Below are 44,443 nucleotides of genomic sequence, written 5' to 3'. Positions count from 1 at the left end.
ACGGATCTTATTGTATTTTTGTTTGTATGCAGGTAAATAATGAAATAAGGTCGTATAGTATGGAAAAATAATGATCCTTGAAGGAGTGAAACACATGTCTGTTGATGTTTATCTTAACTTTAATGGAAACTGTCGTGAAGCAGCGGAGTTTTACGCAGAGGCATTTGGGACTGAGAAACCACAAATCATGACGTTCGGTGAAGCACCGCCCAACCCCGATTATCCCCTACCGGAAGAAGCCAAAAATTTGGTCATGCATACGCGGCTTCAAATTGATGGTAGTAATGTCATGTTTTCAGACGTTTTTCCTGGTATGCCTTTCGTAGCCGGAAACAACATCAGCCTCGCCATCGTCAATAAGGACGAAGAGAAAATTCGATCGTACTTTCATAAATTAAAAGAAGGAGGAACCGTAAGCATGGAACTTCAAGAAACATTCTGGAGCAAATGTTACGGTAGCCTTAAAGATAAGTTCGGAATTGAATGGCAATTAAGTTATGATAACGGAATGACCGACAGTTAGTCTGTTATATTACCCTGCGATAGTTAAGCCCTCGCAAGCTATTCTGATTGAATACTTTGTGAGGGCTTAATATCAGCTTAAAGTTACTCTATACAGCAGCCTTAGAATTCTTCCAAAACCTTGGATTTGTCTCCATGAATCTTATCCAGGTGATCCTCTCCCCAGTAGCATAAATGGTCTAGCGCGGGTTTTAATCCCCAGCCGTAGTCCGTTAACTCATACTCCACTTTAGGAGGGATTTCATTATAAACCTTTCGTGTAACGATCTCATCCTTTTCTAGGCCTCTGAGCTGAGTGGTCAGCATTTTTTGTGTAATGCCGGGTATTAACCGACGAAACTCAGACGTTCGTTTCCGTCCTGTCATCAGATGGTAGATAATTAAAGGCTTCCATTTCCCTCCCATCACCTCTAAAGCCGCTTCCACTCCAACTTGATACTTCTTTTGAACCCTATTTTTTGTCTGTTCAGTCATTTCTTAATCCTCCTTTAGAAGGCTTCGTTTGCTCAGAACAACCCATCACTTCAATTCATTACTCAGATCAGTTTCTAGGGAATCTACCTAGGGCACTTCCATGTTCCTATGGCACCTGTATCATCCTATAGAACTTAAAAGTGCGTACTTCCAGATTATTTTCCTACTGTATATAATAGCATCAAGCATTGAGCATTCCTAGAAGTAAGCTATTGAGAAAGGTAGTGAAGAAGCATGAAAGTATTAACCGTTGTTTCACACCCGAGAAAAGATTCCTTGACCTTTAAGGTTGCTGATCGTTTCGTACAGGGTCTTGCCGATGCAGGCCACGATTATGAGATATTGGATTTGCATGGGATTGGTTTTGATCCTATTTTAAAAGGAGTAGATGAACCGGATTTGACAGTTGCGGAACAGTCCTTTTCCCCTGAAGTAGAAATGGAAATAAGGAGGATGAAGGAGCATGATGCATTGGCATTTATTTTCCCACTTTGGTGGTGGAATTTGCCAGCTATGCTGAAGGGTTATATTGACCGTGTATGGAACAATGGGTTTGCGTACGGTTCGAATCACCTGCATCATCAGCATATCTTGTGGCTTGGCTTGGCCGGCGTTTCGAAAGAACAGTTGAAAAAGCGTAACTATGATGAAATGATTACTCATTTGCTGAATGTGGGAATTGCAGATTATTGCGGGGTTTCCAATTCCAAGGTTGAATTCTTAGATGAGACCCTGAGTTCAAATTCCGGTCATTTTGAAATGCTGCTGGACCAAGCTTACCACTTGGGTTTGAATTATGCCAAGGATTAAGCTTTAAGTAGGCTGAGTTTGAACAATCGTGACAACTTATTTGCCCAACGTATCAAAACTCCTACAATGATAATGTGTTTCACACAATAATTGTCCAGCTTTATAGCAAATCAATTTTTTACAATCCTCACCCTTCAACACGAAGGCCGGAAACCCTAACAGAATGTGAGAAAGAATTGCTTTTCCGCAAGGAGACCTAAGTAGTAACAAAAAAAGACGCTAACCTAGCCATTTTTTCCATGGACATGGTTAGCGTCTTTTTACTTATCGTGCATTCAACTGGCTTTTGACAGCAAGTAGAGGAAATAAGGGGTAACCAGTATGGTAATAATGATACCCGTTGGAATATCAGCACCAAAACTGATAGTCCGCGTAAGTGTGTCAGCAATTAAAATGACGAGTGCACCAACTAATCCTGTGGTAGGTAGTAACAGCTTATGATTGGGCCCTACTAGCTTACGCGCTAGATGGGGACTGACCATGCCTACAAAAAAGAAATTCCCGCCAAGTGCCACGCTACCGGAGGCTAGAGCCACCGCAGCAATCGTCAAGCCGATAAATTCCCTTTTAATCGCTACACCCAGTCCCGATGCCGTCTGATTTCCCAAATTCAACGTATTAAGCGTGTTCGACCTGTAAAAAGCGTAAAAACTAAGGATAAGCACCCACGGGAGCAGCACCATAATATAGCTCCAGTCGTCCCCCCACAGGTCTCCAGCCTGCCATCGCAGAGCAAAGTCATACTGTTGCTTGTCTAGCCGGAGTGTCATCATCAGAGATAATGCGCTGTAGCCACTGCCCATAGCGACACCGGTTAAAATTAAGCCCGTAGGCGAGATGTCTCTTCCCCGCCTGAAAGCGAACAAAAAAATCAAAAATGCTGCCGTAAGGCCGCCTGCAAAAGCCAGCCCTGGAAGAATAACAGGTGATAATAATCCATCACTGGCGAATAACGTAATATACAAAAGTACAAATAAACCCGAGCCTGAGCTGATTCCCAGCGTACCTGGGCTGGCCATGTCGTTTTTGAGCAAACTTTGCATAATACAGCCCGATATGGCCATGCCTATACCTACCAATATAGAAAGCACAATTCGGGGCAGTCGAAAGTCAAACACAATCAGGTTCTGCTTGCTCGTTCCTTCGCCAATGATGACCTTGAAAACTTCGATAGGAGACAGATTCATTTTCCCAACATTCATACTGAGTACAGCCACTAGCAGAGTCAGCACTACTAATAGTAAAATAATGCTAATCCCCCTGGTATTACGGGACAGTTTCAACTAAACTCCCTCCTCTGCTTGCGCACAAGGTAGAGAAAATAGGGTACGCCCACCAAGGCAAAAATAATGCCAAGGGGTGTTTCGTGAGGGCGATTGATCAGTCTTCCCAGTAAATCTGCTGTAACCAGAAAGACTGCACCATACAGCGCTGAGGCTGGAATAATATATCGGTAGTCCGTTCCGACCAAATGGCGCATGATGTGTGGCACAATCAACCCAACAAAGCCAACAGGACCAACGACAATGACCGATATCCCCGTCAGGATTAATACAATCAGAGTTGAGAAAACCTTGATCCTATTCGCACGGATTCCCAAGCCTGATGCCACATCCTCTCCAAAGCTCAAGATCGTAATTGAGGGAGAAAGAGCGATAGCACAGATCAAACCCAATACAAACAATGGTGCAATAAAAGCCAATTCGTTCCACTGAGCACTGGCCGTACCACCAGCAGACCAGTAATCAAGGGCTTGGCCAATCTCATACTTAATGGCGATAAAAGTGCTAAATGCACCAAAAAGCATCGAGATGGACATTCCTGCCAGCACCAGGCGCTGAGGCGTCATTCCTCGCTTGCCTATAGATGCGATGTAATACGTAATCGCTGTAGTGACTGCCGCACCCAGACAGGAGTACAGCATGGTTTCTCCATAGGAACGACCAGGCAGAAAAGCCATACATAATGCGATTGCAAATGTCGCTCCAGAGCTAATCCCTATAAGCCCTGAATCCGCCAGTGGATTGCGAGTGGTTCCCTGCATAATCGTCCCACACACAGCCAAGCTGCACCCTACAATGATGTCTGCTACGGTACGCGGAAAACGCAAGGTGTGAATAATCTGGTGTTCTGTAATATTGGGATCAAACTGAAATACAGCACCCCACGCCAGCTTCAGGCTCATTTCCGCAGCACCAAAGGTAATCGAAGCTGCGGTAACCATGAATAGCAGGAACACACCCACGATCATATAGCTTATAAAATGAAACATTCCTTTTTTACTTTGTTCTTTATGAGTAGACATGAATTACACCCTTAGTTGGTCAATTATGCATCGGTTACTTCGCTTGGTTCAGTAATTTATTAATCATATAATCCAGTTGTCCTGTCATACTGGCAACGTCCGAATAATAGAACAGTCCCGCATATTCTGTTGGAATTTCAATGATGTGTCCATTTTTAACTGCCGGGATACTGCTCCAGATTTTCGTTTTAGCATATTCGGATTCCTTCCCCTCTTTTTTGAACCAGAGAACGTAATCTCCAAAATATTCAGCAGCTACTTCATAGGATAAAGAGCCTCGACCTTCTCCGGACTCTTTAACCAACGTATTGAGTTTTTCCGGCTTGTGAAGTCCAAGATAATTGTAAAGCAACGTTCCTCCACGTGAGCCTGTTTCATAATATACTCCGTAGGAGTCACTACCCCAGTCCTCGAAAATGCTAAACGTTTTGTCCTTGAATATGTCGGAATTTAGTTTCTCTTTCGCCTGACTCAGCTTGCTTTCAAAGAGTGCAATGGCCTTGTCCGCTTCATCTTCATGACCTGTCGCCTGACCGAGGAATTTGATACGTTCAAGAGAAGTCATTTTATCCTCAGGCACCACGAGAACAGGCGCAATTTTGGACAGCTTATCATAATCCTTTGTATCATATGTAATGATGAGATCCGGATCATACTTCATAATTTCCTCAGTTTCCCACTTTTCAATATTGGGCATGTCGTTAAACTTATCGTAAAAAGGCATCGTTTCTTGTTTCCAGCCCATTACCGCTGCTGGCTTGATCCCTAGTGTGAATACATCGCCAACATACCAGTTCACCACTACCCGTTGAGGATTAGCGGGCACCTTAACATCTCCTTTTACCGTAGAGACTGTACGAGTATCAGAATCACTACTTGCCTCTTCCTTCGTGGAGGATGCAGGTTTAGCAGATGAATCGGAGGAACTGCCAGCATTACCACACCCTGAAATAACGAAGATCATTACGAATAGTGCACATAAAATCATGTGAAATTTCTTGTTCATCATACGATGCATGTTGTAAAACTCCTTTGAAATATAGTAAGTGCAGAACATACTTAAAATTAGTGATATTGATAATCATTATCACTAATAATTTTAAATTTCACCTGAGTTATTGTCAACTGTTTCTTTAACTTTTTTTGCTTCAGCATTTGCACTCCTCTTTCGTACATGAGAAGAGTATAGCCCCGCTCGCCAACTTGTACATACGGGCTAAGATCATCGTAAAAATCCGTACGGGAAGGTCGACTTACATATTGCTCATACTGGTCTTCATACATCGAAGTTCGTTCAAGCAGCTTAATAGTCAGATCTATGATTTCTTGTTCGCTATACATTTTTTTCATCAGATTTTCCCTTCCTTTCACAATCTTCAACTCATTTTATCAAACAAATAAACGATACATGAATGACCGTTTAATATCATTAAATCACTAGTGTTGCAATAAGAAGTGAAACTTATTTTTTACCAACTATTAACAATTCTTTTTGGTGCAAACGATAATTAGAATAGAGGGGATTTTCCCTTCTATATTTCAAACTGGAGGAGACAGGCGAATGAATAGAGTATGGACGAAAGCATCGGCTATTCTATTGGTAGTAGTATCCCTGTTATTCAACGGAACGTACGCGCTCGCAGCTTCGGCAACATCCAATTATGTAGTTACGTTCCAGCAGGCGACCTTGGTATCGAATGATCATGTAGGCAACGAATGGGCGATTGCTGCTCAAGCAGGCGGCAAATCCATTGAGGAAGGCAGCAGCGTGAAGATCAAGGTCAAACCGGGCGGTAGTATTCAGTTATATGCCTATGCCGAGGAACAGGATAAAATCCCTGACGAGGGCGAAGCCCGCAAAAACGTAAAAGTCTCCACCATTTCTGCCAAAGGTTCTACCGTTAAGCTAAGAGTTACTGTCACTGAAAACCGCGGACGCTATTCAGGCAATCAGGCAGTTTGGGAATTTACGTACAAGATCAAAAAACAATAATAGAACGCAAAAATAGACCGTCACTTCCAGGAGCGACGGTCTTCGTTTTTACAAGGCCAATTTATGCTAAGAAACATAATTCCTTTACTCTTAATCCATTCTATTAAAATCAATGATGCCCAGTTCACCAGATGGGGTAACTACCATATTTCCCACATGATAGTCTCCATGCTGAAATGTCTGGGGACGATTTTCTAATAGATAGCGATGTTGCTCAATAAAACTAATGGTTTGATCGGCTCTCTCAAAGGGAATACCGCATGCTTTATAATTTGTGATATATCTGTTGATTTTGGCATTATAATATTCGGCCCATGGCGCTTGATCTTGCTCCGCAGGGATTTCGTGCATTTTTCTTAATATTACTCCTGCTTGAACCCCGAGTTGATATTGCTGTGCTGCGTTTAACGTGGGAATGACCTTTTCAGCATCTTCCCCTTTGATCCAGGTAAATAAGGAGTATACGGACTGTCCGTTGTTGCAAATCCCAAAATTAAGCGGCCGGGACATTAAAATGTTCTCTATATGATCCAGTTTTTTTACAGCTTCAAACTCGCGTTTCTTTTTATCATAATGAACCATATCCGCTATTCTTAGCAGCAAGTCCCTACCGTCAGTGGTTTGAATATAATATTTTTTGTCACTGGACCAGCCTTTATGAACCTCTTCCACATTACTCCACGTACTGAAGCCCGGGATTTCACTAAAGATTTGATTCAAGTTATGACACCTCCCACGTTAAAATAGCCTTACTTACTAATATATGCTTTCCATAGTTTACCTTTAAAATGACAGAGGAATCAATCTTCTTACTAGGATAAATGCCAAATAAAAAAGGCTGAAAAGACAATGCTGTCTCTTCAACCTTAATATTAAATGAGCTGTCATAGTGAATACCCATCACTTTGTACCGCCAGATTAGTAAGAATAAGAAAACTCATTTTTAAATTCGTCTACCCGCTGAATGGTTTTCAGAATATTCCGGCCTTCACGGGTGCCATCAATAATACGACGAGCTTGTTTGCTATCCCCGATATTAACGACTTCTACTTGATGTTCCTTACCATATTCGAGCAAGCTGTCCATAAGCGGACTGAATGAACGCATACCCAAGCATACGAAACCGAGGTCAAAAGGAATCTCAAACTCCTGTTCTCCGTGTTTTACTTTGAAACGGTCGCTGCACACTTCTGTCAAAGCAGTTTCCGTATGAACGTTCACTTCCCGCTCTTCCACCATTTTCATCATAGAAATACGGGTAATCATATCCAGATCTTTGCCCAGTAAGGGCATCATCTCAATAATGGAAACTTCTTGAGCGCCACGCTCTGCGTAATATTCGACAACGTCCAATCCCACGGCTCCGCCACCTACTACAGCAATGCTTTTGCCTTCAAACTCCTGGAAGTTCTCCATATTGTGCAAAAGATCAAAGATAGAGAATACTTTTGTGCCCGGTTTGCCCAGTTGAGCATGCAGACCTGCAATTGGTGGAAGCAGTGGTTTGGCCCCTGTTGCATTGACAATAATATCAGGATTCAAAGCAGTAATCATCGCTAGATCTGCTTGGGTTCCTGTGATAATATCCAGATTGGTCAGTTGTTTGGTGCGTTGAATCAGATAATCAGGGAAATCATTGATGCGTGTTTTGTCCGGCAAGCGGGCAATATCGCGAGCCAAGCCACCCAATTCTGGTTTTTCTTCAAAGAGGGTTACTTTGCAGCCTACCTCAGCCGCTGTACAGGCCGCTTCCAGTCCTGCCGTACCACCGCCAATCACAACAACTTGAACGTTATTCCTAACGCGTTGTTTCCGGTATTCAGCTTCCTTGAACAGGTCAGGATTTACAGTACAGCAAATCGGTTTGCTCTTGGAAATCCGATGATCGGCACAGCCGATGTTGCAGGAAATGCATTTTCTAAGCAAATGCTCGTAGCCGTTCTGCACTTTAAGCACCCAGTTCGGTTCTGCAATCAAGCCTCTACCCATAGCCAGAAGATCGGCGTCACCTCTCTCCAAAATATCCTGCGCAGCTTGTGGACTCCGAATATTACCTGAGGTCATCGTGACCTTTCCAAATTTATCTTTTACCGCTTTGGCCATATAAGAGCGCCAACCATCCGGCAGGTTCATCCCGTCAATCTGGAACTGAATGGAATCATTCAGAGCAGCAGAAACGTTCAGAATATCTACCTCATCATTAAGATACTCCAGTAACTCCAGTGTATCTTCCAGTGTGTTCCCACCTTCTGTGAACTCTTCCGCACTAAAACGTAAGCAAATAGGGAAGAATGGGCCCACTACCGAACGAATTTCATCAATGACTAATCTGGCAAAACGGGTACGGTTTTCTGCGCTGCCGCCAAATTCATCCGTACGTTTATTATACATCGGCGAAAGAAACTGGCTCAGCAAGTAGGAATGACCTGCATGAATTTCCACACAGTCAAAGCCGGCCCGTTGCGCTCTTCCTGCTGCTTCTCCGTATTTGCGCACAATGGCGTAAATTTCTTCTTTTTGCAAAGGTCTTGGAATCGCTCCGCCCTTTTTAGAAGGAATATTCGAAGAAGATACGGGTTGAACTCCATTCAATCGTCCAGCATAGGCCGAAGCACCCGCATGGTTAATTTGGACAGAGACGCAAGCTCCATAGGAATGCAGGGCTTCTGTTAATCTAAACAGTCCGGGAATAAACTGATCGTTATCCATACGCAGCTGGGTTGTTCCGTTCGTACCCATTGGGAAATCCAAACAAACATTTTCTACTGTTATCAGACCGGTACCACCTTTGGCCCGTTGCACGTAATAGTCAATATGATCCTGAACAAAGCTTCCGTCCATGGCAGCAAAGTTAGTTCCCATCGGGGGCATAACAACCCGGTTTTTCAAGGTCATGCGTCGTATGGTCAGAGGTTCAAAGATAGCAGGATAGTGGTTCATTGTTCTTCCTCCTTGCAAGTTTGCAAATTTCATGTTCAAGCTTCCATTAAAGCATTCTCATATGTGATTTTTTTCACTTTGAGGAATATCGAGATATTATTGAGTACGATCATTCCTTATGATTTGATTTTATATCATCTGATCTATAAATTCTAATGCTATTTTATGTATAGAATCATAGTTTCAATCTATAGATTGAGTTAAAAAAGGAACAAGCTTGTAAGAACTGTCTCTTTTGTGTAAACAAAAATCATGCTTATATCCCATTACCTACCTGCTTATCCTTTCTTTTGAATCCGAAGCGTACACGCTCTATCCATCCTTCACTCTCGTATCTGTCCAGCAGCCCAGTCTAAGCTTTAATTCCATTCATGTAAATGTGAAAATCCAGACATATCTTCGGGGTATTATCCTCTAAAACGAAGAAAAAGCTGTAAATATTCGATATATCGTAACTTTCTACCGTTTAACCAAAGCGTTTTATAGGCTATATTAAATTTTAAGTAATAGGAATAAGAAATAGGGAGGTTTATTCATGTTTAAAAATGCTTTTAAGACGTTTGGCGTCATTGGTAATATTGAAGCGATTTCATATCTGCTGCTTGTATGTATCGCTATGCCGCTTAAATACGCAGCCGGGATGCCGCAAATGGTAAGATGGGTGGGGATGATCCATGGGGTACTGTTCGTGGCTTATGTAGTTGCGATTGTAGCTATGTTGATTTTTCGCAAATTGACGGTATTACAAGGGCTTATAGCTTTGATTGCCTCGCTGCTGCCGTTCGGTCCTTTCATCTTTGACCGTAAGGTGCTGAAGAAGGCGGAAGCGCGTATGGATCATGCTACTCCTGTTAAAGCTACATAGGCACATACAAAAATAATTTTACGTAAAAACACGGCTTTCCGGGGCTTCTGTAACCTTGGAAAACCGTGTTTTTTTGGTATTATAAAATGTTATTTTCCGAAGTTCCCCAAGCTTTCGTAATAGTCATCTGACGGAGATTGAAAAAGGGGCACCCCACTTTGTCATGATTTCATTCCTTTATATTATGTAATCTTATAGACAAATCCCCCACTAATCTCTTGGGTAATTTACACTCATAATGTCCATAAAAGGAACTTTGTCCGTTTCACCATTACTCTCTACATGAACCCTGCCCGTTCTCGAGTCCATTTTGACGATCTGCCCGCGGGTTGTTTCTAGACGTCCCCATACGGTCAACACGACTTCGGATTGCTCTTGCTGTGCTTCTGCAAGCTGGTTCCCGATTTCCTCCAGCACAAATTCATCCCGGGTAGGCCGTTTGGCCACCTTCGCCTTTGCCACTTGCTTTCACCCTTCCTTTACTGCAAAATCAAATTCATTCTATTTTACCATACTTTTCATCATTTGGTGCTGGTAATCTGAGTTAAATCGTGTCACTTGCGTATAAAAAAGAACCGATTTTCTCACGAACAAGAAAATCGGTTCTCAAAGCTGGTCAGCCAGGAAGCAATTCCATATCCTTTTTTATTTGACCAGCTGTGGAATGTAATTCGCTACATTATAAATAGGTGCGCTGCTCTGCTGAGTAAGGGCCAGAATTAAGGCTCCTTCCAGCATGGAAATAATAAGTACCGCCAGACTATGTGCCTTTTCCTCTGTCCATCCCGCTGTCTGAAGACGTTCCATATAGATATGTTGCCAATCTGTAAACGTATTCACGCAGGCACGCCGCAACGATTCGCTGATGCAGGAAGTTTCCGCAGCAGCCCAAAATCCCATAGGCATAAAGCCATTAAAGTTCGTTTGGTCCGCTTCCTCAGCTGTATTGCGGATGAAATCCTGTATGGCGAGCACAGGATCCTCTTTCCCTGATAGCGTTTCTTTCAACTTTTGCTTAATAAACTCATTCCCTCTTCTGATGCACTCCAAAGCCAATTCCTCTTTGCCACGCGGAAAATAATAATAAAGCGAGCCTTTCGGTGAGCCACTCTCCGCAAGAATCTGATTGAGTCCGGTAGCGTGGTAGCCCTGATGAAAAAAGAGCTTCGAAGCGGTTTGTACAATATTTTCATATGATTCGGGTTTAGCAGCCATATACAGCATCCTTCATTAATATAATATTTACAATTTTTATTTTGACAAAAAAATAACTTCACGTTTATTATATATAGACCGATCACTATAATTCAATACCCATCAATTTTATTGGAGGAACAAAAACAACATGAGTACAATGAGTCAAACAAGCCCTTCGTCTGATCCCAAGACGTTCAAGGTACTGCCTATTATGATTGCCCTGCTGCTTAGCGGCTTTATCGGAATGTTCAGTGAAACGGCGTTGAACATTGCGCTGAATGATTTGATGCAGATTTTGCACATTACAACAGCAACAGCTCAATGGCTAACCACGGCCTTTCTGCTGACACTCGGTATTTTGGTACCTGTATCGGGCTTGCTGCTTCAAACCTTTACGACAAGACAGCTTTTCGTCACATCACTGCTGTTCTCTATTGCAGGCTGTCTCGTTGCTGCGTTAGCACCAACCTTTTCAGTGCTATTGATCGCACGCATTCTTCAAGCCGTGGGTACGGCGCTCTTATTGCCGTTGATGTTTAATACGATCTTGATCATTTTCCCGGCTGAAAAGAGAGGCGCAGCTATGGGGATCATCGGATTGGTTATTATGTTTGCTCCTGCGGTTGGACCTACGATTGCGGGTCTGGTGCTGCAAAATCTGTCCTGGCACTGGATTTTCTGGATCTCCCTTCCGTTTCTGATTCTTTCGCTGATTTGCGGTATCTTGTTTATGCAGAATGTTTCGGAGATTACAAAGCCGAAAATTGACATTCCATCTATCCTGTTATCTTCCATTGGCTTCGGTGGTGTTGTGTTCGGTTTCAGTAAATCTGGAGAAGGCGGCGAAGGCTGGGCTAGTCTGGTAGTTTTGCTCCCTCTGATCATCGGATTGGTATCTTTGATTCTGTTCTCTGTACGCCAGTTAAAAATGAAGCAGCCCATGTTGAATTTGCGCGTCTTTAAATATCCGATGTTTGTTATCGGCGTTGTGATGGTCTTCCTGTGTATGATGACGATCCTTTCTACAATGCTGATTCTCCCACTCTTTTTGCAAAAAGGGCTGGCCCTGTCCGCGCTGTCCGCAGGATTGGTGCTTCTGCCCGGCGGAATTATCAATGGTCTGTTGTCACCCATCATGGGTTCCCTGTTCGATAAATTCGGTCCAAAATGGCTCGTTATTCCGGGACTTGTGATCGTTGCCGCTGTCTTATTTTTCCTGTCAGGCATTACGACGACATCAGCTATCGTACTCATTATTGTGCTGCATAGCTGCCTGATGATCGGCATTTCCATGATCATGATGCCTGCTCAGACGAACGGTCTGAATCAGTTGCCGATGGACCTGTACCCGGACGGTACAGCCATTATGAGTACGCTCCAGCAAGTTGCTGGTGCAATCGGTACAGCCGTGGCGGTCAGCATTCTCTCCAAGGGCATGGAAAGCTATTTAAGCCAATCCAGTATGCCGAAATCTGTAGAAGAATTGGCGAATGCTATGGCGTTTGGATCACAGAATTCTTTCTTCTTTGCCATGATCATCAGTGTAATTGGGTTGATCCTTGCGTTTTTCATCCGCAGAGTTCATGTTGAGCATGGCACTGCTAAAGCTCCCATGCATTAATTAATAAATTCTTTATATCTCAAACTAAATATATCTTAAAAAACTTAAAGGCTGCTAACCAACTCACTATTGGTTAAGCAGCCTTTTTCTTATAACTCTATATACATATTCATACAATTACATATTTACAAAGCTCCCCCATTTGGTTACGATATGATTCATGGAGTAAAGTGTAAAAATTACGATTACTATTAAGGAGGATTCCCTGTTGTTTAAGCGAACGTATTTTAAACTATTTATACCTGCGGTAATAGCGATGATAATGGCAGCATGCGCTTCATCTCCATCAGCTTCACCCTCTCCATCGGCTGCACCACAAGATAAAAGTGTGACCTTATTGTTCAATGTTCAAAGCCCTTCTATAGATCCTCATGCGGATGTAAATTACACAGCCGTTCGGGCTGGAGTAAGTGAAACACTGATCAAAGTGAACAAGGATCTCAAGCTGGAAGCTTGGCTTGCAGAGAAATGGAACAGCAAGGACGGACAGCACTGGACCTTCAACATCCGACAGGGCGTGAATTTCCATAGCGGTAAAGCCGTCGATGCCGCTGCTGTCAAAGCATCCTTGGAAAGAGCACAGATACTCAATCCATCGGTCAAAAATGCGCTACATATCCGTGATATTCATGCAGACGGACAGATTTTGAGTATTACGACAGACAAGCCTTTCCCCGAATTTGTATCTGAGCTGGTTCATCCGAATACCGCTATTATAGACACCACAGCTATAGGTGACTTCCCATCGGGAACGGGACCGTTCAAGGTTGTCAGTTTCCGTGCCGGAAGTGAACTGAATTTGGATCGCAACGATCAATATTGGAACGGTGAAGTAAAGTTGAAGCATGCGAAGTTCATGTTTAACGAAGACGCCAATGCACGTCAGCTTGCTTTTCAAGCCAAAACTGCCGATATTGTGTATCGTCCGCCAATTGAAAGTCTGGAGCTGCTGAAAGCTGATTCCACCGTTAAGGTTGATTCTCTTCCTAGTCTGCGGACGCATCAACTTATTTACAATATGAACAATAATGATCTGAAAAAGACGTCTGTGCGTAAAGCATTCGATAACCTGATCCATCGGGATGAGATTGCCAACGGTATCATGTCTGGTCAGGGAACCCCTGCTCAAGGCCCGTTCTTGTCTGACTTTCCTTTTTCACCGAAATATATTACGAGAAAGTTTGATTTGAATGCCGCACGAGAAGGCTTCAAGCAAGCTGGATATACGGTGCAGAACGGAAAAGTTACGAACCCCGACGGCAAGCCACTTCATCTCACATTGTTAACTTACCAGTCGAGAGCGGAGCTTCCACTCATTTCACAACTGATTCAGGCTAACGCTAAGGAGCTCGGCATTACGATTGATATCCGTCAGGTTGATAATATTGACGAATATCTTGCCGCTCATCAGGATTGGGATTTGGCGACTTACAGTAGCATTACAGCCCCGCGCGGTGATGCAAGCTATTTTCTGAACGCGGCTTACATGCCTGAGGGAGCATTAAATTACGGGCGTGTGGGTGTACCAGAACTGGAGGCTATGATTACACAACTGAACACAACCGTGAATGAGGAACAACGCAACAAGCTGGCGCTGGAGGCTGTCACGCTGATTGACCAAGAAAATCTGCAATCCTTTCTGGTCCATCCCAACAACGTAGTGGCCTATCGCAATTACGTACTTAACTGGGTAACAAGCCAAAGTGAATACTACCTGCTGACCCAGGACCTGGATGTGAACTAGCATGCTCAAATCCTTCGCCAAAAAGATTCTTAAACTTGCATTGTTCTTTCTTATTCTTTCCTTTGTGAGCTTCTGTCTGCTTAAGCTTGTTCCGGGCGATCCCGTCCGGAGCATTCTCCGAGTAGATGATGTAGCAGTGTCCAATCAGCAAATTGCGGATATGCGCAGCCAACTGGGGCTGGATCAGCCATTACCTGTGCAATATGGTAAGTGGCTGGTTCAGTTGCTTCAGTTTGATTTTGGACAATCTTATTTAACCCATCGTCCGGTATTTACAGAGTTTATGGAAAAACTGCCTTATACACTTCTGATGACCGGAGGCTCTCTGTTCATTATGCTGCTGATAGCTCTCCCGTTGGGAACGATGGCGGCGCTGTACCGTAACCGCTGGATTGACAGAGCCAGTCGTGTGTTTGCCTTAATCGGCTCCTCGATTCCTAGCTTTTGGCTGGGGCTTTTGTTAATCGAATGGTTTGCAGTTAAATTGCGCATTTTGCCATCTATGGGTGAAGGAACCGCTTTTCATTTGGTACTCCCTTCTCTTACCTTGGGATTGGCAATGGCGGCCGTCTATGTACGAATGATCCGCGCAAGTCTGATTGAAAGCTCGGGGCAAGATTTTATCAAAGCGGCGCAAGCCCGTGGAATCAGCCCAGTTCGCATTTTTTTCAGGCACATGTTCCGTCACAGTCTTGTTCCACTCATTACGGTATTCAGTGAGAGTATAGGCAGCCTACTGGGAGGCACGGTCGTGATTGAAGTGCTATTCGCCTATCCCGGGCTGGGCAAATGGATTGTGGATGCCATTGCTGCAAGAGATTACCCCATTATTCAGGGCTATACCGTATTTATGGCTGCGTTCATTGTATGTATCAATATCTTAGTAGAGCTGTCCTACCGTTGGGTCAATCCTGAAATTGCTTTGAAGGAGAAACGTTTATCATGATAAAATCCGTACATGAGGAAAGGGGGCAGCTCACCAGGACGCGATTGTCCAGAAAATGGATCGTGTCGCTCTCCATCCTGCTCATTCTTGCAGCAATTACAACCGTTCCGTTCCTTGCTCCGCAAGATCCGTATCGTATCCAGATGGGGAATCGCCTTCAACCGATCAGCGCTACGCACTGGCTGGGAACCGATCATTTGGGCAGAGATGTGCTATCGAGAGTGATAGCTGGACTTCGGACGACTGTCGGAACCAGTTTGTTGATTTTGGCCGTTTCACTGGTTGTCGGGGTTCCTCTCGGTCTGCTGTCAGGATTTATTGGAGGCTGGATGGATCATGTATTCAAACGGGTGGTCGATGCCTTCATGACATTACCTGATTATATTTTTGCCATTGTACTGAGCGGCTTGCTCGGACCTGGCTTAGTAAATCTTATTTTCGCGGTGACTGCGGTAAAATGGGTTGGTTATGCTCGACTGGTGCGCAGTACCGTTCTGGCTGAAAAGCAAAAGGATTACATTTCGTTATCCATACTGGCGGGTACCTCCTCCCTGCGGATTGTCATGCGGCATATTCTACCCCATGCAATTGGGAATGTTCTAGTACTGGCTACGCTGGATATCGGAAAAATCATTTTAATGATTGCCTCCCTATCTTTTTTGGGCTTAGGTCCACAGCCGCCAATTCCCGAATGGGGCACTATGCTGAATGAAGGACGAGCGTATTTTCAAATGGCTCCCCATCTGATGCTGGTTCCCGGGATAGCTATCGTTCTAACAGTGCTACTGGCGAACGTCCTTGGAGACAAGCTGCGCGACCATTATGATGTTAAAACCCGGACGGAGGAGTGAACTGCATATGCTGACTATTGAAGGCTTAACGATTCGGACAAATGTAAAAACGATTGTAGAGCAACTGGAGCTTGCCGTTCGTCCGGGGGAATGGTGTGCTCTAGCCGGCGAAAGCGGTAGCGGCAAAAGCATGACGGCGTTCGCTATCGGCGGCCTTCTCCCCTCTTCTGTTACAGCGGAAGGAATCATTTCGTGGAAAGACAATAATTTGTTAGCCCTATCCGCTAAACAAAGACGTTCCTTGCTTGGTAGTGAAATATCTTACATTTTTCAAGACTATCACGGAGCTTTCACCCCCTTTCTGCGTGTAGGCAGCCAACTGGACGAGCTGATGCGCGCCCATGGCAAACAAGATCGCAAGGCGCGTAAGCAACGCTGTATCGAGGTGCTGGAGCGCGTACAGCTTCCCGCCGAGCGCGTGTACCGAAGCTATCCGTTCCAGCTCAGCGGCGGTCAATTGCAACGGGCAGCTATTGCGGCTGCACTGCTACTGGAGCCGAAGTTGCTTATTGCCGACGAGCCTACAACTGCGCTGGATACGCTCACAGCTCATCGGGTGCTCCAGCTCATTGACCAAATCCGGACGGAAACGGGTATATCCGTCTTGTGGATCACTCACGACCTGCGTCATGTACGCAAGTATGCGGATCGAATCGCAGTGATGCGTGCAGGTTCACTGGTTGAAACTGGCGAGACGCAAGCGGTGCTGAACCATCCGACCCACCCGTATACTCGTCATCTTCTGGTGGCTATTCCACCGCTGTCTCCGGGCGCTCCAGCACGTTTGCCTTACAACAGCACTGAAGAACAGGCCGCATTGGAAAGGAGCGCATTACATGAATAATCAAGCCGCCTGCGCTCAGCAGCAAGACACGTCTAATGCTGTCGTGTCCGTCTCCGGTTTGACGAAGGCTTACGCTGGAGGTAAAACGGTGTTGCAAGATGTTGCTCTGTCGATCTCCCCCCGAGAATGTCTGGGTATCGTCGGGGAAAGCGGCAGTGGGAAAAGCACACTCGCTCGCTGTATTTTGACATTGGACCCGTTTGAACAAGGTGAGCTTAGACTGGATGGACAGTCTATCCGGGGGTTAAAGCGGAGCGAATTAAAACGGATTCGCAGCAGGCTGGGTGCGGTATTTCAACATCCAGCTGCGGCTTTGAACCCCAGACTAACCATCCTGCAATCCCTGCTGGAGCCACTGGACCAGCTCAAGTACTATGTTCCTTCCTTTATGGCGGGTATGTCCTCAGGACGTCGGGATACAGCAAAACATCTGCTTGGTATGGTAAAGCTTCCAGCCAGCTATCTGGATAAGTTTCCACATCAGCTCAGCGGTGGGGAAAAGCAGCGTGTAACCATCGCACGTGCCATCAGTACAGAGCCGGATTTTATCGTATTGGACGAGCCAACGGCAAGTTTGGATGTGACCACACAAGCCACCGTTTTGAATCTACTCAAGGATTTGCAGGATGAGCTAGGGCTAGCTTATCTGTTTATTTCCCATGATCTAGCGGCTGTACACTTTATGAGTGATCGAATCATGGTCATGAAAGATGGCAGTGTGCTTGAGCATTTTTCCAAGGAAGCATTATTTCATTCGGATCGCCATCCCTATACACAATCATTACTGGAGGTTTTTTCAACATGTTGCCTTCCCACCGAGCCTATCTTGCTTTAGCCATTCCTTTAATTATCTCAACGATTACGACCCCGCTACTTGGTGCGGTGGATACTGCGGTAATCGGTCATTTGAGCCATTCTGCCTATTTGGGCGGTGTGGCAATAGGTACTCTTATTTTCAATACTTTATATTGGCTGTTTGGCTTTCTGCGAGTCAGCACATCTGCTTTCACCGCACAGGCTGCCGGGGCTAAAAATAACGACCAGGGTATAGCTGCCCTCATGCGTCCGATGGGGATTGCTTTGGTGATCGGGGCCTTGTTCATACTGCTGCAAAAGCCGATTCTGCTCGCTTCTCTCCAGCTTATTCATCCTGCTGCGGATGTGGCGGCGCAGGCATCAATCTATTTTAACATTCGTATTTGGGGAGCGCCCCTCACGCTGGTGAACTATGTACTGCTCGGCTGGCTAATGGGATTGTCTCGCGTAAAGGCGACACTGCTTTTGCAAATTTCCATGAATGTCATCAATATGGTGCTGGCTATTTTGTTCACACAAATCATGCAATGGGATGTAGCAGGTGTGGCTGGTGCTACTCTGATTGCTGAGGTCTTCGCATGTGTGCTGGGTTTTGTGCTGGTGCTTCGTTCGTCGGTCTGGAAGGAATGGAAGCGCAGCGGACAGCGGGATTGGCGGGGGTGGTTTGGAGCTTCGGAGCTGAAAAACGTCATGGCAACGAACCTTGATCTTATGATTCGCACGGCTTGTCTGCTGACGATGTTTAATCTGTTTACATCGCGCAGTGCAGGTTTTGGAACCGATCAGCTTGCGGCGAACGCTATTTTGCTGCAAATCCACTACCTTATGGCTTACTTTTTTGACGGATTTGCCAACGCCAGCAGTATCATGACAGGTCAGGCTCGGGGTGCAAGGGATCAAAAAATGCTGCAAAGAGTTATTCATCTATCCTGGTTCTGGACGCTTGTAACCAGCGTGCTGACGGGTGGGCTGTATTTCGCACTGAAAGAGCCGCTAATCCGTCTGTTTACCGATAATGCTACGGTGATCAGCCTTACGAGTCCATATAACGGTTGGCTAGTCGCCTTTCCACTGGCCGCCGGACTGGGACTGGTCTTCTACGGTGTATTTACAGGCATGACGGTGACGTATCCGATCCGTAATTCAATGCTCATTTCACTGGTCATCTTTTTGATCGCGCTGTTCTGGTGCGTTCCCCACTATGGGAATCATGGTCTTTGGCTGTCTTTTATCGTATTTGCTTTGGGGCGGTCACTGTTTCTTGTGATCTATTTGCCTCGGTTGCAGAGGATATAGCTTGCTAACGAAACGTGTTAATGCGTGCTTCTATGACCGCTACGAGGACGGATTATTCTTACGATCGCTGTTGCCTCCGAATTTCTTGATTATAATTTTGAAGGGTGAAATTCGGAGGCAAAGGCGAACGCTGACGCTTCTACAGAACGATTCCGTCCTCTCCGCTGGTTTTATGCTTTTGCATCAATTATATTTTTAAACACCGAAACACACCAAAATAAGCCGCATAACCTCGTATTATTGGAGGCTTGCGGCTTTTCTGATTTTTGTTTCTTGTCCTTCGGTTTGTAAGACTGGCACACACTAAAATCAGCGGAGAGGACGGAACGATTGCGAAAAAACGGTCGCGGTCGCCTTTGTCTCCAGATTTACACCGCCGAGTGTGATTCAATAAATCTGGAGACAACAGCGATTGGAGCAACGTTCCGTTCACGGAGCGTCCACCACAAGCACCTGCTTTACATCATACTCAAAAGCAAAGGATGTCCCATCAACCATGTACGTGGCGTTGAGGCACCCTTTTATTTTAGGGAGAAATCTTGAACCTAAAGTGTGCAAATACCTCTATTCGCCTTGCGGAACAGTCAAGCCCAAACCTTCGGCTACACGGCGGCCGTAATCAGGATCAGCCTTATAGAAATGTCCAATCTGACGCAGCTTGATTTCATCACTTTCCACTGGCTTCATCGCACCCACGATGTTTTGTACCAGACGCGCCCGTTCTTCTTCGCTGAGCAGACGGTACAGGTCACCCGGTTGAGTGTAATGGTCATGATGGTCATAAGCTACACTTTGAGCTTCACCTGATACTTCAAAAGGAGCGATGTTGTGCTCTGGAGACTCTTTCGGCCCACCGAGGCTATTTGGCTCATAATAGACCGATCCGCCACCATTGTCGTCACTACGCAATGCACCATCACGTTGATAGTTGTGTACTTCTGCATGAGGTCGGTTGATCGGCAATGCATTGTGATTTGCGCCTACGCGGTAGCGATGTGCGTCTCCGTAGGCAAACAGGCGTCCTTGCAGCATTTTATCCGGAGATGCTTCAATACCGGGAACGAACGAACCCGGAGAGAACGTTGCCTGCTCTACTTCTGCAAAATAGTTCTCGGGATTGCGATTTAATACCATGCGTCCCACCTCGATCAGCGGATAATCCTTTTGCGACCATACCTTCGTCACATCAAATGGATCAAAGCGGTATGTGTCCGCATCCTCCACAGGCATAATTTGTACATGAAGCTTCCATGCAGGGAAGTCGCCCTTGTCGATGGCATTAAACAGATCTTCGGTATGATAATCCGGGTTTTCACCGGCAATTTTGGCAGCCAGATCTACATCGAGATTTTGTACGCCTTGCTCTGTTTTAAAATGATATTTCACCCATACCGCCTGCCCTTCGGCATTGACCCATTTGAACGTGTGGCTACCGAATCCATGCATATGTCTGAGTGTAGCGGGAATGCCGCGATCGGACATCAGAATACTTACTTGATGCAGCGATTCAGGAGATAAGGACCAGAAATCCCAAACGGCATTAGGGTTTTTCAGATGAGTTTGGGGGTGGCGTTTTTGCGTATGAATAAAGTCCGGAAATTTGATAGCGTCCCGGATGAAAAATACGGGTGTGTTGTTGCCTACAAGATCGTAATTGCCTTCCTCGGTATAAAACTTCACCGCAAAACCACGCGGGTCGCGTACCGTATCGGACGAGCCTTGCTCACCGGCAACCGTAGAAAAACGGATAAACATCGGTGTGCGCTTGCCCACCTCAGATAAAAAGCTTGCTTTTGTATAGGCAGATAAATCATTAGTGACTTCAAAATATCCGTGCGCCCCTGCGCCCTTGGCATGAACCACGCGCTCCGGCACACGTTCCCGGTTAAAATGCGCGAGCTTTTCCAGCAGATGCACATCCTGAATCAATGTAGGCCCGCGTGATCCAGCCGTTATGGAATTTTGATTATCACCGACAGGAGCGCCCCAGCTGGTAGTCAGGTTGGTTGGTTGTTTACTCATCATTGAAATCACCTCTTGAATGAATTGGTTGGATATATGCTGTAATCAAAAAACCTCCCGCCTCTGGTGCCGAATATCTGAAAAAACCAGGGGGAAATTCAGACGGCTTCAAGATCGAGAGGTTTATTCTATTTAAACATGAATTCCATTTTAGATAATGAAGATTTCAGGAAGATTTGAAAAAGGTTTGACGAAGATTAGAGCAGCAGCTGCTCTCTGTCGAGAAAATCCAGTATATCCTGAACCGACTGGCCAATCTCCCGGCCTTCAGTGGATACGATGAGCTCAGGCTCCAAAGGTGCCTCGTAAGGCGCATCAATACCAGTAAAATGGCGTATTTCCCCGGCTCTTGCCTTCTTGTACATACCTTTGGGATCACGTCGCTCGCATTCCTCCAGACTGCATTGGATATAGATTTCATAACAGCCTTCCTGCTGCAAAATATCCTTTACCATTTCACGATCCTCACGATAAGGAGAGATCGTAGCGCAAATCGTCAACACCCCCGCATGTGACATCAGCTTCGCTACTTCAGCAATACGACGGATGTTTTCTTTGCGGTCAGCGGGCAGGAAACCCAGATTGCGATTTAAACCATGCCGAACATTATCCCCATCCAAAATAAACGTGTGTATGCCTCGTGCAAATAGTGCTTTTTCCAGTGTGGAGGATACCGTTGATTTTCCCGAGCCAGACAGCCCCGTAAACCAAAGTACCGGGCTTTTATGCCCATTCAGAAGCTGGCGCGCTTGCTTGTCAACGTCTGACGCATGCCAGGTGACGTTTGGATTTGGATTCATTCAGCACTCTCCTTTTTCATAACTTATCACTGTATATGGTTTTTGAAACACGTCCCCCAGCTTTAGGAAAGGCCGTATTTAAAGGCGTTCAAGGTACGCTGTCCTGCTGTATGATCCAGCACCACAAAAACAATCCGGTCAAACAACAATCCATATCCTTCATCTACAAGCACTTGCTTGAACCAGACGGCAACCTCTTCCGGCTTATTGCGGAATACCCCACAGCCATAGGCTCCCAGCACAAGATGCTCTACCCCGTTTTGCGCAGCCAAACTGAGTATGTAACGGATTCGCTCCAGCATCACTTCGCCGATCCGATTTACCTGCTCTGGCTCCCGTTCTCGCACGACTCCAGCATTAACAGCAGGTGCGGTCAGGAGAGCGACTTGGTACGGCTTCTCCAGCAGCATTCCCTGATCATCCCTGAACACCGGAACATCAGGCGAATAAATCATATAATCCGAATAAAAACAGCTCCGCAGCTTCCGGTTGTGCTGGTACATCTCTTCCATTTGTGAAATACAGGGATACAATGCTGACGAACGAGCCAAGCTTTCCTCCTGTGCCTGACTTCCTCCGAGAAATCCACCTCCCGGATTTTTGGCTGATGCAAAATTCAGACACGCCACGTGCTCCAGCTTCTCCGAAACCTGGAGCCTATACGCCGCCTCCAATGTGCTTTCTCCCGTAACTTCCATCTTCTCATGAATCGTCTGTTGCGTCAGCCGAGAAGACTCTAATGCGCCTTTTAATAGAAGAATCTTTTCCTCCGCCTCTTGTTTTACAGCCACAAGCAGGGATGGTGCATATAGCTTGGAGCCTGTGATGGCATTGCTTACCTCTTGTGCAATATTCACTTGTGCCTGTTTGGTATTCGTATAATATCCATTCTCCAAAATAGATAGTGTTTCCTGCGCCATATGTGATCGAATATCCCGGTGGCTCCGGGGGTTCATGGTATGTTTCATGATGGCTATTCCTCCTTTTGCAAGACATCCTCACGTAGTTTCGTCAATATTTCTCCAAGCCAATTGGTGCCTCGCCATGATTTGCGGTTCCGTATGCGGGCATCAATTTCAGCCAATCCTACACCCCAAATCGTGTCCGTCGGACTGGCCTCAACCAGTGTAGTTCCTTTTGTTTTGAGCAGGTGCTTAAGCAAATTCGGATTTTGCGTAAATTTGGCGTAGTTGCCGTCATACACAAATTGTCGGCAATTCGCCTCCCACAAGGATTGATCAAATCCGTGCACACTACGGCCACGGGCTTTTTGCTCCCGCGGGGTAGGGGCTTGCATAATTTTACTGGCTGTCTCTTCATCCCCAAAAAGCTGTGCTTTTTTAAACATCATATATTGCTCCGCGCAGTTGAATTCCAATTCATTTACGGTAAACACAGAGGGATACCATTGCGAAAATGGCGACTGACTGCGATAAAAAAATGTAAACTTTTCCACGTTAATTCCTCATTTCATATTACTTCATGCTACTAAAACGCGACCGGGGCTTGAATCGGTATAACTTGGACGGACGATGTCCGGCCGCCTTTCTATATTCATTCGTCTCTTCCACGAGTTCGGCTATTTTGCGACGGAAGGCTGCGGCCAACAGCTCCTTACCCAGAATAATTTCATATACCTGTTGAAGCTCGCTCAATGTAAACAGGGCTGGCATCAGGTGGAAAGCGATATCTGTATATTCTATTTTGCTGCGCAAACGCTCAATTCCGTACACAATAATTTTGGCATGGTCAAAAGCAATTCCTTGGGATTTCAGCACTTCTCGCTTGACCTCAATGGTTTTCCCCTTGAGAATTTCAGTCACTTTTACTTTGGCTGACAGGTGAATATCCCCGTGCTTCAATGTAATGTTAATGTCTTGTTCCCATCTGTAACCGTCCGACTGATTCGTCCGCGTCTCCTGAGCCACACTGTAGTCCAACTCAAACCATTGGGCATCCGCAGCATCATCTCCGGCTCGTACCTCCAGTGAATCGTGGTCTACCAATGCCATGTAAGCGCAGCTGATGACCCGCGTACGTGGATCACGTGCTACATCTCCCCACGTATATAGCTGCTCCATATAAATCCGGTCTACATTCGTTTCTGTCTTAAGCTCACGTCGTGCAGCCTCTTCCAGGCTTTCATCCATCCCTACAAAGCCGCCTGGCAACGCCCACTGTCCCAGAAACGGATGCTCCCCCCTCTGGATCAGAAGTAGCTGGAGTGTCTTCTCCGGTAGCTTGCGGTAATTGTGCTGGAGCTGATCCATCACGGTAAAAAGCAGCATATCCACCGTTACCGATGGACGCTCATACTGATTGGCATCATATGCGGCCAAAAATTGTTCCTCCGACAAGCCGTTATGATTGTGCTTCGATATATCTGTCACTTGCGTCACCTACCTGTTTATATTTGGGTAATAGTTGTTTCTAAATCAAGCAGCGAAAACAGCTTATGTAACATTCTTTTATTTTAAGTCAATGATAAAAAAAAAATGTTAATATCAACACAGTAATATATAAATCATGCTTCGTCAACAGCATCTTCATGAAATACGTCTCCAATCCAGATAAAGGACACCGCATTCCTATGTCTAAAAAAAGAAAAGAGAAGCCCTCGTTCTGTATCGACCGGGCTTCTCCGCCAGCTAAACCTGGCTTCCTTTACTTATACCAAAGATCTTCTATTTCAAGCTCCTGTAAACTGCTCAAAAACGATTTTGAGTTATCAACATAAAGCTCGGTATCGATATAGTACAGTTTTTTATCATGCAAACATTGATCAATATAATCTGTATTCAATATACTTTTATCCTCTACATTGGCGGCAAATGCCTGCAGCTTGGGGAGCGCGGTTTTCTGATATTCAAGCCACGAATGATGGAATCCGGCTGGTTCTTCCAGGCAATAGATGTCTTGGTACAGTGCTTCAGCAATCCCCTTCTTCCTGAGATAGTCAGATGAGAATGGCATACTTTTAAAATACCGACCTGTCATGGCAAATACGCGATAGCTCCAATGAGGGGCGCCATGATTGGATTGGCAAAAAAGATTCAGAAAGAATACAGAGTAGTGCATTTTTATCGTAATAATCTCATGCTTCTTCACTTCTGAAACCAAACGATCCGCCATCCGGCTATCAATGATCTCATCGAAATCAGCCAAAATGATTATATCATCGTCCTCAACCTTATCCCGCAAAATAGAGGCACTTTGGTTTCTTTGGCAAGCTTCGTTATGAAACGCGCTGTTGTAGCTAAGCAGACGCCAGTACCAGCGGTCAAAGTGATCCGCACCGCAGCTATCCACATTAAAATACAATGATTCCTTCTCTGGTTTGCGAAACAGCTCATCGGCATGAAATGGATGATGAATTACTTTGGGGCCAAGAACATCCGCTTTAAAGTTGAGGGGCTTCTCCAAATAGCTGAACGTCTTGTTGGCTTCGATCACATGCAGCTCGTCAATCCAGCAGGCGTTTTCTTTTATTTTGATATCAGCAATCCGGTTTTCATTAAAAAAAGGGCAAAATTCGTATATTTTCATAGCAGGAAGTCTCCTTTCACTATCATAGTATTTGGACGAACACCAATGCTTTGGCACAGATAGCCGGATATTAAGCGTACAAACTCAGTAATCGTCCGGTCTTCATAATGCAGTGAACTGTAATAGCAGGTTAAACTTAACCGATCATGTTTAAGGCTAGCCGTCATATTTAGCTTGTAAGCTGAGGGGTTGTCCGCCGCGTTCGTATTTCCGTAAGGAAGGGCCAAAGGCTCGTACAAATCATCAGCCAGCCCGTTCATTTCCTCGGATTGATAATGAAAAAGCATGTGTGTTCCGTCTTTTAGCGGCTCCGTATGGGAATTTATATCCTGTATCAAATATCGTAGAATAAAGTAATCCAGTCCTTCAGATGGAATATGCTGTAATGTGCGCTTGACATGCTCCAGTACAACCTCCCCATTTTTAGATAACCCCTCTTCCGGGATCTGAATTCGAATGGGATAAGCTCCGGCAAAAAAACCAATCGTACGATCAATTACAATCCCAGGCAAAAAGGACTCACGCTGATAAGACATCACATGGAGCAGCAAATCCGATTGCCTTTTCAATTGGAAACAAGCCTGTGACAATGCCGTAAGTATCAAGCTCAGCGGTGTAGTATGCTGCTTGACAGCCACCGCTTTTAAAAGGCGAATATGTTCCTCTCCTTCAAGCAAATCTTGTGTTATGGTAGTCATATGACGGTGGAGAGGCCGTGTCTCCGATTCCGTGTCAACCTGTAAAGACTTGCCGCCTTCCACAACCTTGGCCCAGAAGGCTGATGCGTCAGGAGAAAGGCCCTTTGCCGCATATTGTGTCAATCCCATGCACCAATCCCGATAGCTGCTTTCTTCCTCCCTATGCAGGAGCCAATCACTCCCCTTTTCCAGTAATAGAAGATGCCTCAAGTCTTCCAAAAAAATGTTTATGGATATCCCGTCAAAAATTAAATGATGGAACAGGAGCAATATCACCTGCCGTTTCTCTCCGCAATAATGGTCAAACAGCACGACTTTCCATAAAGGTCCAGCCCCGATGTCAAATCCATGCTGAGCATTCGAGCAGTATTCCGAAATGCAGGCGTCATGTGAGCCCGGGACCGCTTGCAAATCTACATAAGAAACAACCTGTTCCACACTCATGGTCTGCTCATATTGATACCATTCATCATGATCCAGCTGAGCAAATGACAAGCGTAGCGCCGCATGTTTGTTCCATAGTGCCTCCAGCGACGAGTCCAGCAATTGTCTGGGGATGTATTTCTTGAGCAGAGCCAGGTAAGGTACATTAAACATGTTGCGATTCAGCAGATCTCTTTGAAAAAAACGTTTTTGTACAGCAGATAGCGGAAATCCATCATTCGGGTACACCTTTCTTATAGTCTGAATATATGGGATATTCCTATCCGAACAAAGGACAGTTGCAGTATCCGTCCTAGCTTTGCTCAATGCAAGGGCCAAATGTTCGATGGTCTGTTCACGAAATATTTGGTTGACTGTAACCGGATATCCGCTTTTTTGCAGCAAACTGGCTATACGCAGCGCATGAAGCGAATGCCCTCCCAACGTGTGAAAATCTTCATCCTTACGGATAGTCTCAAGTTGCAGAACCTTGCTCCAAATCTCTTCAATGGTTTGTTCCAATTCAGTTTTTTGACTGGAATTTGGTTCTTTATGGCTGTTCTGGATTTTCGGTAAAGGAAGCATTTTACGGTCGATTTTCCCGTTAGCCGTTAATGGGAACGACTTCAGCCAAATGTAACGGAAGGGTAGCATATAAGCTGGAAGCCCCTCAGCCATAAACGTATGAAGCTCTCCCTCCCGCTCCTCCTCTTCCGCTGTATAGTAAGCGATCAGCCGTAATTCACCGTGAAGCTCACGGGCAGCAACCAGACATTCTTTCACAACAGGATAGCGGCCAAGACGGAACTCGACTTCGCCAGGTTCGATTCGATAGCCGCGAAGCTTCACCTGATCGTCAACCCGTCCAATATATTCGATATTACCGTCCGGTAGCCATTTCGCCCGATCTCCTGTACGATAAAGAACCCGATTTTCTCCTCTTTCACGATCTTTGGCAGAAGTATAGGGATTCGGAGTAAACGCATGCTGTGTCAATTGGTTTTGCAGCCAATAGCCCCTCGCAACCCCGTCTCCTCCTACATATAGTTCCCCGACCGCCCCGATAGGCTGAATACGACCCTGTTTGTCCAGGATATAACAAGTTGAATTACTAATCGGCTTGCCAATGGGAATATCTTGCTCAAAAGTCTCTTTGATCCGATAGCTCGTCGAAAACGTGGTGTTCTCCGTTGGACCATATACATTGAGAATCGAAAGTTCTGAACAGGCCAGCCGGATACGGTTTATATGCTTAGCCGATAAAACTTCCCCGCCCACGACCAACCATTTAAGTTCAGCAAACATCTTTTCATTTTCTTCAATCCAGTGATTACACAGGGCGGAACTTAGCCATAATGTATTAATTTCCCACTCCTTCATGCGTTGCTCCAGCAGTTGGATATTGAGAAGGTCATCCTTTGAAACTACAAACAGACGACCTCCATTTAGCAATGTCCCCCAAATTTCAAACGTGGAAGCGTCAAAAACAGGCGAACCTGTATAAAGCAACCTGATGTCAGAGGAAAACGGGATATAGCTGGTGTTTTTAACCAAGCGGATGACATTGCGATGTTCTACCATCACGCCTTTCGGTTTTCCCGTCGAGCCGGATGTATACAGTAGGTAAGCAAGGTCATTAGGAGCAGTTATAGGCTCCTTCTCTTCTTGTGGTACAACCTCAGTCTGGTCAAAATGCTCTATATCAATCAGTTTTAAATGGATTCCATTACAGGCTTTCGAGATACCTTCCGCTCCTTTATGTGAGGTGATGATGGTGTCCAGTTTAGCGTCCTCGATCAATTCGCGGGTTCTTTCTGCCGGAAAATCGGGGTCTATCGGCACATAAGCACATCCCGCTTTCATAATCGCCAGAATGGAGACAATGAACTCGATGGATCGCGGCAAATAAACCCCGATCAACTTCCCATGACTGTCGGTATCATCTACTAGCAAATGGGCAATCTGCTGGGACATTTGATTCATGGTGCGGTAAGTTATAACCTTGTTGTGTGCAATTACTGCCGGCTGTGAAGGACGCAGCCTCGCTTGCTCCTGAAACAAGTCAACAATCGAACGATTTCTGGGATAGTCTGTATACGAATCGTTCCAGTCATAGACGACTTGATCATATTCGTCCTTGCTTATAAAACACACGTCTCCGACGGAGTGACTCGGATGTTCCAGCACATAGTGCAATGTATTTAGCAGATGCTCAGCTAGGCGACAAACCGTTGCTTGCTTCAAGCGACCCGCATCGTAAATAAATTTGACAGTGATCTGTTCCCCGTCATTGGCAATGGTGATAGTCATCGGGTAATTGGTTTTCTCTCGTTCCTCCATAGCTGACATTTCCAAACCATGTTCAGGCTGACGGTAGTCGTTCATATAATTCTCGAAGGCCACGATGCTGTAAAACATGGCATGACCATGAATAGCACTCCACCTCTTCAGTTCGTTCAGGCTCACATAGCAGTAGTCATTCAATTTCTGAATCGTCCGGTGTAGGTGCTTTACATATTCTGTGATGGTTTGCTCCACATTCCAGTGCATGACCAAGGGCAACGTATTAATCAGCATACCTGTAATGCGATCCCCTTTTGCAAGATCCGATCCCCTCCCGGAAACGACCATGCCGAATACGGTTGTATCTGCATCATGATAGACCTGTAGCACTTTCCCCCATGCAAACTGCACCAAGGTATTGAGCGAAACCTGTGTTTGCTGTACAAAAGTGGCTATACGTTTGGTTAGACTCGAATCCATGTGAAGGGTCTGGATCTGCTGGTTCTTAATCGGTTGATGTACATCGGGAATCGCACTTCCCTTCTCGATCGGCAGCAGGGTCGGCTCCGTTACTTCGGCCAAATAAGCCTTCCAAAATAACTCGGCCTCTGTGCGATCCTTATCATTCAGCCATTGAATATACGCTTCAAAAGAGCGGGACAAGCTGCGCTGTGGCATTCTATTTTGCAATCTACAAGCATAGAGTTCATGAACCCGGTTTAGCAGCAGCGGCAAGCTCCAACCGTCCAGCAAAATATGGTGATAACTCCAGAGCATCGTCCATTCTTCCGGTGCAGTCTGAATCAATGTGATGCGGTACGCAGGCTGGCTCAGATCAAAACGACGATTGCGATCCATCTCCATCCACCGTTCAATACATTCCTGTTGCCGCTTGGGTTGCTCTGCTCCAAAATCCAAGAACGTCCAGTCCCATTCTGCTGTTTGGATAATGCATTGTACGGGCTTGTCCAGCGCGTCCCAAATGAAACATGTCCGCAAGCAATCATTTTCGGCAATGACACTGTCCCAGGCTTCCCGGTACTGGTTTACCTCCAGCCTCCCATGATATTTCCAATTAACCTGCACAAAGTATTGATCGGATGCCGGATACTCTAAATAATGGAACAACAGTCCTTCCTGCAAAGGACTTAAATGCATCATTTTATTCAGACCATATTGCTTAGAATAGGTCTTTACAATCTGATCCAGCGAATGCTGCTCCAGTGACACCGATGGAAAATCACTTGGTGTAAACTCTTCGTAATTAGCCTGGCTGCAATGCTCGATGATAGAAAGCAAACGTGATATGAAAGTATTTATCAACTGAGTAATGGTCGTTTCTTCATAGTGACGTGTGCTATATTTCATGAACAAATGCAGTTGTCCATGAACGATGGAACAGTTAAGTTCCAACAGGCTTGTTCCATGATTAAGCGGCGAGCTATGGTCCTGTGCTGCTTCACGTGTAAAACCTATCCACTGCTCTAGCCCGCTCGTATTTGCCTGATCGAATTGACCCAAATAATTGAATAGAGCCTGTGGCTCGGAAGCTGTTAGCTCGGAACGGACTTCTTCGTTCGGATGGCAGTATCTCAAAGCACCGTATGACATGCCACGGTGAGGAATAGAATGTAACTGCTCTTTGACAGATTTAATCGTCGCCCCCAAGCTGCAATTGTCCGTCATCCGAATGCACACCGGAAACATTGAGGTAAACCAGCCGACGGTTCTTGTCAGATCCATATCGGCTACAAAATGCTCACGTCCATGACCCTCTAACCGAAACGCGATCGTCTTCTGCCCAGACCAAGCGGAGAGAGCCAGCGACCAGGCCGTAAGCAGCAAATCATTGATCTCGGTATGATATGCCTGGGAGCAATGATACAAAAGTAACTGCGTATCGTTGGGAGTAAGCTTTGTAACCAATTCCGAAGATTCACTGCTCATTCTATGATCCGGGCAATGGTCTATCGGCAGCACAAATGCTGCACTTTGAAGCTGTACTTTTTTCCAATATTCAATATGACTTAAAGTATCTTGGTGTTTGGAATAATCCATCCATGCGTAATGCCACCTTTTGTATGGATTTAAAACAGGAGGCAATTCTGAGCCATGATACAATTGATCCAATTCCTGAACTAATATTCTCCAGGACACGCCATCAATAACCAAATGATGAATCGTCATAAAAAAGCGGACTTGACCGTCAGGATGACCTTGGATTACGCCTGCACAAATCATCGGGCCTGTCTCATAATTCAGTTGTCTGTTCCATGCATCGCATATGCTTGAAATTTCAGATTCGGGATCAGCGATTTGCTGAATAGTGTGACTGGCAAGCTGAATGGTGGTATCCGTTCGGTAGCGCTGCGAATATCCGTGCTTGCCAGCTACGAGCTGCATCGAAAGCTCTGGATGAAGTCTGATCAATTGTTTGATGGCCGTTTCCAGCTTTACGGGATCACAACCACGTAGTAGAAACAGCTGGGATTGATTGAAATAATGCGGTTCTTTGAACTGCTGCTCGAAAAACCAGTGCTGGATCGGCGTCAGACCAAATTCGCCTGTCAAATCAACCATACTATCTTCCTTCTTCTCACGTTCTGTCCAAGTAACCACAGCGGCTAATTCCTTGATAGTCGGATGCTCTGCAACTTGTCTTGGGGTCAGCATCATACCGTGATCTCTGGCCATAGAGACGACCTGAATGGCAAGAATTGAATCTCCCCCGGCCGCGTAAAAATGATCGTTTACACCGATATCTCCTCTTTTTAAAATTTGTCGCCAAATGCAAAGCAGTCGCTTTTCGAAACTGCCCTCCCCTGCTTCCGCAGCATTCTCAGCAGGGACAAATAATGTGGTCGGATCGGGAAGAGCTTGACGATCAACTTTCCCGCTTGTATTTACGGGGATTGAATCCAGCTGACAAAAATAAGCAGGAACCATATAAGCAGGTAAAATAGAGCCTGCATACTGGGCCAATTCAGCCTCAGTCAGCCTTTTTAAGGCAGTATAGTAAGCCACCAGTTTATGGAAGGACTCGTCCTTCCAGGCTCGAACGACACATTGACGGATATCAGGGTGCTGGCGAAGCTGATGCTCTATTTCACCCAGTTCGATACGGTAGCCTCTGATTTTAATCTGTTCATCACTACGGCCGATAAATACCAGTTCACCATCTGGCGTCCATTTCACGACGTCCCCGGTTCGATATAACCGTTCTCGCTGTGACTCATTTCCGATGCTCATCTCTTTGTGAACAAAACGCTCCTGGGTCAGCTCCCCACGATTCAGGTATCCTCTGGCAAGCCCTATGCCGCCCACCCATAATTCACCGGGAACACCGACCGGCACAGAATTACCAAATGGATTGAATACAAACAATCGTTTGTTATAGGCGGGTTTGCCAATCGTGATTTCTGCCTCTGGTTTGCATACCGAGGTGGAACATAAAATCGTCACTTCGGTCGGTCCGTAAGCGTTCACAAACAGTCGTCCTCTTCCCCAATAATTTACAATATCAGACGTACAGGGTTCTCCCGCGGATACGATTGTATGCAATTCAGACAGTTCTCTTGGTTTCATGGTTCGCAGCACAGATGGCGTCAGCATGGCAATGTGGATATTTTTCTCTTCGAGTACATCTGAAATATCCGCATAAGGAGGCAGCTCCGCATTCGACAGCACAACAAGTGTCCCGCCTACTGTTAACGTTCCGATCCATTCGTAGACCGAAGCGTCGAAACTGATGGAAGCGAATTGCATAACTCTGGAGTCAGGGGTAATACGAAACTTTTCAACAAGGTAAGGGATTAACGTAACCAGTCCGGCGTGCTCAATAAGCGTCCCCTTCGGATTTCCAGTGGAGCCGGATGTATAGATGACATAGGCCAGGTCGCTCTGTTTAACCTGAATATTCAAATTCTCGTCGGGATGATCGTACTGCTGCACCAGGCATTCATCTACACAAATAAGCGAATGCGCTTTCATGCTCATTTGATTCATAGATAGATTTAGCTTATTTACCAGTTGACTGTGCGTGATAATCATTTTGGCCTGCGCATCTTCTAAAATAAATCGAACCCGTTCTCCAGGATATTGGGGATCGATCGGAAGATAAGCGGCCCCTGCCTTCATAACTCCTAGCATTGCCGGGATTACATCTGCGCTTCTGTCCATAAAGATGGCAATCAGCGTGCCGGGTTGTAAAGCGCCATCCTCTCCTGTGGAAACCGACTCTAGAATCACGCGGCCGATTTGATTAGCCCGCTGATTTAACTGCGAGTAGGTCAGCTTCTGCCCTTCAAACTCCAATGCGATTGCATCGGGAGTTCTGGCAGCCTGCTCCTCAATCAGTTGAACCACGGTTTTATCCAAAGGATATGCTTGTTCCGTATCATTCCATTGTTGTATCTGCTCGTATTCTTTCGTTGTCAGTATGGGGTGAAGGAGTACCGCTTTCTCCGGAAGATGGAGTGCATTGGCCAGCAGTATCTGAAAGTGGCCTGCGAGATTAGCGATCTGCTTTTTACCCAAATGCCTGCTATCATACTGTATTGCGCATTCTAATCTTTCCGAACCATAACGGTAGCAGAGCGCAATCTCAGGCTGATTTATACCGCATAGAGAAGCTAATGCTTTTGTGCTCGAACTTGAATGCGAGAGATCATCACAAGTCTCTACGATGCCCACATTGAAAAAATCTCCATCTTTTTCTGATGGGGAGTCCACTTTCATGTGCTGCGAAAGATCCTCACTCCACTTAATGCTGCTATCTCGCTTATCCCATTTTCCCTTTATTTTTTGCATCAAGGAGAGAAGATGATCTTCCTTCTGAATATGGATAAAAAGCGGATAGTCCTGACAACGTTGTGTCCCCTCTCTGTCTGATAACATGGAATATAAAACAGGTACTGTATATTGATTGGCATAATGGGATAAAAGCACAGACCATATGGCTGCGATAAAAGAAGGCATACCCAACTGATGCTGCTGTACAAACTCCATGATCGGTTTGACCTGTCTTGTTTCCAAACGAATATGGTAAAGGACTTGATCTTTGTCTTCAGGCTGTCCGGCTTCCCCCCTGCGATGGGAAAATAAAGGCAAGTAAGGTTGGATCACTTATTGAACCTCCCCTATCTGAGATGCTATACCGGCGGCCTGATAAAAAGCAGCCCTGACTTCCTCAACCTCTATCTCGTAACTGCACCGCATCGAAAAAATAAGACCGTCTGTGTAGGAGGTAGCGATGCAGTTGAACAGCGAATAGATCGGCAGCGGATTCGGTTGCTTTATGACCGTATCATCGTAAAATTGGCTATACTGCAACCCTTCCTTTGCGCTATTGGCCAAATAGTTAAACATGAATACATCTAGATGCTCATACTGCTTCCCAAATTGTGCAAGTGTTCTGGCCCGTTCCCACCTGTTTTTATAGGCAGGTCCTGTAAGCAGGTTCATAAAATTAATCGTGTGGTGTTTTAATAAATCCAGCCTATTTCTGACAGTCAGCAGCATTTCATCCGGATTCTGCTTCATATCCATCAGCATAGGCACAAAATCAATAAACTCACCGACCGTGTTATAATATGTCGCCTCATCGTACCTTCTTCCATCATATAAAAATAACAATGGCAACTGGTCCATACCTAAATAGATTTGCAAGCCCCTTGTAAAGACAGAGAGCGCAAACTCCAAGGATGGATTTTTAGCCGGGATGCTCACGCTAAACAGATAGGCTTCTGTGCTCGTTCTTAGCTTCGGAGTTTGTAACAGGTCCTGCTTGCTTTGCTGGAACGCTTCCAGATGAAAGTCGGATATCAATGTCTGTTCAGTGATTCCGCTGGGTCCGCTTTGGATTTGTTCTACATAATCCTTATAGGGCTTTACTTCATCCGTAGGAAGGGATTCGTTTTGAAGCAGACTCCTGTAGCAAGCCATTACCTGTCGTTCAGCTACTTCCGAAGTCACCCGATCGCATATCGCATGATGATAAAGCGTTATAACAACATGCTCACGCAAATTTCGTTTTAGCACAAACATCTGAAACAAAGTACGCTCTCCCGTGTATCGAGTATTCGTCATGTAGTCATTTATCATTTCCATAAAGGGGCCATATGGATTGCAGTCCGTTACGTCGAGGATGGTGAGTGTTGGCAAATCGGCGCCAGGAAGGACGTATTCCCTCCAATACGTCCATTCATCTCTTTGTACAGGAATGCTTCTCAGTAATCCCTGACTTTGTACAAATTGAGCATAAGCCTGATTCAAAAAATCATAATTCACATACTCGTCCAGCCTAAATAGGCCAATACTCGGCGGTGTATGAAATGAAATTTGCATTTGTTGAATTCCACTTAGCGGATATTCTTGTGCCACTTGCCCCGTTTTAACCCACTGATCTCTTTTTAAATAATCGTCTTCCAACTGCTCGCGCAACCTTGCCGCCTGATCCGTGTCCATGGTTTTCAAGTCCAGACGCTGGACAAACTCCTCTTCATCGATGACCTGGTATTGATTATCCATTTTTACTTTTTGATGCAGTGGTACAATATAATGCGGCTGCACTTCTTTAGCGACTTTCCCGTTCATGATCCGCATGATAGGATTAACGTCGTCCACGGAGTTGAAGTAAAGCACCCGAATATCTCTCACTTCGTGAAGAAAATCCCTCACTTGATACTTCACCAGATCGTATACGCCATCTGTTTCTTGGTGCAGCCAGGAAATCAACTCTTGCTTGGTTTCTATAGTGCCCTGCTGCTTCAAGGTTCTTTCACTTTCTTGAGCCGATTGAAGATATGCAGCGAGCGCACGGATCGTCTTATAGTGGTAAATATCTGTCAAAGTGGTATGATATCCCGCCCTCTCCATCCTTGACATTAACGTAAGCGCATGAATAGAATGTCCACCAAGGTCGAAGAAGCTGTCTACAACACTAAACTGCTGAATACCTAATACATCCTGCCAGATTTCCATCAGCCTGGCTTCCAGCCCTGCCTCAGGGGATACGTATGCTGCTGCCACGGTATGTCCATTGTCTTCAAAGGACAACAGTACCTTGCGATCCAGCTTTCCATCCCGTGTCAGTGGCATCTGCTCTAATTGCATAAAAAAAGACGGAATCATGTAATTTGGCAGCTTTGCAGAAAGCGTGTTTTTAATTTCATCTGCCATCAGCCTTTGGCTTGCCCTAAAGTACGCTCCCAGTTGCTTCTGTCCGTTCCGATCTTCACGCACGATAACAACGGCTGCTTGTATATCCTTTATTTTTAATAGCTGTGCCTCAATTTCCCCTGGCTCAATTCGGTAGCCCCGTATTTTCACTTGCTCGTCGATCCGGCCGATATATTCAATGTTTCCGTCCGCCTGCTCTATTGCCCAATCTCCGGTTCGGTACAACCTGCCCCCCGGCACCCCTGGAAACGGAATAAACCTTTCCTCTGTCAGCTCTGGACGGTTCAAATAACCTTTCACTAATCCATCGCCAGCGATGTACAGTTCACCTGCAACTCCTTGTGGCAAAGGATGCTGGTCATGATCCATGATGTAAACCGACGTATTGCTGATGGGTTTACCGATCGGTACGGTATTTGCAGCTTCATCCAAATGATCAATCCGGTAAAACGTTGCAAATACTGTACTCTCGGTCGGTCCGTAGACATGAATTAAACGGCCAGAGCCCAGACGGGCAAATGCTTTGCGCACATGGCTGACCGTCACCTTTTCACCACCGAATAGCAAGGTTTCAAGTGTGGCAAAGCAATCCGGATCAATATCCACCAATGCATTAAAAAGTGCTGTCGTGATGAAGCATTTTGTAATCTGTTGTGTGCGCAGTACACTCGATAGCTCACGTGCATTCATGATTTGGGCTTGTGGGGTCAAAACGAGGGTGGCTCCGTTGAGCAGTGCCCCGTAAATGCCAAATGTAGAACCATCGAACGAAAAACTGGCCAATTGCAAGATTCGGTCTTTTGCCGCGAATCGGATGTAATTTGTCTCTTTGACAACACGTGTAATATTGTAGTGCATCGTCAGGTTTCCCTTCGGTTCGCCCGTAGAGCCTGACGTATACATAATGCAGGCTAGTGCATCTGAGCCATGAATGGAGGTGAGATTCCCTGTTTCTTCCCTGTTATTACGCTTGTCCGACAAATCCATTACAGGAACGTTGAGCTCCACTTGTTGCTCAATTGGTAGCCGGGTTAGCAGGAGCTTTGCGCCAGAATCTTTCAGCATATAGCATATACGTTCCTTGGGGTATTCCGGGTCAATCGGTACATAGGCTCCCCCGGCTTTTAAAATCCCGAAAATACCGACGATCATTTCCAATGAGCATTCGGCCATTATCCCGACGGGGTCGCCTTTATTTACGCCTTTGCTCCGCAGAACCCGGGCAAGCTGATTAGACTGTTTGTTCAGATCAGCATACGTCAAGTGCTTGTCTCCCAATACAACGGCCACTTGCTCCGGTGTGCGCTCGGCCTCCCCCTCAAATAACTGATGAATCGTTGTATCCCGCGGGTAATCCGCTAACGTACCGTGTAACATGCTCCGCCTCATCTCCTTCTCCCATTAACATTCATACGATTTAAGGTTTGCTCTACAAGCATCTTTTTCGAAACTACCTGATAGGGAATACAGCAAAAAATTATAAAATTTTGTATAAGCTTATGCCAAAAAAAGAGAATGTATGGAACGTAGAAGTCGTTTGTGGATAAACTATAATCACAACTTTACATTAAAATGGGAATTTAGCTGGAGATGAAGAAATGACATCAGGTGACAGAATAGTATACTTTTTCACTTCGTTTTACGCTTTTATTTTCACAGCATAGCGATATTGCATTCCCGACATTTCAGGCATTTCCAGAAATTCGAGTCTGTCCTGAGCGATCAACTGTTGAATCCGGTATTCCAAAAAAGTATCGCTTCTTAGCTGTGGCCATTGTGTTAAAGCCTCACCTATTATTTTTCCAGCGTGTACATAATGCCGATTATCCTCTACCCGCAGTTGACCGATCAAATCCAGCAAAGCCTGATCAAAGTAATCTTCTGGCACATGATCGATATGGTCATTTTCCCATAATCTCAGCACACTTTCCTGTTCACTAAGCTCCAGCCAATCTTGTTCATGTCGATGTCGATCTTCCATGCTTAAAGCATGAATTTTATCTTTATTTTGCGTTATGAACCGTGCAATTTCTTTCGAATACACCACGTTCATGGATAGAGGAAACTTACTTTCCATGTATAGAGGATCACTCGGCTCCCGTTCCATGGAATCTGTTACATTTACGACCCCGATAGGAGCAGTTCTATTCCGCAAAAGGTATAATGCAAAACGTAATCCGATTTGCTCGTGAGCATTAGAGCCGCACCAGATTGTGATCGACTTATCATCAGAAATTGCAGTAAGAGTAGCCGTCATCTGTTCAATGCGGTGCTCCCAATTTGCGTAATGGAAAAATTCATAATCCACGATCCGTTCAGCCAACCAGTTGTGACGGTTCTCTTGTCCTTCTGGTGTTTCCAGCCTCCACAACGGCCCTATGGAAAATAGGTCATTAAAAGACAGTACTTCACTCTCATAACGCAATCCTGCTCCCGAAAGGCCTACTTTCATCGAGCCAGCAGCGGACTGAGAGAACAGCAGGTGTACATTGTTAGATGACAAGTCAACTGCCTCCTTTCACTGTGTTCAATAATATCTTGTCTTTCGACCAGAAATATCTTTAGAATAGGCGTATAGCTATCACATCTTGCTCTACAATAACAATACCACAGGATGGTTACTCGACTGGAGGAAAAGAAATGACATCGGAGTGGCAGAGACTACAGACCAAACTGCCGAAATGGGTGGAACAAAGCCGTCATCAGTATATTCATGGCAAGGTGGCAGCGTATATTCCCGAATTGTCCAAAGCTCCGGCCGACGCGCTGGGTGTTGTTGTGATGAACGGAATCGGCGAGACCGTGGTAGCCGGAGATACCGAAATAAGCTTTACGATGCAAAGCATCTCGAAGGTATTCACGCTTATTTTGGCCTTAATGGATAATGGTGAAGATGTTGTCTTCTCCAAGGTCGGTATGGAGCCTACCGGAGACCGTTTTAATTCCATGCTGAAGCTGGAGCTGGTCGAGCCCGGCATCCCGTTTAACCCGCTTATTAATGCCGGAGCCATCGCCGTGTCCTCTTTGATTCGCGGAAACAGTCCTGAAGAGAAGTTTGCCCGTGTCCTGCAATTTTTCCGTCTGCTTACCCGTAATGACAAGCTGGAATATGACCAGGATGTCTACGATTCGGAATCTGCTACAGGCCATTTAAACCGTTCCCTTGCCTATTTCTTGATGGAAAAGGGAATTCTGCGCGGACATGTTGAGGATGTGCTGGAGGTTTACTTCAGGCATTGCGCTGTAAAATTGAATTGTACGGATTTGGCACGCATGGGACTCGTATTAGCCTACAATGGACGTGATCCGGTCACGGGTGTACCGCTGGTTCCCCGCCGTTATGTACAGATCGCCAAAACCTTTATGACCACATGCGGCATGTATGACGCATCCGGAGAATTCGCTATTCAGGTCGGACTGCCCGCCAAAAGTGGCGTATCTGGCAGCATTATGACGATGGTGCCCGGACGATATGGCATTGGACTGGTCGGACCTTCTCTGAACCGCATGGGTAACAGTACAGCGGGTGTACACTTGCTGGAGACCATGTCGCGGGAATTGGATTGGAGCTTGTTTTAGTTCACGAATAAGAGGGTATTCCCAGCCTATGTGGCTTACGGGAATACCCTCTTCCTTTACTTTCCTGATATGTTAAACGGTTTGGCCGTCGGTAACCAGTTTGATATGAATGCGGAACGGATCAGCAACGTATTTGGCACCATCGCGTTCCTCCACTCCATATCCTGCCGCAGTCAAACGGACGACAACGGCCTCCAGTTCCTTTTGATTTGGCACAATCAGTTCAAAATAATCCAGGCCTGCAGCATGTTCGGGAGCTGGGAGCGCCCCTTCTCCTGCCCATATATTCAAGCCCATGTGGTGATGGTAACCACCTGCGGATACGAACAAAGCAGACGAGCCATAGCGACATGTAATATCAAAACCGAGCACATCGCAATAAAATTGCTGCGCCTTGAGCAAATTAGACACATGGAAGTGAACATGCCCAATTACCGTTCCTTCGGGCAACCCTTGCCAAGGTAGGTTCTCAGAAATAGCGACCAAGCCTTCTGCATCCACAGGATCTGTTCCCATAATGTAATATCCGTTAGCATCTTTCTTCCACTGATCACGAGGACGATCCGCATAGATCTCTATCCCGTTATTATCCGGATCATGGATATACAGAGCTTCACTTACATCATGGTCCCCCTGTCCGATTTCAATCTCATGAGCAAGCAGATTACGCAGTGACAGGCCCAGAGCCACGCGGTTCGATACAAGAATAGCAAAGTGATACAATCCGGCTGCGGATTGGCGCGGGAGAATAACTGCATTTTCAATAAACTTAAGGGTTAGCAGCGGGTGCTTTCCGTCGACTGTCAATTCAGCGGTATCCGCCGTTTGACGCAGCAGTTGGAAGCCAACAACCTCGGTATAAAATTGAATAGAGCGCTCCAAGTTACTAACCTTTAATGAAACCTGCCCGATTCTGGTGTTGTCATGGATATGTGCTGTCATGAGATTTCCCTCTTTCTACGTGGATTGGAGGACTACGCTAATGATAAATTACTGTTCTGTTGAGGTACGGCGGCTAAACAAAGAATCCAGTGACAAACGAGTCGTTGGTGCAAATACCAAATGCAGAGCTACCAGAATAAAGGCAATATCCAGCTCATAACCTGCTCCCTGTCCATTACCCATCAAACCACCGGACAATTTTGCTGTGAAAATCGCTCCGATCAATACAATAACAAAAAGTCCAGAGACATAACGAGTAAACAACCCAAGAATTAAAGCAATTCCTCCGACTAACTCAATTACTGCAACGACATAACCTAAAAATCCTGGGACGCCAATACTGGAAAACCAGCCAGCTACATTGCCCAGCCCCATTTGAAATTTAGCAATTCCGTGCGCCAAAAACAAGATACCCAAAGCCACCCTCATAATTGTTGAAATGTTTCTGCTTGCTGAACTCATATTTATCTCTCCATTCTGAATATTTTTTTGCACTCGTATGAGCACATAATAATAATTATTTTATATTACTAATAATTTGGTTAAAAAAATAAAATGATCTTGCTCTAAGTTGTAACTTATATAAGTACGAGTCAAGCTCAAATTATTAGTAATAGGAATAATTATTTTGTAATGTGAATTTATCATAAGAAACTATAGTCTGTCAACAAAATATTTGGTATAATAAATAATAAATTAGTATACATTATATCTCCTTGAAGGAGGAACACTCCATGGGTATAGGATGCAACATACGCGCCGCGCGTAAACGTAAAAATTTATCCATCCAGCAAATATGCGAACGAACCGGATTATCTCAAGGCTTTATGAGTCAAGTAGAAAACAATAAAACCTCCCCTTCCATTGCTACACTGGACAGCATCGCTAATGCACTTAAGGTACCCCTCGCTTTTCTGCTGCTCAAAGAAGAGGAACGAATGCAAGTGATTCGGAAGGACGAGCGCCGCAAAACGGTTTATGGCAAAAATAAGCTTCAGGTGGACTATTTGGGGGGGCAGGGTAACGTCAAAATGATGCTGGTGGAGATGCCGCCAGGCTCATCCACGGAAGAAGAGCATGCTCATGCGGGCGATGAGATTCATTTTGTTATGGAAGGCACGGTATATGTGGAGCAAGGCGAGGATTCGGCTACCCTCGAAGCAGGAGATTCCTTTAGCTGGAGAGCAGCCATTCCGCATTATGCCAAAAACATTGGAGAAAACAACGCCCGTATTTTGATTTCTGTATTTCTCGAAGCAGAGAATGACGCTTAAATTTCATCAAAAAAAGCGCGTACCGGGAAGTCGTTTTTTCACTTCCACGGTACGCGCTTTTTATATTCTTTAATTACTAAGTCCAACTTTAACTTTATTCCATCGCCTGTTTGGCATCTGTCCGTGATTCCCACGGCAGCTTGAAGGTTTTCATAATCTGCTTGGTATCAGAGGGGAGTTCAGTTCCTAAATTCACTACAGTCCCCAGCAACTCGTCTTTATAATCCATAGTAATATGCCCGTAATAAGATATACACTTCTTTACCCGACACCTCAAAGGTAAGTTGCTGCTTGTTCTTACGTGATGGTTCCTTCAACTGCACGGGTTCCGACCACTTTTGTAGCGTAACCAGCTTCTTTTTGACATCCCAATGATAGGTTGCACCCACAGCTTCGGCAAAGGGTTTAAGCGGAACCATAACCTTTCCGGCGATCAGCATAGGTGCAGCCTTTGAGTTTAATGGGCTTTTGTATTCTAATTCTATCTCTTCTTGGCTGCGTCAATGTCTCCAGGATTCAAACCTTGCCAGATATTCGGAATATTAACGGTCTCGGGATGCTCGAATACGAGGAACGCTGTCGGTAAATACCGCTCGCCGTATTCAGAAGAAGGTTTATTCACAATAGCATGATCCTTGACGAGCACAGTCGATGATCCACCATCCAGATTAGCACCGATAACCGCTCCGTGTTTAAGTAAAATGTTTTGCATATCATACAAATTGGCACCGATGCTGTAACCCGGCTGACGACCGTCGATAGTCACAAAAATAATCGCGCCATCTGCTCTTTGCCCCATTGCCGTACGGGGAGCAATTCCCCATCCTTCGCTTGCATTGCGAATGAGACCTTTACCATTCACGATCAGGCGTGGCTGAAAGGTAACTGCTTCTTGCACGTTCATTTTGGATAACTCGGACAGTGAGTAATGCCCGGCCACCATTTTCCCCTGCTTATCAATCCCTACGATTTGGGCAGAAGCGTTTTTTCCCATATCATTGTAGTATAGCTGGCCCTGTGAAATAACAACGCCGATCGGCTTAAAGCCATTCCCATTCCAGTTAGGATCGGCAAAGCCGCCACCATTTACGCCTGCAACGGCTCCCAAGCGCTCTACCATACTGGATACTCTTTCTCCCTTGCCTATATTGGCAGGAATCCCGAGTCTGATTTTAGTCGGGTCATGCACCGTCATTACATAGCCGTGATAATTGCGGCCAGATACCTCTTCAACCTCAACCAGTGGCGTTTGCTGCACCTTGGTCGGTGTCAGATCAGGCAGCTTGATCGTATGTCTGTCCTTCTCCTCGCCCATCTGCTCGAAACGGGCCGAATATTCGGCCACTCGCTTCTGTGCCTCCGCCTCACCAATAAAATATTTTGCCCAGTGACGATGTTGTGTAGTGATCAGCGTATCCGCAGCCAAGTAGCGCATGTCCTTGCCAGATGGTGTTAAAAACAGCCACGCGCTGCCCCCGATTCCAGCGAGCAGTAGTACAATAAAAAGCCGCCCCATAAAGCGACCAAATTTTCCTTTTCGTTTCTTTTTTTTGTTTTTCTGCCTGCGAGCTGTTGCACGCTGTGGCAAGACTTCCGGTTTCATTCGCCATCTCTCCTGTATGCTGACTTCTGCCTTGAATATAACCGTTCTCTCAATGAGCTGATATGGTTTGTTTTTCAGGACAGCCATTGCTGCTGATTCTTATCCTCAGAGGGTAACATATCGGCAGCGACATCTAACGACAATATCATAAACTAATTTTGTAGAATGATAGTGTCAATTTTTTAACAGATTCATCATACCGAAAAAGAACACAATAAAACAGCCCTCCACATCAATGTGAAGGACTATTTGGAAAATTACGTTAGAAATCACGTTGGTTCGCAACCTGTTTCGTTGCCATTGCAATCCCTTTTACGGTGCTGCCTCTGGTTCAAGCAGCATGAACAGTTCTTTCATTTGTTGTCGCTTGAGCTTCGGACTGAGCACATACAGGGTATCTCCCGGCTTAATTACAGTTGTGCCTCTCGGAGCTATAATTTGCTCTTCTCGAATAATAGCGGTGAACAAAATGTCATCAGGAAGCTGCATGTCCTGAATTGCTTTGCCCACAATGGACATCCCTTCCTGCACTTGAATGTGATTGATCTCCGATGTGGTTTTCCCCAGAGATACCAATTCCAAGAGCGAAGGTGATGACGTTTCGTTAGGGTCCATTAGGCCGAGTTTCACCGCCAGCCACGAAATGGTCGTACCTTGTATAATGGCGGAGGTAAGCACGACGAAGAATACGACATTAAAAAACATCGGCCCCACATCCATTTCATCCAGCAGTGGATAGGTAGCCAGTACAATCGGTACCGCTCCCCTTAGCCCTGCCCAGGATAACAGCGTCTTTTCGCGTATAGAGTATCGGGAGAAAAGCAGACTCAGGAACACGCCAATTGGACGGGCTACGAGCATCAGAATAAA

At 45.5% G+C, this 44,443-nt stretch carries 36 protein-coding genes and 1 pseudogene (1 of these 37 only partly in view); 13 read left to right on the top strand and 24 right to left on the bottom strand.

Annotated features, from left to right (window positions below; genetic code table 11):
• Positions 1-94 precede the first annotated feature (94 nt).
• Positions 95-523: a VOC family protein gene (locus ACQ4MX_RS28335; RefSeq protein WP_061830173.1), complete on the top strand. Its 429-nt coding sequence runs from the start codon at positions 95-97 to the stop codon at positions 521-523.
• Positions 524-624: 101 nt separating this feature from the next.
• On the opposite strand, the gene ACQ4MX_RS28330 is transcribed toward ACQ4MX_RS28335, so the two are convergent.
• Positions 625-996: a winged helix-turn-helix transcriptional regulator gene (locus ACQ4MX_RS28330; protein WP_104495721.1), complete on the bottom strand. Its 372-nt coding sequence runs from the start codon at positions 994-996 to the stop codon at positions 625-627.
• Between the two features lie 234 nt (positions 997-1,230).
• Here ACQ4MX_RS28330 and ACQ4MX_RS28325 point away from each other — a divergent pair, with 234 nt between their 5' ends.
• The gene (locus ACQ4MX_RS28325) at positions 1,231-1,806 is read left to right on the top strand and encodes an NAD(P)H oxidoreductase (protein WP_431088639.1); all 576 of its coding nucleotides are present in this window, start codon (positions 1,231-1,233) and stop codon (positions 1,804-1,806) included.
• Between the two features lie 275 nt (positions 1,807-2,081).
• Here ACQ4MX_RS28325 and ACQ4MX_RS28320 read toward each other — a convergent pair whose 3' ends face one another.
• From ACQ4MX_RS28320 to ACQ4MX_RS28305, 4 genes are read right to left on the bottom strand one after another with little or no spacing between them, the layout of a single operon-like run.
• Positions 2,082-3,089, bottom strand: a complete 1,008-nt coding sequence (locus ACQ4MX_RS28320; RefSeq protein WP_431088637.1) for a FecCD family ABC transporter permease — start codon at positions 3,087-3,089, stop codon at positions 2,082-2,084.
• The gene (locus ACQ4MX_RS28315) at positions 3,086-4,111 is read right to left on the bottom strand and encodes a FecCD family ABC transporter permease (protein WP_431088636.1); all 1,026 of its coding nucleotides are present in this window, start codon (positions 4,109-4,111) and stop codon (positions 3,086-3,088) included. Before ACQ4MX_RS28315 ends, ACQ4MX_RS28320 begins: the two co-directional genes overlap by 4 nt.
• Before the next feature lie 34 nt (positions 4,112-4,145).
• Complete coding sequence (locus ACQ4MX_RS28310) at positions 4,146-5,129, bottom strand: ABC transporter substrate-binding protein (RefSeq protein ID WP_431088634.1); 984 nt, start codon at positions 5,127-5,129, stop codon at positions 4,146-4,148.
• A 47-nt stretch (positions 5,130-5,176) separates the two neighbouring features.
• Entirely contained in the window at positions 5,177-5,461 is a 285-nt protein-coding gene (locus tag ACQ4MX_RS28305; protein ID WP_431088633.1) for a hypothetical protein, read from the bottom strand.
• Between the two features lie 211 nt (positions 5,462-5,672).
• On the opposite strand from ACQ4MX_RS28305, the gene ACQ4MX_RS28300 reads away from it, so the two are divergent.
• Entirely contained in the window at positions 5,673-6,104 is a 432-nt protein-coding gene (locus ACQ4MX_RS28300; RefSeq protein ID WP_431088632.1) for a hypothetical protein, read from the top strand.
• A gap of 93 nt (positions 6,105-6,197) precedes the next feature.
• Here the strand turns inward: ACQ4MX_RS28300 and ACQ4MX_RS28295 are convergent.
• Positions 6,198-6,824, bottom strand: a pseudogene (locus tag ACQ4MX_RS28295) (aminoglycoside phosphotransferase family protein); the annotation flags it as partial.
• A 198-nt stretch (positions 6,825-7,022) separates the two neighbouring features.
• Positions 7,023-9,044, bottom strand: coding sequence for an FAD-dependent oxidoreductase (locus ACQ4MX_RS28290; RefSeq protein ID WP_431088630.1), 2,022 nt, complete (start codon positions 9,042-9,044; stop codon positions 7,023-7,025).
• Positions 9,045-9,579: 535 nt separating this feature from the next.
• Between ACQ4MX_RS28290 and ACQ4MX_RS28285 the strand changes: the two genes are divergently transcribed.
• Complete coding sequence (locus ACQ4MX_RS28285) at positions 9,580-9,909, top strand: DUF3817 domain-containing protein (RefSeq protein WP_431088629.1); 330 nt, start codon at positions 9,580-9,582, stop codon at positions 9,907-9,909.
• A 210-nt stretch (positions 9,910-10,119) separates the two neighbouring features.
• On the opposite strand, the gene ACQ4MX_RS28280 is transcribed toward ACQ4MX_RS28285, so the two are convergent.
• Both ACQ4MX_RS28280 and ACQ4MX_RS28275 read right to left on the bottom strand, forming a co-directional pair.
• Positions 10,120-10,371: a YolD-like family protein gene (locus ACQ4MX_RS28280; protein ID WP_431088628.1), complete on the bottom strand. Its 252-nt coding sequence runs from the start codon at positions 10,369-10,371 to the stop codon at positions 10,120-10,122.
• 183 nt (positions 10,372-10,554) lie between these two features.
• Positions 10,555-11,124, bottom strand: coding sequence for a TetR/AcrR family transcriptional regulator (locus tag ACQ4MX_RS28275; protein ID WP_431088627.1), 570 nt, complete (start codon positions 11,122-11,124; stop codon positions 10,555-10,557).
• 139 nt (positions 11,125-11,263) lie between these two features.
• On the opposite strand from ACQ4MX_RS28275, the gene ACQ4MX_RS28270 reads away from it, so the two are divergent.
• The 7 genes from ACQ4MX_RS28270 to ACQ4MX_RS28240 all read left to right on the top strand — a co-directional run bounded on the left by ACQ4MX_RS28270 (position 11,264) and on the right by ACQ4MX_RS28240 (position 19,224).
• The gene (locus tag ACQ4MX_RS28270; RefSeq protein WP_431091435.1) at positions 11,264-12,727 is read left to right on the top strand and encodes a DHA2 family efflux MFS transporter permease subunit; all 1,464 of its coding nucleotides are present in this window, start codon (positions 11,264-11,266) and stop codon (positions 12,725-12,727) included.
• A gap of 208 nt (positions 12,728-12,935) precedes the next feature.
• The gene (gene nikA / locus ACQ4MX_RS28265; RefSeq protein WP_431088626.1) at positions 12,936-14,471 is read left to right on the top strand and encodes a nickel ABC transporter substrate-binding protein; all 1,536 of its coding nucleotides are present in this window, start codon (positions 12,936-12,938) and stop codon (positions 14,469-14,471) included.
• A 1-nt stretch (position 14,472) separates the two neighbouring features.
• Complete coding sequence (gene nikB, locus ACQ4MX_RS28260) at positions 14,473-15,417, top strand: nickel ABC transporter permease (RefSeq protein WP_431088624.1); 945 nt, start codon at positions 14,473-14,475, stop codon at positions 15,415-15,417.
• Positions 15,414-16,268 (top strand): nickel transporter permease, encoded by an 855-nt coding sequence (nikC, locus tag ACQ4MX_RS28255; RefSeq protein WP_431088623.1) that lies wholly within the window; start codon positions 15,414-15,416, stop codon positions 16,266-16,268. Before nikB ends, nikC begins: the two co-directional genes overlap by 4 nt.
• Before the next feature lie 7 nt (positions 16,269-16,275).
• Positions 16,276-17,112 (top strand): ABC transporter ATP-binding protein, encoded by an 837-nt coding sequence (locus ACQ4MX_RS28250; protein ID WP_431088622.1) that lies wholly within the window; start codon positions 16,276-16,278, stop codon positions 17,110-17,112.
• Complete coding sequence (locus ACQ4MX_RS28245) at positions 17,105-17,947, top strand: ABC transporter ATP-binding protein (protein ID WP_431088620.1); 843 nt, start codon at positions 17,105-17,107, stop codon at positions 17,945-17,947. The genes ACQ4MX_RS28250 and ACQ4MX_RS28245 overlap by 8 nt, the downstream gene beginning before the upstream one ends.
• Positions 17,914-19,224: an MATE family efflux transporter gene (locus ACQ4MX_RS28240; RefSeq protein ID WP_431088618.1), complete on the top strand. Its 1,311-nt coding sequence runs from the start codon at positions 17,914-17,916 to the stop codon at positions 19,222-19,224. Before ACQ4MX_RS28245 ends, ACQ4MX_RS28240 begins: the two co-directional genes overlap by 34 nt.
• Positions 19,225-19,788: 564 nt before the next feature.
• Here the strand turns inward: ACQ4MX_RS28240 and katA are convergent.
• The 9 genes from katA to ACQ4MX_RS28195 all read right to left on the bottom strand — a co-directional run bounded on the left by katA (position 19,789) and on the right by ACQ4MX_RS28195 (position 38,678).
• Positions 19,789-21,246, bottom strand: a complete 1,458-nt coding sequence (katA, locus tag ACQ4MX_RS28235; RefSeq protein WP_431091434.1) for a catalase KatA — start codon at positions 21,244-21,246, stop codon at positions 19,789-19,791.
• 197 nt (positions 21,247-21,443) lie between these two features.
• Positions 21,444-22,046: an adenylyl-sulfate kinase gene (cysC, locus tag ACQ4MX_RS28230; protein ID WP_431088616.1), complete on the bottom strand. Its 603-nt coding sequence runs from the start codon at positions 22,044-22,046 to the stop codon at positions 21,444-21,446.
• Positions 22,047-22,108: 62 nt separating this feature from the next.
• Entirely contained in the window at positions 22,109-23,014 is a 906-nt protein-coding gene (locus ACQ4MX_RS28225; protein ID WP_431088615.1) for a TIGR02452 family protein, read from the bottom strand.
• A 5-nt stretch (positions 23,015-23,019) separates the two neighbouring features.
• A complete protein-coding gene (locus ACQ4MX_RS28220; RefSeq protein WP_431088613.1) occupies positions 23,020-23,502 on the bottom strand; it encodes an NADAR family protein in 483 nt (160 codons plus the stop codon).
• A 19-nt stretch (positions 23,503-23,521) separates the two neighbouring features.
• Positions 23,522-24,436: an NUDIX hydrolase gene (locus ACQ4MX_RS28215; protein WP_431088611.1), complete on the bottom strand. Its 915-nt coding sequence runs from the start codon at positions 24,434-24,436 to the stop codon at positions 23,522-23,524.
• A 274-nt stretch (positions 24,437-24,710) separates the two neighbouring features.
• A complete protein-coding gene (locus ACQ4MX_RS28210; protein WP_202894809.1) occupies positions 24,711-25,592 on the bottom strand; it encodes a hypothetical protein in 882 nt (293 codons plus the stop codon).
• Positions 25,589-34,120: an amino acid adenylation domain-containing protein gene (locus ACQ4MX_RS28205; protein WP_431088609.1), complete on the bottom strand. Its 8,532-nt coding sequence runs from the start codon at positions 34,118-34,120 to the stop codon at positions 25,589-25,591. Before ACQ4MX_RS28205 ends, ACQ4MX_RS28210 begins: the two co-directional genes overlap by 4 nt.
• Positions 34,121-37,552: an amino acid adenylation domain-containing protein gene (locus ACQ4MX_RS28200; RefSeq protein WP_431088607.1), complete on the bottom strand. Its 3,432-nt coding sequence runs from the start codon at positions 37,550-37,552 to the stop codon at positions 34,121-34,123.
• 262 nt (positions 37,553-37,814) lie between these two features.
• Entirely contained in the window at positions 37,815-38,678 is an 864-nt protein-coding gene (locus ACQ4MX_RS28195) for a DUF1835 domain-containing protein (RefSeq protein ID WP_431088606.1), read from the bottom strand.
• A gap of 137 nt (positions 38,679-38,815) precedes the next feature.
• Between ACQ4MX_RS28195 and glsA the strand changes: the two genes are divergently transcribed.
• Positions 38,816-39,754, top strand: coding sequence for a glutaminase A (glsA, locus tag ACQ4MX_RS28190; RefSeq protein ID WP_431088604.1), 939 nt, complete (start codon positions 38,816-38,818; stop codon positions 39,752-39,754).
• 72 nt (positions 39,755-39,826) lie between these two features.
• Here glsA and ACQ4MX_RS28185 read toward each other — a convergent pair whose 3' ends face one another.
• Complete coding sequence (locus ACQ4MX_RS28185; RefSeq protein ID WP_431088602.1) at positions 39,827-40,696, bottom strand: VOC family protein; 870 nt, start codon at positions 40,694-40,696, stop codon at positions 39,827-39,829.
• A gap of 48 nt (positions 40,697-40,744) precedes the next feature.
• On the bottom strand, positions 40,745-41,158 hold the full coding sequence (locus tag ACQ4MX_RS28180; RefSeq protein ID WP_431088600.1) for a DoxX family protein: 414 nt from the start codon (positions 41,156-41,158) through the stop codon (positions 40,745-40,747).
• Positions 41,159-41,430: 272 nt separating this feature from the next.
• Between ACQ4MX_RS28180 and ACQ4MX_RS28175 the strand changes: the two genes are divergently transcribed.
• Entirely contained in the window at positions 41,431-41,970 is a 540-nt protein-coding gene (locus ACQ4MX_RS28175) for a helix-turn-helix domain-containing protein (protein WP_431088599.1), read from the top strand.
• 94 nt (positions 41,971-42,064) lie between these two features.
• Here the strand turns inward: ACQ4MX_RS28175 and ACQ4MX_RS28170 are convergent, their stop codons facing one another.
• From ACQ4MX_RS28170 to ACQ4MX_RS28155, 4 genes are all read right to left on the bottom strand, one after another.
• A complete protein-coding gene (locus tag ACQ4MX_RS28170) occupies positions 42,065-42,199 on the bottom strand; it encodes a hypothetical protein (RefSeq protein WP_431088597.1) in 135 nt (44 codons plus the stop codon).
• The gene (locus ACQ4MX_RS28165; RefSeq protein ID WP_431091433.1) at positions 42,189-42,455 is read right to left on the bottom strand and encodes a stalk domain-containing protein; all 267 of its coding nucleotides are present in this window, start codon (positions 42,453-42,455) and stop codon (positions 42,189-42,191) included. Before ACQ4MX_RS28165 ends, ACQ4MX_RS28170 begins: the two co-directional genes overlap by 11 nt.
• A complete protein-coding gene (locus ACQ4MX_RS28160) occupies positions 42,452-43,573 on the bottom strand; it encodes a phosphodiester glycosidase family protein (RefSeq protein ID WP_431088595.1) in 1,122 nt (373 codons plus the stop codon). The genes ACQ4MX_RS28165 and ACQ4MX_RS28160 overlap by 4 nt, the downstream gene beginning before the upstream one ends.
• 312 nt (positions 43,574-43,885) lie before the next feature.
• Positions 43,886-44,443, bottom strand: the 3' end of a protein-coding gene (locus ACQ4MX_RS28155) for a potassium/proton antiporter (protein WP_192511091.1). The gene runs 909 nt beyond the window's last position; only the last 558 of its 1,467 coding nucleotides appear in the window; its start codon lies off the right edge, out of view — the gene reads right to left on this strand; its stop codon occupies positions 43,886-43,888.

The organism is Paenibacillus sp. 8b26 (genome assembly GCF_050626875.1).
Lineage (GTDB): Bacteria > Bacillota > Bacilli > Paenibacillales > Paenibacillaceae > Paenibacillus.
Note: the sequence above shows the minus strand (reverse complement) of the source record. Positions and strands in the feature narration are given on the sequence as shown.

Excerpts from the sequence above, each read along its gene's own strand:
- ACQ4MX_RS28335 (WP_061830173.1), top strand. The coding sequence starts at position 95 with ATGTCTGTTGATGTTTATCTTAACTTTAATGGAAACTGTCGTGAAGCA.
- ACQ4MX_RS28330 (WP_104495721.1), bottom strand. The coding sequence starts at position 996 with ATGACTGAACAGACAAAAAATAGGGTTCAAAAGAAGTATCAAGTTGGA.
- ACQ4MX_RS28325 (WP_431088639.1), top strand. The coding sequence starts at position 1,231 with ATGAAAGTATTAACCGTTGTTTCACACCCGAGAAAAGATTCCTTGACC.
- ACQ4MX_RS28315 (WP_431088636.1), bottom strand. The coding sequence starts at position 4,111 with ATGTCTACTCATAAAGAACAAAGTAAAAAAGGAATGTTTCATTTTATA.
- ACQ4MX_RS28310 (WP_431088634.1), bottom strand. The coding sequence starts at position 5,129 with ATGCATCGTATGATGAACAAGAAATTTCACATGATTTTATGTGCACTA.
- ACQ4MX_RS28305 (WP_431088633.1), bottom strand. The coding sequence starts at position 5,461 with ATGAAAAAAATGTATAGCGAACAAGAAATCATAGATCTGACTATTAAG.
- ACQ4MX_RS28300 (WP_431088632.1), top strand. The coding sequence starts at position 5,673 with ATGAATAGAGTATGGACGAAAGCATCGGCTATTCTATTGGTAGTAGTA.
- ACQ4MX_RS28290 (WP_431088630.1), bottom strand. The coding sequence starts at position 9,044 with ATGAACCACTATCCTGCTATCTTTGAACCTCTGACCATACGACGCATG.
- ACQ4MX_RS28285 (WP_431088629.1), top strand. The coding sequence starts at position 9,580 with ATGTTTAAAAATGCTTTTAAGACGTTTGGCGTCATTGGTAATATTGAA.
- ACQ4MX_RS28275 (WP_431088627.1), bottom strand. The coding sequence starts at position 11,124 with ATGGCTGCTAAACCCGAATCATATGAAAATATTGTACAAACCGCTTCG.
- ACQ4MX_RS28270 (WP_431091435.1), top strand. The coding sequence starts at position 11,264 with ATGAGTCAAACAAGCCCTTCGTCTGATCCCAAGACGTTCAAGGTACTG.
- nikB (WP_431088624.1), top strand. The coding sequence starts at position 14,473 with ATGCTCAAATCCTTCGCCAAAAAGATTCTTAAACTTGCATTGTTCTTT.
- nikC (WP_431088623.1), top strand. The coding sequence starts at position 15,414 with ATGATAAAATCCGTACATGAGGAAAGGGGGCAGCTCACCAGGACGCGA.
- ACQ4MX_RS28250 (WP_431088622.1), top strand. The coding sequence starts at position 16,276 with ATGCTGACTATTGAAGGCTTAACGATTCGGACAAATGTAAAAACGATT.
- ACQ4MX_RS28245 (WP_431088620.1), top strand. The coding sequence starts at position 17,105 with ATGAATAATCAAGCCGCCTGCGCTCAGCAGCAAGACACGTCTAATGCT.
- ACQ4MX_RS28240 (WP_431088618.1), top strand. The coding sequence starts at position 17,914 with ATGTTGCCTTCCCACCGAGCCTATCTTGCTTTAGCCATTCCTTTAATT.
- katA (WP_431091434.1), bottom strand. The coding sequence starts at position 21,246 with ATGAGTAAACAACCAACCAACCTGACTACCAGCTGGGGCGCTCCTGTC.
- cysC (WP_431088616.1), bottom strand. The coding sequence starts at position 22,046 with ATGAATCCAAATCCAAACGTCACCTGGCATGCGTCAGACGTTGACAAG.
- ACQ4MX_RS28225 (WP_431088615.1), bottom strand. The coding sequence starts at position 23,014 with ATGAAACATACCATGAACCCCCGGAGCCACCGGGATATTCGATCACAT.
- ACQ4MX_RS28210 (WP_202894809.1), bottom strand. The coding sequence starts at position 25,592 with ATGAAAATATACGAATTTTGCCCTTTTTTTAATGAAAACCGGATTGCT.
- ACQ4MX_RS28200 (WP_431088607.1), bottom strand. The coding sequence starts at position 37,552 with ATGTTACACGGTACGTTAGCGGATTACCCGCGGGATACAACGATTCAT.
- glsA (WP_431088604.1), top strand. The coding sequence starts at position 38,816 with ATGACATCGGAGTGGCAGAGACTACAGACCAAACTGCCGAAATGGGTG.
- ACQ4MX_RS28185 (WP_431088602.1), bottom strand. The coding sequence starts at position 40,696 with ATGACAGCACATATCCATGACAACACCAGAATCGGGCAGGTTTCATTA.
- ACQ4MX_RS28180 (WP_431088600.1), bottom strand. The coding sequence starts at position 41,158 with ATGAGTTCAGCAAGCAGAAACATTTCAACAATTATGAGGGTGGCTTTG.
- ACQ4MX_RS28175 (WP_431088599.1), top strand. The coding sequence starts at position 41,431 with ATGGGTATAGGATGCAACATACGCGCCGCGCGTAAACGTAAAAATTTA.
- ACQ4MX_RS28170 (WP_431088597.1), bottom strand. The coding sequence starts at position 42,199 with ATGGATTATAAAGACGAGTTGCTGGGGACTGTAGTGAATTTAGGAACT.
- ACQ4MX_RS28160 (WP_431088595.1), bottom strand. The coding sequence starts at position 43,573 with ATGAAACCGGAAGTCTTGCCACAGCGTGCAACAGCTCGCAGGCAGAAA.